We start from the raw sequence: 55,593 nt of genomic DNA, 5'->3' as shown, positions 1-55,593 counted from the left end.
CCTGACGGATCTGACAGGACAGCAGGGGTACCGAACAGTAGGTCGATTCTCGCAAGGTGATGTCAGTTCCGAACGACACACCAACTGCGAGGAGGATCAACAGTGCGCCATCAGTGGCTATCCGTCGGGCTCGCCGCGCTCTGCGTGGCCGTCGGTGTTCCGGCCCACGCGTGGGCCTCGACACCCGGCGCCACACCGCAGCGAACCGTCGCCACGGCCGCGCGGCCAGTCGTGGACATGGAGGCCACCGTCCTGGCCGCTCAGATCGACCCCCGCCGGGCCGACAACACACTGACCCCGGGCGCGAAGAACTCCGTACTCGCCGTCGAGCAGGCGCTCCAGGCCCAGAACCTGCTGAACGCGCAGTGGGTCGACGGCTACTTCGGCACCGTGACCGTCTCGGCGTACGCCGCGTACCAGCGCTCGCTCGGCTACACCGGCCTGGCCGCGAACGGGCTGCCCGGCACGACGTCGCTGACGAAGCTCGGGCAGAACCGCTACACCGTCGCCAACACGATCGGCCCGGGTGCGAAGGTCCCGCGGGACGGGTACGTCGTCAACGCCCGTACGCAGGCGATGTTGGCCGAGGCCCAGCGTCTGCTCGGCTACACCCTGGTCCTCGACCAGGGCTCGTACAACCCCGGAGGTGACCCCACCTCGGCCGGCACGCACGACGGCGGGGGTGTGGTGGACATCGCGGTCACCGGCATGACCGCGGCCAAGCGCACCGCCGTCGCCCGGGCCCTGCGCAAGGTCGGCTTCGCGGCCTGGGTCCGTAACCCGAATCAGGGCGACTGGCCGTGGCACATCCACGCCACGGCGATCAACGACACGGACCTGTCCAGCCAGGCGCAGCACCAGGTCGGCGACTACCACCTCGGCATGAACGGCCTGGCCAACCAGGGACCGGACGACGGCCCCCAGGTCCCGATCAGGACCTGGGAGCAGTACCAGCGCGGGCAGTGACCCGCACCCCTCACCGTTTCTGAAAGGACACCATGAACATCCGTAAGAGCCTCGCCGCCGTCGGCGTCGCGCTGGCCGCGACCACCTCGATCCTCAGCGTCGCATCGCCTGCGTCGGCGGCGGCCCGAGACGGGGTCTGCGACAGCGGCGAGTTCTGCTACTACTACAACAGTGACCACGCGGGATCGGTCTCGGACTTCACCGGTTCGCTCGACGACTACGGCACCGAGCAGCCCTCGTGCTACGACTTCAAGGGCGCTGGCGCCGGCAAGGGCCTGTGCATCAAGAACGAGGCCGCCTCGGTCTGGAACCGCAGCACCAAGACCGTACGCGTCTACTTCAACAGCGGCTACGCCGGTTCTTACCAGGACTTCGCGGCCGGCGCGAAAAGCAACCTCAACGCCACGTTGAAGAACAACAACGCCTCGCACCAGTTCTCGCCGTCGACGCGCACGAACCTGTCGTACGCGCTGTACCAGGCCAGCGGCGGCACTGTCACGTGCGGCTTCGACGGTTACACCACCACGCCCGGCCGGCACGAGGGCATCGACATCGCCCGCAGCGTCGGCTCGGACGTGCGCGCCCTGGTCTCCGGAACGGTCATCTACGTCGCGCGGGGCACCACCGGCAGCGGCGGCCTGTCCACGATCTCCGTCTACAACTCCTCGCTCAACAAGTCGGTGATCTACCTGCACACCGCGCCGAGGTCCGGGGTGAGCGTGGGCGACGCCATCAGCAAGGGCGAGATCATCGCGGATGAATCGTGGCACGGGGTGTCCTCCAGCTCGGGCGCGCACACCCACGTCGAGGTCCGGGCCGGCCGGCAGACCCACGCTGCCGTCAGCGTCGGCGACTCCACCCTGGACAACGCCGACCCGACCGCGTTCTGGAACTCCCAGGGCTACAACGAGCGGTAGGACGCCACTACCGCGACATCGCGCTCTCCTGAGGTCACGCACAACCGCGCCGCCCGCCGCAGATCTGCGGCGGGCGGCGCGCTCACGGGTGCGGCACCGGCTACGCTGGCGGCTCAATCGCCTCGACGAGCACCTCGAGCACGTGCCGGTACGGCTGGCCGGTGGCCCGGCTCATGCCCATCTCGCAGGTGCGGTTGCAGGAGGCGTACGCGTCGTGGTCGCGCTCATTGATCTCGGCGGCCTGCGCCGCTGTGGCGCCGGCAGTGACCTCGGGGTGCAGCAGCCCCCGGTCACCGGCGAAGGCGCAGCACCCCCAGCTGTCCGGCACGGTGACGGTGTCGGCGACCGCCCCGGCCACTGCGCGCAGGTCGTCGATGCCGCCCAGGTGGACCGTGGAGCAGGTGGGGTGCAGGGCCAGCGAGCCCAGTCGCCGCGGCTGCGGCAGCGCCGGCAGGAGGTGCTCGGCGGTGAAGGTCACGCTGTCGACGAAGCGCAGCGCGCCGTAGCGTGCCCGGTCCTCCTCGGCCAGCGCGGCGGTCAGCTGCGTCAGGCCGTGCGTGCAGGAGGACGCGTCGCACACGACGGGCAGGCGGCCCTCGTCGCTGGCCGCCCAGAGCGCGGCCAGGGTCCGCTCGGCCATCTCACGGTGACCGGCGGGGTAGCCCTTGGACTGCCACGGGGTGCCGCAACACAGGCCGGTCGTGCCGGTCGGTACGACGAGCGGCACCCCCGCCAGTTCGCACAGACGCAGGAACGCCGCAGCCGTTCCGCCGGACGAGCCGTCCTCGGGTGCGAAGAGGCTGCCGACGCAGGCCGCGAAGAACACCGCCTGGGCGTCCGGCGCGCTGCGGGGGGTGGGTCGGGCCGCGCCGGCGCGTGGCATGTCGTCGCTCCACAGCGGCATGAGGTCGGTGGCGCCGAGACCACAGATGGCCTTGGTGACGGCGCGGGTCATCGGCGTCGGTACGGCGTGCGCGGCGGTCAGTCCGACCCGGACGCCCGTCACGGCGGCCTGCCAGTGTCGCGCGGCAGTGCGGGCGGTGCGCTGGGCGCGAGGGGTGTGCCGCTCGGCGCGTAGCCGTTTCATCGCTGCCCCGGTGTCGATGCCGACCGGGCAGGCGGTGACGCAGAGGCTGTCCGCCGCGCAGCTGTCCACAGCGGCGTACTCGTAGTCGGCGGTCAGTTCCCGGCGGCGCTCCTCGTCGCCGGCAGCGGTGGCGAGGGCGATCTGCCGTTGCAGGACGATGCGCTGCCGGGGGGTGGTGGTGACGTCGGCGGTGGGGCACACCGGCTCGCAGTAGCCACACTCGACGCAGGCGTCCAGCTCGGGGTCGACAGTCGGGACGGCCTTGAGCTGTCGCAGGTGCACTGTCGGGTCGTCGTTGAGCAGCACACCGGGGTTGAGCAGGCCGCTCGGGTCGCACAGCCGCTTGAGTTCGCGCATCACGTCGTACAGCTCGTCGCCGTACTGCCGGCGGACGAAGGGCGCCATGGCCCGGCCGGTGCCGTGCTCCGCCTTGAGTGTTCCCCCCTCGGCCAGCACCAGGTCGACCATGTCGTCGGTGAACCGGGCGTAGCGGTCGATCTCGGCCGGGGTGTCGAAGGACTGCGTCAGCATGAAGTGCAGGTTGCCGTCGCGGGCGTGTCCGAAGATCACCGCGTCCGGGTAGCCGTGCCTGTCGAACAGGCGGATCAGCCCGTCGCAGGTGCCGGTCAGGCGCGGCATCGGCACCGCGACGTCCTCCAGCAGGGCCGTGGTACCGGGCGGGCGGGCCCCGGCGACGGCGGTGTAGAGGCCCTTGCGCAGGTGCCAGAGGTTGGCCCGTTCGCGGGGGTCGCCGGTCAGCTCGGTGCCGGTGACGGCCGGCAGCCGGTTGAGTACGGGCCGGGCGTCGGCCAGCGTCGCGGCCAACTGCTCCGCGCTGTCCTCGGCGAACTCCACCAGCAGCGCGGCGTGGCCGGTGACCGTCAACCCGCGCAGGGCCGGGCTCGCACCTGGGTCGCGCTGGCTGACCCGCAGCGAGGCCGCGTCGAGCAGTTCGGCGGTACGGGCGCCGGCGGCGAGCAGGGCCGGCAGCGCGTCGGTGGCGTCGGTGAGACCGGGCAGGATCAGCAGGCCGGTGGCGGCGTGGTCGTGGATCTCGACGGTACGGAAGACGGCCTCGGCCACGAAGCCGAGCGTGCCCTCGCTGCCGATCATCAGGTGGGCGAGCATCTCGACCGGGGTGCCGTGGTCGAGCAGCGAGTTCAGCCCGTACCCCATGGTGTTCTTCATCGCGAACAGCCGCTCGATGGTGGCCCGCGACCCCGGCGTCGCGCGCACCCGGTCGCGCAGGCGCAGCAGCCCGGCGTGCAGCTCGGGCTCGTCGGCCCGCAGCCGGTCGTCGGCGTCGCGGGCGCCGGAGTCGACGACGGTGCCGGACGGAAGCACGAAGCGCAGCGACTCCATGGTGCGGTACGCGTTGTCGGTGGTGCCGCAGGTCATCCCGCTGGAGTTGTTGGCCACCATGCCACCCACAGTGCAGGCGGCCTCGCTGGCCGGGTCCGGGCCGAGCCGGCGTCGGTAGCGGGCCAGCCGAGCGTTGGCCTGCCGGATCGTCAGGCCCGGCTGGAGCCGGATGCGGCGGCCGTCGTCGAGGACCTCGGCGTGCCGCCAGTCGGTCCGGACGTCGACCAGCACGCCCGCGCCGCCGGCCTGCCCGGCGAGGCTGGTGCCGCCGCCGCGCAGGGTCAGCGGCACGCCGGCCTCCCGGGCGCCGGCCATCAACGCCCCCACCTCGGCGGCCGAGGTCGCGCGAACCACTGCCTGCGGCTCGAACAGGTACGGCGAGGCGTCGTGCGCCGCCGCCAGCCTCCGGGGCAGCTCGGCGCTGGCCCGACTCGGATCATCGAGGCGCGAGCGCAGCAGTTCGGCAACCGCGCGGGCGCGGGCGCCGGCCGCGGTCGGCGGCGGCACGGGTACGACGGGTCTCATCGGCGGATCCTCCCGGGAGCGTGGTCAGCCGGCCACCGGCGGCACGGCGGGACGGCCGGCGATCAGCAGTCGGTGGGGAGCGCTGCTGGCCGGGGCCGGCAGCCGCAGCGGCTGCCGGCCGGGGGTGATGCTGCCGAGCACGGAGGCGTGCCGCGCGCCGGTGCCCGAGCGCAGGGTGCCGGGCAGCCCGTGCACTGTCAGGTAGCCCAGCAGCGCGAAGGCCAGCGCCTCCTTGGCGTCCGCCGCGATGCCCAGGTCGTCGCTGGACGACAGCTGGACGCCGGGCAGCTCGTCGGCGATCATGCGCATCAGCGTCGGGTTGTGTGCGCCGCCGCCGGAGACGACGAGGCGGGTGACGCCGTGGTCGCGGCAGGCGCCGGCCACGGTGACCGCCGTCAGCCGGGTGAGCGTGGCCAACACGTCCTGTGGGTCCGGCGTGGGCGCGTCGGCGAGGGCGGCGAGCAGGTAGGGCAGATGGAACAGCTCTTTCCCGGTGCTCTTCGGGCCGGGCAGCCGGTAGTACGGCTCGTCGAGCAGCCGCCGCAGCAGCTCCGGGTTCACCTGCCCGGCAGCCGCCCCGCGCCCGTCCCGGTCGTACTCCTCGACGCCCCCGCTGAAGTGGCGGGCGGCGGCGTCGAGGAGCGCGTTCGCCGGACCGGTGTCGAACGCGAGCGGGTCCGCATCAGGAGCGACGACGGTGATGTTGGCGATGCCACCCAGGTTCAGCGCGGCCGGAACGCCGGGTAGACCGCCCAGCAGCAGTGCGTCGAAGAGGGCGACCAGGGGAGCGCCCTGGCCGCCGGCGGCCACGTCGCGGCTGCGCAGGTCGGCCACGACCGGGAGGCCGGTGGCCTCCGCTATCCAGGCCGGCTGACCCAGCTGGAGAGTGCCCCGAACGGTGCCGTCCTCGACCCAGTGGTGCATGGTCTGCCCGTGCGAGACGACCAGATCGGCATCGCCGTCGCACAGTTCGGCGAGGGCCCGCACGCCGGCCTCGGCGAAGGACTGGCCGATGCCGGTGTCCAGCACGCAGATCGCCTCGGTGGTGGTCGCCGCGGGCGGCAGGGCGGCGGCGATCCGCGCGCGCAACTCGTCGGAGTACGGGTGGCTGAGCCGGCCCAGCGGTCGCATCCGCACTGTGTCGCCGTTCAGCTCGAACTCGGCCGCGGCGGCTTCGATGCCGTCGTAGGAGGTTCCGGACATCAGGCCGATCACGCGCATCACGTACTCCTTCATGCCCGGCCGGCGGGGGCCGCCGCTGCGTCGTCGTCGACCTCGTCGCTACGCCCATGGTCGTACGGCGTCTCCGGGGCCGGGTGGAACCGGCTGGACACCGCGCCGACGACCAGGGTGATCAGGACGCCGATCGGGACCAGCCACTGCGCGGCGATGGCGGTGGCGGTGGTCGTCCCGGCCGTCGTCACATCGATCTTGACGTAGCGGACGATGTAGGTCATCACCGCCACGGTGACCAGGAAGGCGATCACCGCGTCGACCTGGTTGGCCCGCTTGACGAGGCGGCCGAGCAGGAAGGCTCCGAGCAGCGCCCCGTAGGTGTAGCCGGCGATGGTCAAACCGGTCAGGTAGACGTTTCCGGTGCTGGAGCTGAACGCACAGGCGAAGATCGCCATCAGCACCGCCCAGACCAGGGTCATCACCCGGGCGAGGCGGAGCATCGCGTCGTCCGACGGGACCTTGCGGAAGAAGCTGTGGATGAAGTCGGCGACTGTGGAGTTCGACATCGAGTTCAGCGCCGAGGACAGCGAGCCCATCGCGGCGCCGAGGATGCCGGCCACCAGCAGACCCGAGATGCCCACCGGCAGGGCGTGCAGGATGAAGCTCGGGTAGAGGTTGTCGCTGCTCGCCAGGCCGAGTTCCTTGAAGGTCTGACCCTTGTTGTACGACCACAGCAGCGCGCCGACCAGCGAGAACGCCGCGAACTGGATCACCACGAAGATGCCCGAGGAGATCATCGCCTTCTGTCCCTCGCGCAGCGTGCGGGTGGACAGGATGCGCTGCACGATCAGCTGGTCCGACCCGTGGCTGGCCATCGCGAAGATCGCGCCACCGATGATCGCTGTCGGCAGGGCGAACGGGCTGGTGAGCACGTGCGAGAGCGCGAAGTTGGTGTCGAAGAGCTGGAACTTGCCGGCGTCCAGGGCCTGCGAGTAGCCGTCGAAGCCGACGGCGTGGCTGAGCACCGCGATGGCCAGGATCGCCCCGCCCAGGTACAGCCCCATCTGGATGGCATCGGTCCAGATGACCGCCTTGATGCCACCGAGGTAGGTGTAGACCACAGTGATCAGCGTCAGGACGATGATGATGGCCTGGTAGCCGACATTCAGCCCGAACTCGTCGAGAAGAAGCTTGATGGGGATGGCCGAGGCGAACAGCCGTACACCCTCGGCGAGCAGGCGGGTGAAGACGAACGTCACCGACGCCAGACCCTAAAGTTTCAGGCCAAACCGCTCACCGAGGTACTGGTAGGCGCTGACGAACCCACCCCGCTTGTAGAGCGGGATGAGCACCGCGGCCACGACGACCCGACCGATGACGTAACCCAGGGCCAGCTCGACGTTGCCGAAGCCCTGACCGCTGTAGGCGCCGCCGGGAACACTGATCACGGTCAGGACGCTGGTCTCAGTGGCGACCACGGAGAACGAGACGGTCCACCACGGCAGTCGACCCTCGCCCACGAAGTAGTCCTTGGCGGACTTCTGTTTACCGGACAGGCGTAGTCCGACGTAGGCGATCACCACGAGGTACAGCACGATCACGACGAGGTCGAGTTGACGCACGGCTCGCTCCCAACCAGCGGTTGTCAATAAGTGACGTTGACTCAGCCTAACGCGAAACTTTTTGCCACCGCCCGTCCGGGCTGGTTACGCTGTGGTTTCAGCCTGCTGATACGGGGACTGCTCGCTGCTGCGCCCTCGGCCTGGCCGCGACGGCGGGCCGCGAGGACGCACTCGACGGCGAGCCGCCGGGCGACCGGAGGACCTCTCCCCGCCGGCCGGCGACTGCACACCAGCGAGAGGAACGAGCACCCCGTGGACCTCAGCACCCTCGGCACCGAGACCCGCAACGACAAGACCGGCGACCTCGACCGGATGTCTCCCACCGAGTTGCTTCTCGCGATGAACGACGAGGACCAGACCGTCGCCGACGCTGTCCGCCGGGCCGTGCCGGACATCGCGGCCGCCGTCGACGTCATCGTGGCGTCGCTCCGCCAGGGCGGACGGCTGATCTACCTCGGCGCGGGCACCAGCGGCCGGATCGGCATGCTCGACGCCGTCGAGATCCCACCCACCTTCGGCACGACGCCCGAGCGGGTCGTCGGTCTGCTCGCCGGCGGGGCACGAGCCTTCGGTGTCGCCGTCGAGGGCGCGGAGGACGACCCGACCCGCGCCGTCGCCGACCTCGACGCCGTCGGCCTGACCGCCCGCGACACGGTGGTCGGGCTCGCCGCCAGCGGCCGTACCCCGTACGTCGTCGGTGGCTTGGATCACGCCCGCGCGCTTGGCGCGGCGACCGTCTCGGTGGCCTGCAACACCGACGCGGTGACCAGCCGGCACGCCGACGTCGCCATCGAGGTGCCCACCGGCCCCGAGGTGCTCACCGGTTCCACCCGGCTCAAGGCCGGCACCGCCGAGAAGCTGGTCTGCAACATGCTCTCCACCGCCACGATGGCCCGGCTCGGCAAGGTCTACGGCAATTTGATGGTGGACATGAACGCCACGAACGAGAAGCTCGTCGACCGGGCGCGGCGGATCGTCGCCGAGGCCGCCGACGCCGACCTGGACACGGCAGCGCGGGCGCTCGCGGCGGCGCACGGGCACGCCAAGACGGCCATCGTGCTGCTGTTGGCGAACTGCACCGCCGAGGAGGCCGCGGCCCGGCTGCGCGCCGCCGACGACGACGTCCGGGCGGCCGTCGCGGCCTGACCCAGGGTGTTCGCGGTTGAGCACGGGACAGAAGATTGACGAAGCGCCCCGTCCGTTGCGGACGGGGCGCTTCGTGGTGTCAGTCGAGCTGTGTGCCCGGAACCGTTCGGTCCTCGTCCGTGTCGCCGTCGGGGGAGCTGGCCAGCTCGATCCGGGGGGATCGGTCCGGCGGGAGGTGGGCGAAGTCGGCGATGACGACGACATCCACCTCACCGTCGATCATCGTCTGCTCGACGGTCTCCCAGGGGGCCCGCATGATTCCTGCGAATCGGTAGGAGTGTTCGCGAAGGTGGCTGAGGCACCTCGCGATGGCGGGCTCCGACGGCTCGATGTGGGCGGGGATCCAGATAACGGCGATTTCCATGAACCTCTCCTGATCAACGTCGTGGACGCGAGTGGGTGATCAGGAGTCATTGGGGTGGGGGAGGACCCCGCTCGACGGGACGGCTGGTCGCGCGCAGGTCGACGGCGGTGACGGTGAGGCCTGGCCGCAGCGGCGAGGTGGGTGGCGAAGCTTCGGCTGTTGACGTGGGTGGATCAGCGCCGCCGGCGCCGATGCCGGTCGGTGCGGACGCCAGCGCCAGCACGAACGCCGGTGGCCCCGGCGCGGGACGGGCGGGCGGGTTGGGCCGCTGTCCGGTGACAGCGGTCATCGTCGCCCGCGCCTGTTCCGACGCCCGGCCATCGGACCTGACGTGGGCGCCGCTTCGGGTCACCGTCGCCGGCATTCGTGTCGAGGGTGCCGGCGACGGCGGCGAGGCGACCCGTGCCTCCGGGGATGCCGAGGCGGATGGTGCCCGTGTGGCCTGCGGCGACGACGGGGTGCCGGCCGGCCGACTCGGCGGAGCTGTGGAGGGCTTGGCCGACGCCGTCGGCAGCGGAACGGCCGACGCCGTCGGCAGCGGAACGGCCGACGGCAGGGGCAGCGGGTCCGTCGACGGCAGGGGCACGGGCACGGGCAGGGACACGACCGCCGTCGGTAGCGGCAGAGGGACGGTCAACTCCACCTCGACCACGTCGGCCACCGAGACCTTGATGGCCTCCGAAGAGGTGGCGACCTCCACCAGCGGGAGACGCGGTGGCGGCGGGGTGTCGGCGTGGGCGGGGTTGGCACCCAGAGCCGCGCCGAGCGCCACCGCGCCGAGCGCCACCGGGGGGAGGCTGTGCCTCAGCCGCATCAGACGGAGGCCGCCGGCAGTGGGGTCGCCAGGCCTGCCCGCTCCGGCTCACCGGTTCGGTGCCGCCGGCCGAGCTGTTGCCTCTCGCGCCCTGCCGTTCCCTCCATGGGCGGGTTCTTGCCCCGGTGGACCGAGGGCTACACCTTCTGTCGATATTTCCGGTGAGCCATGTGGACAGAACGGGAGCGCACCTGACCGTTTCACACCCGCGCCTCGGTCGGTGTTGGCGTGGGGTCGAGCGGCAGGTCACGCAGTCGGCGGATCGGCGTCGACAGGTAGATGATCGGGGACAGCACCGTGAGCGCCCCGAAGATCAGCAGGGTGGTACGGGCGCCCAGTGGCCCGGCCAGGATGCCGGCGAGGAGGCCACCGACCGGGATGGCGCCCCAGGAGACGAACTTGACCGTGGCGATCACCCGGGACAGCAGTTCCGGTGGGCTGGCGAGCATTCGGTAGGTGCGGGTGGTCACGCTGAGCACCACAGTGGAGCCGGCGAAGACGAGGTTCCCGACGGTGAAGGCCAGGAAGGCGGCGGTGCCGGTGCCCAGCGGGATGATGAGCGCGCCGGCCACACCGACGAAGGCCGCGATGATCAGGCCGCGTGCGGTGCCGAACCGCTCGGTGAAGCGAGTCGTCAACGCCGCGCCGATGAGCGTGCCGAGGCCGTCGGTGGCGACCAGCAGCCCGACCATGAGCGGCGATGCGTGCAGCTCACGCACCAGGTAGAACGGGATCAAGGCGAGCATGGCGCCGTTGACGAAGTTCGTCGCGGTGGCGTCCCACATGGCCGGTCCGATGATCGGGTGCCGGAGCACGAAGTGCCAGCCCTCGCGGATCATGGTGACCATCGGCGGCCGCTCGGCCGGTCGCTGCACCCGCCGGGCCGGAAGGGTGCGCAGCAGCGTGGCGGAGAGCAGGTAGCTGACGGCGTCCACGAACAGCGTCGGCACCGCACCCAGCAACTGCACCGCGAGACCACCCAGGGATGGCCCGCCCAGCGCGGTGGCGGCGTGCGTGCCGGAGGTGAGGCTGTTGCGGGCCTGCAACTGCGCGGCCGGCACGATCTCCGGCAGGAAGGTCTGGTTCGCCACGTCGAACAGCACGTTGGCGAAGCTCACCACCAGGGCGACAGCGATCAGCTGGGTCACCGTCAGCATGTCGAACCACCAGGCCAGGGGGACCGACGCGATGGCGAGGGCCCGGACCAGGTCCAGGGCGACCTGCATGCCGCGCAGCGGCAGACGCTGCACGATCACGCCCGCCGGCAGGCTGATCAGAAGGTACGCCAGATAGCCCGCCGCCGTGACCAGGCCCATCTCGAAGGCCGACGCGTGGAGCACTGTCAGCGCGGTCAGCGGTAGGGCCAGCGCGCCGACCGCCGAACCGAGTTGGCTGGTCGTGCCGGCGACCCACCACCGCCAGAACACCGTAAGTCTCATAATGGAACTCACTATAGGGGCGCGCGGGAGACGACGTCGACCCCGCCGATGCGGGCTGCGAGACCGAAACGTGCTGCCTATCCCGCTCGGCGTGCTCGATGCCGATCTGCGCCAGGCAGTGGTTCATCGCCCACTGCAGACGATCCGGCGCGCCCTTCATCTCGGTCTCGATCGCATCGAGCAGCCCCGGGAGGTCCAGGCTCTCGGGCTTCTTCGTCACGCGCTCGGTGGTCAGCGCCCAGCCGGCACTCGCGACCACGGGATCCGGGTCGGCGAGCCGTCCCGTGCCTTCGGGTCCTCCAGCTCGGCCAGTTCGGCCGTCACCTCGGCCAGCGTCGTCGTAGCCATCGCAGCCTCCTGCTCATCGGGTCGGACGTTTCACACTCTCGTAACGGGTATCCAGGCGTACCAGTGCGACCGGCGGTGAACAGCTTCACGGAGTGAGGGGGCCCCTGTCATGCCAGATTCACAGCCCACCATCGTGCTCGTGCACGGCGCGTTCGCCGAGTCGGCGAGCTGGAACGGTGTCCTTGAGCGGCTGGGCGCCGCGTACGACTCGGTGGCCGTCGCGAACCCGCTGCGGAGCGTCGCGGGCGACGCCGCGTACGTGCAGGACGTCGTCCGCGGGATCGGCGGTCCGGTCGTCCTCGTCGGCCACTCGTACGGCGGCATGGTGATCACGCAGGCCGCAGCCGGCGACACCTCGGTGCGGGCCCTCGTGTATGTCAACGCCTTCGCCCCGGACACCGGCGAGTCGGCGCTGACGCTGTCCGCGAAGTTCCCCGGCAGCACGCTCGCCGACACGCTGGTGAAGTACCCGGTGTCGACCGGTGGGAACGAGGTGGCGATCGGCCAGGACCAGTACCACGCGCAGTTCTGCGCGGACTCGTCGGACGACGTGGCCGCGCTGATGGCCCGGACCCAGCGACCGATCACCGAACAGGGCCTGGCCGACAAGCTCACCGGCGACCCCGCCTGGCGGTCGCTGCCCAGTTGGTTCGTCTTCGGGGACGCGGACAAGAACATCCCCGCCGAGGTGCACCGTTTCATGGCCGAGCGGGCCAACCCCCGGGGGCAGCGCGAGGTCGTCGGCGGCTCGCACGCGATGGCGGTAGCCCGGCCGAGCGAGGTCGCCGAGACGATCATCGAGGCGGTTCGGGGCGTGAGCTGACGGTCCGGACGGACAGCTGGTGGTGGGCCGACGACGAGAGCTCGTCGGCCCACCCCTGCCTGTCAGCTAGCCTGTGGGTTATCCCAGCTGGCCGCCGCTCGGATGGCAAGGTGAGGGCCATGGACAGGAAGCACGTCGAGGATTGGCTGGCCACCTACGAGCGGCTCTGGCGGACCCCGGGCACCGACGTGCTGGTCACGCTCTTCACCGAGGACGCGAGCTACCAGCAGGGGCCGTACTGGACCCCCGTCGTCGGCCTGCCGGCCATCGCCCGGATGTGGGAGAAGCAGCGCAAGGGCCCCGACGAGGTGTTCCAGCTGAACACGGAGATCGTCGCGGTCGAGGGTGACACCGCAGTGTCGCGCCAGGAGGTCCGCTACGGCGACCCGGTCGACCAGGAGTACCGCGACCTTTGGGTCATGCGGTTCGCCGACGACGGACGGTGCCGCTCATTCGAGGAGTGGCCGTTCTGGCCAGGACAGCAGCCCGCCGAGCCGCCGGACGGATCGTGACCCGAGCAACCCGTCGACAAGACCGTCGTACCGCTCCGGATGACCCGCCGCCGAGGAGAACCCATGGCCGAGAAGAAGGAACCATCCAACGCGCAGAAGATGTTCGGCGACTTCGCGCCCGCTCTCGTCGACTACACCGACAACGTGTTGTTCGGGCAGGTCTGGGAGCGCGCCGAGCTGACGAAGCGGGACCGAAGCCTGGTCACCGTCGCCGCCCTGACGAGCAGCGGCAATACCGAACAGCTCGCGTTCCACCTCGCCTTCGCCAAGCGCAACGGCCTCACCGAGGCCGAGCTGATCGAGGTGATCACCCACCTGGCCTTCTACACCGGCTGGCCCAGGGCGGTGTCCGCGATGACCGTGGCCAAGCAGGTCTTCGCCAACCAGGAGGACTGACCCACCGGTGCACTGCCGAGCGAGCGGCGACGCCCCAGCCACCGGGGTAGGAGACCTGACCGACACGTCGTCGGACCGTCCACTACCTACCGTGTGCTGGGACGTCACCGTGGCGAGGTCGACCCGTCAGGCCGGGGCGGCCGGGCAGCTCGCGCCGACCGGCGGTGTGGTTCTGGTGATCAGGTACCGCTCCACCTGACGACGGGTGCACTCGGTCCGTGGGTAGCTGGCGTGGCCCGATCCCTCGTAGGTGAGGAGGTGGCCCCGGCTGCCGAGCTGGCGCACCACCCGCTGGGCCCCGTCGTACGGGGTGGCCGGGTCGTACCGTCCGTTGAGCACCAGCAGCAGCGCGCTCGTCCGTACCCGCAGCCGATGTTGCGGGTTGTTCGCCGTCCAGCCCAGGCAGATCGCTGTGAAGCGGACGGCCAGCGGGGAGGCCCGCAGGTGCGGTGCCGCGGCGCGGGACAGTTCGAGATACCGGTTCCACTCGGCGAACGAGTCGACCGGCAGCGACCAGTCCTGGCAGAACGCCGGTAGGGCGTACTCGGTCAGGTCCTCGTCGTTCTCGACCGGCGCCATCGGGGACGCGAGCGGAGCGGCCTCGCCCCGCTCCAACGCGAGCAGCATGTTCGCCAGGTCGGCCCAGGTCGCGTCGAAGAAGTTGATGACTGTCGCGAATGCAAAATCGAACCAGGTCAGCTTCGCGCCGGTGGCCGGGTCGACAAGCGTGCCGGCGTCGGCACGGCGCATCAGTTGGTCGTAGAGCGCCGGCACGTCGCGGCCGTGCAGTGCGCAGCCAGGGGTCCTCTCACACCAGGCCACGAACTCGTGGAACAGGGCCTCGTTACTGGCCGCCCCGCTGCGGAAGTATTCCCTCACCCCCTGGCTGTGGTCCATCACGCTGTCCATGACCAGTGCGCGGACGCGGTCGGGAAACAGCTCGGCGTAGGACTGCCCGATCAGCGTGCCGTAGGACCACTGGTAGAAGCTGAGTTGCCGCTCGCCGAGCGCCGCCCGGATGGCCTCCGTGTCACGCGCGACGCTGGCACTGTCGATGTGGTCGAACAGTGGGCCACTGTGAGCACGGCAGTCGTCGCGCAACAGGCGGTTGTAGGTGCGGAGTCGCTCGAACTCTGCCGCGTTGGCGGGCGTCAGGGAAGGCTGCTGGGCCAGCAGCGCCGACGAGCAGCGCACCGGTGCGCTACGGACAGTGCCCCGAGGGTCGAAGCCGACGATGTCGAAGCGGCGCAGCACGTCCGGCCCGAGCTGGCTGTCGGCCGTCAGCGCCACGTCCACCCCGGACAGACCGGGACCGCCGGGGTTGAAGACCAGGACGCCGATGCGGGCTGCCGGGTCGGTGGCGGTGCGCCGGGCCAGGGCGAGTTCGAAGGTCTCCCCTCCCGGTCGGGCCCAGTCGACCGGCAGGCGCAGGGTGCCGCACCGCGTGCCCGGGTCGTCGGGCCGCTCCGGGCACGCCTGCCAGTCGATCCGACCGGTCCACCCGCCGGCGGCGGCCGCGGTGACCGACCCGGTTCTGGTGGCGGTCGGCGTGGTGCCCGCGAGCGACGGTGGGGCGTTGAGCGACAGGGCGACGAGGACCGCGACGACGGCCGAGAGGCTGCCGAGGAGCCGCCGACGTCGAGGGTCAACCCTGCGGGGATGCCGAAAGGTGGTTCTCTTCGTGGTCAACATTCGTCCAGCCTGCCGACGCCCGGTCCACGTCGGATCCATGCCGGGCCGGAGACGGCCGGCGCAGGGAGGTCATCGGTACGCGGCCAGCCGCTCGGACAGCACCGCGGCCTGTGGATGACCGACCCGGTCGAGGATCGCCAACGCCTGACGCCACAGGTCGACCGAGGTGCCGTGGTCGCCCACCGCCTGATGGGTGTCGCCGAGGCGGACGAGCGTGTCCGCCCTCCCGCACGGGTCCTGGACGTCCGAGTAGAGCGCCAGAGCGCGCCGGTAGCAGTCGGCCGCGGTCGGGTGTTTCCCGAGGCAGTGGTAGGCGAATCCGAGACTGTCCCAGGTGTGGGCCGCGCCGAGCCGGTCCTCGGCCTCCTCGTAGAGCGCGAGCGCCTGCTCGCAGTAGGTGATGGCGCGGGCGTGCTCGTCCAGCTGGGCGTGGCTCCAGCCGAGCGCGTTGAGTGCCGCCGCCTCGCCGAGCCGGTCGTCGGTGCTGCTGGCCAGCGCCAGCGCCTGCCTGGCGTGCGGCAGTGCCGCCCCGGCGTCGCCCTCGATGTCGGACAGCCAGGCGAGGTGCAGGTGGGTGCTGGCCTGCCCCGGGCGGTCGCCGGCCTGGTCGTACCGGGCCATCGCGCGCCGCAGGTGATGGTGGGCCGCACTGAACCGACGGTGCTGGATGTGGGCCAGCGCGAGGTCCCGGTGGGCCAGCGCCTCGGCCCGCGGATCACCGCGGCGGTGCGCGACAGTGACCGCGATGGCCTGCACGGCGGCCAGGTCGTGCCACTGCGAGAGCCGGCCGAGCAGGGGGGTGAGGGCCTGGGCGAGCTGCCCGGCGTGCGCGTCGAAGTCGTGTGCCACCGCGTCGTCGACGGCGGCCAGCAGCACCCGCTGTTCGATGGTGAACCAGGCCAGCGCGGCCCGGTGGTCGGCGAACGCCGACGGTGACGCGTCGGCGGGCAGGGGAGGCGGATCGAGCGGCTGCCAACCGGAGTCGACCAGCCTCGCCGCGTCCCGAGCGGCACACAGGTAGTGGTCGAGCACGCGGCCGCGGACGGCGCTACGGTCGGCCGGACGGTCGAGGGCGTACGTCAGCTCCTCCCCGTAGGCGCGGAGCAGATCGTGACAGCGGAAGCGGCCGGGAGACGGCTCGGCCAGCAGGTTCGCCCGGGTCAACTCGTCGAGCGCCGGCCGGATCAGGTGCGGCGGAGCCCCGGCGAGGCTGGCCGCCGCCGCCGCGCTGACGTCCGGAGCGGGGTGCAGGCTGATCTGCCGGAACAGTCGGGCCGCGTCCGCGCCGAGCAGGCGGTACGACCAGGAGAGCACGGTCCGCACGTCGGTGGCGGCATCATCCGTGGCCAGGGCGGCGAGCCCGCCCCGGCTCGCCGCCAGGTCGTCGGCGATGGCCTGGAGCGCGAACGTGGGTCGGGCGGCGGCTCGTGCGGCCACGATGGACAGGGCCAGCGGCAACCGCGCGGTACGTCTGATCAGCTCGTCCACCGCTGCCGGTTGGGCGGCGGCCCGTTGCGCACCCAGTCGGCGGACGAGTAGCTGGCGCGCTTCGTCGTCGGTGGGCAGGTCCAGCGCGAGGGGATGCGCGCCGTCGGCGGCGACCAGGCCGGGCAGTGTGTGGCGACTCGTCACCAGCACGCCGCAGCGGGTCGACCCCGGAAGCAGCGGTCGCACCTGTTCCGCGTCGCGGGCGTTGTCGAGAAGTACCAGCAGCCGCCGATTCGCGGTCAGGCTGCGGTACAGGGCGAACTGGGCCGCCGGCTCGGCGGGGATCTCCAGAGGCTTCACACCCAGGGCGGGCAGAAGCGAGCGTACGACGACGGCCGAGGGGGACGCCTCCTGCGTCGTGGTGCCGAATCCGCCCAGGTCGACATGGAGCTGCCCGTCGGGGAAGTGCCGCCGGTTGTCGTGGGCCCAGCGCAGCGCCAGCCAACTCTTTCCGACGCCGCCCGTACCGGTGATGACGACGGTGCCGGCCGAGCCGGGGTCAGCGAGCAGCAGCGTGGTGAGCCGGGTCAGCTCTCCGGCCCGGCCGGTGAACAGACTCGGTGGGGCCGGCAGCTGTCGGGGGACCACCGGTGGCGGGCATCTTTCCGGTGGTCGCGAATCGGATGTCAACAGCTCCCGCTCCGCCCGCAGGATGCGGGTGTGCAGGTTTTGCAGATCGGGACCGGGCTCGACTCCCACCTCCTCGGCGAGGAGTTGACGGAGTTGCCGGTACGTCGCGAGCGCGTCGGCGCGTCGGCCGGTCCGCGCCAGGGCCACCATCAGTTGCCCCCAGGGGCGCTCGCGCAGCGGATCGTCGTCGACCTGACTCCGCAGCGGTTCGATCAGCTCGTGATGCCGTCCGGCGCGCAGCTGGAGGTCCGCGACCTCTTCCACCAGGCTTGACCGCTGCTCCTGCAGCCGCGCCCGGACGGAGAGCAACACCCCCCAGCCGGGGAGGCCCGCGAACGGCTCGCCACGCCAGAGCGCGAGCGCGGCCTCGAACGACTCCTGGGCGGCTGACCAGTGACCCTGCCGCAGCGCGGAATATCCGCGCTGGGCCAGGTCGTCGAAGGCCACACTGTCCACAGTCAGCCCGTCGAGGGCGAGGTGGTAGCCGGTGGGCCCGGCGAGGATGGCGGGGTCGGAGAAGCCCGGGGAGCGCAGCGCCCGGCGCAGCGCCCAGACATAGGTCTTCACGTTGCCGGCTGCCGTCTTCGGTGGGCGCCCCTGCCACAGCTCGTCGACGAGTTGGTCGATGGACCGGCCGGTGCCCGGCTGCGCCATCAGCACGGCCAGGAGGCGCACCTGCATCGGCGTACCGAGGGCCAGCCGTTCCCCGCAGGCCGACCGCACCTCGACCGGCCCGAGCAGTTGGTATCGCGTCGCGGGCGGCGCCCCAGCGGGGTCCATCGCCTCATCGTAGGGGGCCGAACCATTCCGCCTCATCGGCTGGACGGCCGCAGCCAGCGCCGGTCTCCTGGTGTGCTCCGTCACGCCGGTGAGCATGGTCAGGACGTTGGGGTGTCGTGAGGTGGCTGCTACAGTCGAGATTGTTGCGGCCGCAAATTTATCAGCGGCAACTACTTTGGGAAGGATGCCTCCGATGACCAAGCTCTCCGTCATCTACTACTCGTCCACCGGGACTCTGCACGCCATGGCCAAGCGCCTCGCCGAGGCCGGCGAGAAGGCGGGCGCCGAGGTGCGGCTGCGTCAGGTTCCGGAGCTCGCCCCGGCGGAGGCCGTCGCCTCCAACGCCGCCTGGAGCCAGCACTTCGACGCCACGAAGGACGAGCCGAAGGCGACCGCCGACGACGTCGTCTGGGCGGATGCGGTGCTGTTCGGCACGCCCACCCGTTACGGCAACGTCGCCAGCCAGCTCAAGCAGTTCATCGACACCCTCGGCCCGCAGTGGGCGCAGGGGCTGCTCGCCGACAAGGTGTACGCCGGCTTCACCGCATCCATGACCGCACACGGCGGCCAGGAGTCGACCCTTCTCGCGCTCTACAACACCGTCCACCACTTCGGCGGTCTGGTCGTCGCCCCGGGTTACACCGACCCGCTGAAGTTCGCCGACGGCAACCCGTACGGCGTCTCGCACGTCACCGGCGGAAGCAACGACGCCCCGCTGGGCGACGCCCAGTTCGCCGCCCTCGACCACATGGCCGAGCGGGTCGTCAAGATCGCCGGGAAGCTCAGCGCCTGAGCGCTGCCGCCGTACCGGACGCCCGCGTCGACGCGGGTGCTCAGTTGGGCGAGGGCCGGCCTCCCACCATGGGGGCCGGCCCTCGGCGCCTCACACCGCGATCGCCGCGATTGCGGCAAGCGGCCGATGCTCGTCGGTGCCGGGCCGCCGGAGGCGTTCGACCTCCCGGAAGCCGGCCCGGCCGAGTCGTTCGGAGATCTCGTCGACCGGCCAGCGGTAGGCGGTAAGGACCTTGTGGTCGAAGGCGCCGACCTCATCGGCGTCGAAGACGCCCAGGACCAACCGCCCGGCCGGGACCAACACTCGCCGGAACTCCGCGAGCATGCCGTCGAGCTCCGGCGGCGGAAGATGGATCAACGAGTACCAGGCCAGGATGCCGTCGATGGAGTCCTCAGCCACGTCGAGGTGTTCCATCGAACCGAGGTGGAACTCGACGCCCGGGTGGGACGCCCGCGCATGCGCGATGAACTCGGGAACCAGGTCGATCCCCATGGCGTCGACGCCCAGCTCACGAAGGTAGCCGGTGAGGTGGCCAGGCCCGCACCCCAGATCGAGCACCCGGCCGGGCCGGTTGCCCAGGTGCCGTCTGATGAGGGCGAGGTCGTCGGTGTCCACCTGCTGGCTCGTGCCGAACAGCTCGATGTAGAGCTCCGCGACGGACGTGTAAGCCTGCCGTACCGTGTCCGTTTCCATCGCGGAACCATACGGGTCACCAGACCTTGCCGAGGCGGCCTACCGTGATGGCCATGACACGTCGAGCCACACTGGCCGGCATTTCTGCGGGCCTTCTCCTGCTGGGTTGCACGGTTGGCGCGCCGGCGGAGAGCGAATCCACACCTCGAACCTCCCCGGCGTCGGGCCCCAGCGCCGATGCCACCACGACGGCCGAGGCGATCGGTCTGCTGCGGTCGGGCACGGCGTTCGTCGATCAGACGAGTTTTCGCAGCGACGTCGATATCGCCAGTCAGGTCACGGCGCTGTCACACAGCGACAACGTCCGCAAGCGCTCGATCGGCACCGTTTCGACGCCGGGTGGCGGCATCGAGATCCGGATGATCGACGACGAGGTCTACATGAAGATCGGTCTACCCATGCGCGGTGTCGGCGACGGATGGATGGTCCTGGACCCGGCCCGGGTGCCGTCGGACTTCGCCCTGAGCTTCGCGCCGGGCAGGAACGACTTCGGCGGCTCCGGCCGCCTCATCGACGCGATCGTCACCGCCCGGGCGAACGGGTCCCAGATCACCGGGACGATCGACGCGACCCGGATTGGCGCCGGCAACGGGATCAGCTTCCAGCCCCCTCCCGGTGGCGCCCTTCCGGAGGGCGCGCGCAGCCACGCGTTCCGGGCGACGCTGGACACCGAGGGTCGGCTGGTCAGCTTCCTGATGCCGGAGGCGAGCGGCTTGCCGAACGCCTCCCTGCGCTACAGCGATTTCGGTACGACAGTCACTGTCGCTCGGCCGCCCGGAGCGGTCGCCGCCCCCGACGCCCTCTACCCCCAGCTCGGCTTGGCCGGAGGCAGGTAGCGGCGACCGGCGTTTGCCAGCTTCGGCTAATTCGGTTAGCCTATAGCTAACCGCATTAGCTTCAGTTGGAGGCGTCATGATCGAGAACCTGGACATTGCCGGCAACACCATCGCCTACGAGGTCTCCGGGCAGGGCCCACTGGTCGTCCTGGCGCACGGCATGGGCGACAGCCGGCACTCCTACCGATTCGTCGCCCCGGCCCTGGCCGCGGCCGGCTACCGGGTCGCCAACGTCGACATCCGTGGCTGCGGCGACTCCAGCCTCGGCTGGGACGGCTACAGCCGCACCGACATCGCGGGGGATCTCATCGCCGTCGTCCGCCACCTCGGCGGACCGGCCGTGATCATCGGCCAGTCGATCAGCGGCGGTGCCGCGACCATCGCGGCCGCCACCGCGCCCGAGCTGATCGTCGGCGCCATCGAGCTGGCGCCGTTCACCCGCGCCCAGTCCTTCGACCTTGGCGGGTTGGTGCGGGTGAAGCGCTTCCGGGCCGGCTACCTCCAACTGGCGCAGGTGCTCATGCGGGGCAGCCTGGCGAACTGGCGCAAGTACCTCGACGTGGCGATCCCCACCAAGCCCGCCGACTGGCACAGCGAACTGGCGCGCATCGAGGCCAAGATGAGTGAGCCAGGCCGGATGAAGGCCCTCCAGGCCATGGCCAAGACCAGCCCGGGCGACGCCGGTCGGCAACTGCCCAACGTCACCTGCCCGGTCCTGGTGATCCAGGGCAGCGCCGACCCCGACTGGGCCGACCCGCGGGCCGAGGGCGAGCGCATCATGGCCGACCTGCCGCGAGGGCTCGGCGAGTTGGTTGTCATCGAGGGCGCGGGCCACTACCCGCACGTCCAGACGCCCGACGAGGTCGTCGCCCTGGCCCTGCCCTTCCTCGCCCGGACGCTGACCAATGCCTAAGGCCCGGCTCACCCCGGCATCGGTCACCGAAGCCGCAGCCGCGCTGGTCGACGAGGTCGGCTTCGACAACCTCAGCATGGGCCCGCTCGCCGAACGGCTGGGGATCAAGACCCCCTCGCTCTACAAGCACGTCGCCAGCCAGGCCGAGCTGGCGCACCGGATCGCCGTCCTGGCCATGACCGAGGCCGGCGACGCCATCCGCGACGCCATTCAGGGCCGTTCCGGCAGCGATGCCCTCGCCGCGGGCGCGCAGGCGATGCGGACGTACGTGCGGGAACACCCCGGCCGGTACGCGGCCGCCAACGCCACCCGCCCGACCGGCCCCGAGGACCCGTTCATCCCGGCCAGCGAGCGGGTGCTCGCCTCCTGGGCGGCCATGCTGAGCGGGTACGGCCTGGACCCCGGCCAGGAGATCCACGCCATGCGGACGCTGCGCAGCGTCCTGCACGGGTTCGCCACCCTGGAGGCGGCCGGTGGGTTCCAGATCGACGCGTCCGTCGACGAGAGCTTCACCTGGTTGGTCACGTTCATCGATCAGGGCCTGCGCGCCGGCGCCGCTGACGTCGCCCGCTGACACGGGGTCGCCTCGATGCGTACGGGCTGCCTCTCCACGCGGTGCCTAACCCTGGCAGGGAGTGGTTGGGGCCGGCGCGACCGGACGGCGCTGCTGCGCCGACAGGGGGCTCAGGCGTACGCGAGCAGGAAGTCGACGGTGCCCGTGCCGCCGGGCTGGCCGGCCGGGACGGGCAGACCGGGCTCGCTGTTCAGGACGTAGAACCCGCCGCCGCCGGTCAGGCGGGGCGTCACCGCCAGCATCTGCGCTGCCATGGTCGCGCCGGTCGGCCGCACCACGCTGTCCAGCAGGAGTCGGAAGAGGTTCCCGTTCAGGTTCGCGACGTGCAGCACCCGGTACGAGCGCGGGGCGGGCAGGCCGGTGCTCGTCAGGCCCCAGATCGGGACGATCTGGTTGCGCCACCGCGACGGGTCGTTGCTGATCGCACTGTCATGGTTGTTCAGTTGCGTCTGGATTCCCGAGTGGATTCCGGCCAGGTGGATGTGCAGCTGGTCCTGCATCCGGATCGTCGGGTCGGCGGAGTTGACGCCCAGCCCGATGTGCGGGTAGACGACGTGCCCCGGCTGCCCCGGCTGCGCGTTGTCCCACGCCTCCAGCCAGTAGTTCGGCGCGTTGGCGGTGGTGATGAACGGACACTCGATGCCGCTGATCCGGCAACTGGGGACGAGCAGGAAGTCGTGGTTCGAGCCCGAACCTCCATTGAGGACGACGTAGGTGGGGGTCGTGCGCAGACACTGGGGGAACGGTGGGCCGGTCTTCGTGCCCTCGCAGACCTGGACCCGGTCCCACAGGTCGTACCTGCCACCGGTGTCGGTGGGGAAGCCGCAGAGGGGCGAGGGTGTGGGGCAGGCCGCGGCGCCGGGGCCGCCGGGGGTCGATGGGGACGGCCCGGGGGTCGGGCCGCCGTCGGCCAACGCCCGGTCCGCGCCGACCAGACCCAGCAGTCCCGTGGCGCCGGCGGTCCCGGAGAGTCTGACGAACTGACGCCGTGGCATTCCGCCCATCGTCATCCTCCGTGGTTGCGGTGCGGAGCCGAACATGAACGTGTCGAGATTAGGGTGAAAGCCGCCATTCGGCGGGTGGGCCGGCGAACGGGTCGCCTGATCGTGTCGCCGTCGTGCGACGATTTCCGGCGTGGCAGAGACTGCGGCGACGTTGACCGACATCCGTGCTCGGATCGACGAGCTGGATCGGGAGTTGGTCGGGCTGCTCGCCCGGCGGGAGGCGCTTGTCCGGCAGGCCGCCCCGCTCAAGAGCGACGCTCAGGCGGTCCGTGCGCCGGACCGGGTGGCGCAGGTGGTGGCCCGGGTCCGCACGTTGGCCAGCGAAGCCGGTGCCGAGCCGGATCTGATCGAACGGATCTACCGGGGCATGATCCAGGCCTTCATCGACATGGAGACCGACGAGCACCACCGCCTCACCCGCGGGTCGGCGCCGACAACGCGGTGATCGCTCGGGGCGGTCAGGTCGCGGTGCGGCTCTCACCGTCCGGGTTCGCCGAGGAAGGCGGCGTGTAGCCGAGCTCGTACGAGATCTTGTTGGCGGTCTCCAGGAGCAGCGGAAGGTTGCTCTTGAGCTGGTCGAGGCTTGCGATGACCTCGATCGCCGTGATCGAGGCGGCGGCGATGACCTGCCCCCGCGAATCCCGGATCGGCGCGGCCACGCACATCACGTAGGCGTCGTGCTCGCCGTTGTCCATGGCCCAGCCGCAGTCGTGGATGCGGGCGAGTTCGGCTTCCAGGGCGTCGTGGTCGGTGAAGGTGGTGTCGGTGAATTTCTCGAAGACGACGTAAGAGAGAAGGCGGTCACGTTCCTGCCGGGGGAGGTAGGCCAGGATCGTCTTGCCCACAGCGCTCGCGTAGATCGACACCGCGCGGCCGATCCGCGACGGCAGCTTGACGGCGTCGAACGCCGGGCTGTCCACCTTGTCGATATAGATGATCTCGTCGCCGGTCAGTTGCGCCAGGTGTACGGTGTGGCCGGTCTCGCGTTGCAGCGCACGTAGGTGTGCGGCCGCGGGCTGGCGGAGGTCCATCGAGCCGAGCGCGAGCTCGGACAACTCGATCAGGCCGCTGCCGAGGACGTAGGTGCCCGCGCCGGTCCGGCGGACGAAGCGCGCGGACTCCAACGTCTGCAGGATGCGCAGGGCTGTGGATTTGTGGACGCCGAGCACGTCCGCTGCCTCCGTAAGGGACAGCGGGTGCTCCGCGGATCGACGGATGAGGTCGATCGCGCGGCGAATCGATTGCGCCAAGGCTGTTTCTCCGTTACCTCTCAGTGTGCTTGAGCGGGCACACGCCACCATCACAGACCCCTCGGGCGACGCCACATTCATTGCATATCGTGCAATGGGAGTGATGCGATGTGCAATCACTAATTGACACCGTTGCGCATGACGCTACGATCGTTGCAATTTATCAGCGTGCCGCCGATTCGCAACAGTGGAGTAACGATGGGTAACCAGCGCGCTCGTTTCGGCACCGCCAGTGCGAGACCACCGCGCAGTTGGACCGGGTGGCCGCCCAGATCGACGCCGATCGTGGCGCGCTGGGGCGTGAGGTGGAGCTGTTCGTCGAGGGGCACGGCGACTTCGTCCAGCCCGACGTGACGAACGCCGGCGGGATCGCCGAGCTGGCCTTCATCACCACGCTCGCCGCGACCAGCTACGTGTGCTTCGCGCCGCACAACCCGAGTGGTTCACTCAGCACGGCCGCGACGTTGCAACTCGCGGCGACGCTGCCCAACTTCTGGTACCTGGAGAGCGACTCATGACGCTGCCACGGCCGCGCGGGTCGGGCGCGGACTGGGTCGGCGCCGCCGCCGAGGCGTTGCCGGACGATGCCGACAGCGTCCTCATCGGCCGGATCTGGGACCCGTCCAGCGACGGCCCCTCGCCGGTGACCATCCGCGACGGCGAGGTCATCGACATCAGCCACCGGTTCCCGACCGTCCGCGACATCTGCGAGCTGCCCGACCCCGCCGCCACGGTGGCCGGGCTCGACGGACCGAGGGTGGGCGACTTCGGGGAGATACTGGCCAACACGGGGGCCGCGACCCGAGACCGTGACCGGCCCTGGCTGCTCGCCCCGGTCGACCTCCAGGCGCTCAAGGCCGCCGGGGTGACCTTTCCGATCTCCATGATCGAGCGGGTGATCGAGGAACGGGCGCGGGGAGATGTGGCGCTGGCGGCGGACATCCGGCACCGCATGCTCGCCGACGTCGGTGTCGACCTGCACAGCCTGGAGGCGGGCTCGCCGGAGGCGGATCGGCTCAAGAGCCTGCTGGTCGCCGAAGGAATGTGGAGCCAGTACCTGGAGGTGGGCATCGGCCCGGACGCCGAGATCTTCACCAAGGGGCAGATCCTCTCCGCCGTCGGCACCGCCGTTCCGGTCGGCGTGCTCGCCGCCTCGACGTGGAACAACCCGGAACCCGAGGTCACGCTCATCGTCCAGTCCAGCGGCCGGATCGTCGGCGCCACCCTCGGCAACGACGTGAACCTGCGCGACATCGAGGGCCGCTCGGCGCTCCTGCTCCCCCTGGCGAAGGACAACAACGCCTCCTGTGCCCTCGGCCCCCTGATCCGGCTCTTCGACGACCGGTTCGGCATGGATCGGATACGCGAACTCGAGGTGCGCCTGGAGGTTCGCGGCGAGGACGGCTTCCACCTGGAGGCGGTCTCGGAGATGACCCAGATGTCGCGTGATCCCGAGGAGTTGGTCCGGCAGCTGATCGGGCCGCACCACCACTATCCCGACGGCGCCGCCCTGATGCTCGGCACCATGTTCGCGCCCATCCAGGACCGGGACCGCCCCGGTGAGGGCTTCACCCACAAGGTCGACGACGTGGTACGGATCAGCTGCCCGGCGCTCGGCACCCTGGTCAACCGGGTCCGGCACGCGGAGGAGTGCGAGCCCTGGCACTTCGGCGTCCGCGATCTCATGGGCAATCTGGTAAGGAGAGGACTGCTGTGAACGTGGTCATCACTGTCGATCCGCGCGACGGTCAGCGTCGCGCGACGGATCTCACCGAGACCGACGGGTCTCGGCTGGAGGTGATCGCCGGTCAGACGTCCCCGGCGGCGCAGTGGCTGGCCGGGCGCGGGAGGCTCGGCCGCGCGGAGTTGCTGGACGCGATCGCCGCGTCGCTGGAGTTCCGTCGAGTGGATCTGGTCGCTGCCGCCGAGGCGGAGACCGCGCTGAGCCACGCGCGACTCGACCAGGAACTCACCCGGGCGGCGCTTCAGTTCCGCATGTTCGGCGAGGTGCTGCGCGACGGGGCGTACGTCGAGGCCACCATCGACCACGCCGCCGACACGCCACTCGGTCGCGGCCCGGACCTGCGGCGAATGCTGGTGCCCCTCGGCCCGGTCGCCGTCTTCGGGGCCAGCAACTTCCCGTTCGCCTTCTCTGTCGCGGGCGGAGACACTGCCGCCGCGCTCGCCGCCGGGTGCCCGACGATCCTGAAGGCCCACCCGTCCCACCCGCTGACCTCGCACGCCTCCGCCGCCGCGATCGAGTGGGCCGTCCGCGACCTCGGCGGGCCCGAGGGTGTCGTCGCGACCGTGTACGGGGAGCAGGCCGGCCGTTTGCTGGTACGTCACCCGGCGATCCGCGCGGCCGCCCTGACCGGCTCGGTCAACGCCGCCCGCGCCATCCAGGCGGCCATCGACGAACGGCCCGACCCCATTCCCCTGTACGCCGAGTTGGGCAGCGTGAACCCGATCGTCGTCCTGCCCGACGCGGCTGCCGCCCGGGGAGAGCAGATCGCCGAAGGGCTGTTCGGCTCCTTCACGAACTCGGGCGGTCAGCTGTGCACCAAGCCCGGCCTGGCGTTCATTCCGTCCGATCCGGGTGGTGACCGCCTGGTCGACGCGCTGCGGGCCAGGGTCGACGCGTCGGGTGGCGCCGTCCTGCTCAACGAGCGCATCCGGGACGCGTACGAGAACCGGGCCACGGAGTTCGAGCGGGCCGGCGCTCGGGTCTCGGCGCGGCCCACCGTCGATCCGGGCACGGGCTTCACAGTGGCACCGACCCTCCTGGAGGTCGGCCTCGCCGGCCTGACCGCCGAGATCGCCGACGAGTGCTTCGGCCCGCTCCTGATCGTGGTCCGGTACGACGACGACGCCGACCTCGACGCCGCGCTGGCCACCGTCCCGCCGTCGTTGACCGGTTCGCTCCACCGCGGACCGGGCGACGACGCCGACGTGGTACGCCGACTGGTCGACGTGCTCGCCGCCCGCGCGGGTCGCATCGTCTTCGACGGCTACCCCACCGGTGTCCGGGTGTCGTGGGCCCAGCACCACGGTGGACCGTGGCCGTCGACAAACGCCGTGCACACGTCGGTGGGCGCCACGTCGATCCGACGGTTCCTCCGCCCGCTGGCGTGGCAGGACGCCCCGGCCTGGGTCCTCCCCGAGGAGTTGCGCGACGAGTACACCACCATTGCCCGGCGAGTCGACGGGAGGTTGCAGCCAGCGGTCCAATGACTGCGTCTGCCGGTCTCTCCCGGTCTCCGGTAGGCCGCACCGACGCCAGCAATCCACCACACGCGCATTGATCGCCGCACAGGACGCGGCCGGACGGATGACAGAGAGGTGTGCTGATGTCGACGACGAATCGACCGCTGCGCAGCGGGGAGTGGTTCGGTGCGGAAGGCCGCAACGGGTTCATCCATCGGTCCTGGATGCGCAACCAGGGTTTCGCTGACGACGTCTTCGACGGTCGCCCGGTGATCGGCATCGCCACCACCTGGTCAGAGCTGACACCCTGCAACGCCCACCTGCGCGACCTGGCCGAGTCGGTGAAGCGGGGCGTGTGGGAGAGCGGGGGCCTGCCCCTGGAGTTCCCGGCGATGAGCCTGGGCGAGCCGCTGATGCGGCCCACGACCATGCTCTACCGCAACCTGCTGGCGATGGAGCTGGAGGAGTCGGTCCGCGCCAACCCGCTCGACGGGGTGGTGCTGCTCTCCGGCTGTGACAAGACCACCCCCGGCCTGCTGATGGGAGCGGCGAGCGTCGACCTGCCGACCCTCATGCTGACCGGCGGCCCGATGCTCAACGGCAAGTTCCGTGGGCAGGACATCGGCTCGGGCACCGTCGTCTGGCGCTTCACCGAGGAGATGCGGGCCGGCCGGATGACCGCTGCCGACTGCTCCGAGGCGGAGGTCGGCATGTCCCGCAGCCGCGGTCACTGCATGACCATGGGTACCGCCTCCACGATGGCCTGTGTGACCGAGGCGCTGGGGGTGCAGCTGCCGGGGGCGGCCGCCGTGCCGGCGGTCGACTCCCGGCGGTACGCGCTCGCGCAAGCTGCCGGGCGTCGGATCGTCGCCATGGTCGAACAGGACCAACGGTTGTCGTCGGTGCTCACCAGACAGGCGTTCGAGAACGCCATCCGGGTCAACGCCGCGATCGGCGGCTCCACCAACGCTGTCGTACACCTGCTCGCGATCGCCGGACGCCTCGGCGTCCCCCTGTCGCTGGAGGACTTCGACACCCTCACCGCCGACGTGCCCATGCTCGTCAACCTCATGCCGTCCGGGACGTACCTGATGGAGGACTTCGCCTACGCGGGCGGCCTTCCGGTGGTGATGAAGGAACTCGCCCCGCTGCTGCACATGGACCACATCACCGTCAGCGGCAGGAGCGTGGCGGAGAACGTCGACGGCGCCCAGTGCTGGAACCGGGACGTCATCGGCACCATGGAGGAGCCGTTCCAGCCCGCCGGCTCGGGCACCGTGGTGCTGCGCGGGTCACTCGCGCCGTCCGGGGCGGTGTTGAAGGTTTCCGCCGCTTCCGCCCACCTCCTCACGCACACCGGCCCGGCGCTCGTCTTCGACCGGATCGAGGAGTACGTCGTCGCCGCCGACGACCCGGACCTCGACGTCACCCCCGACACGGTGATCGTCGTCCGCAACGCCGGACCACGCGGCTACCCCGGCTTTCCGGAGGTGGGCAACGTGCCCATGCCACGACGGTTGCTCGCCGACGGCATCACGGACATGGTGCGGATCTCCGACGCTCGGATGAGCGGCACCGGCTACGGCACCTGCATCCTGCACGTGGCACCGGAAGCGTCGGTGGGTGGCCCTCTAGCGCTGGTACGCACCGGCGACCTGGTCGCTGTCGACGTCTCGACGCGCCGGCTGGACCTCCTGGTCGACGATGCGGAACTGGCCCACCGCCGCACCGCCTGGCAGCCTCCGAAGCCGGTGGCCGACCGGGGTTGGGTACGGCTCTACAGCGAGCACGTCCTCCAGGCGGACAGCGGCGCGGACCTCGACTTCCTCGTCGGTGGCAGCGGCAGCGCCGTGCCCCGTCACTCACACTGACGGCCACCAACGGACGAGGCCCACGAGGAACCCATTAATTCGTCAAACGATTCCTCTCAATGCAATCGGCCCACAATCAGTGGTGCCGTCACCGGTCGCAGGTGCCGCACTGCCTGCGGGTGCGCAGGTGGTAGTCGGTGGACGCGATGACCAGGCCCACCCCCATGACGAGGTACGCCGACATCGCCACCCACAGGAACGCGTCGGAGAACTCGCTGTGCGAGCCCGACGACACCTGGACTATTCCCATGCCGAAGTAGGCCACGATGCCCGCGCCGAGCCCGAAGCCGGGCACCAGCAGCACCGGACGAGGAATGGTGCGCCCGGCGAGCAGCGGAACCCACCCCGGCCAGACCTCACCCCAGTGGTACACCAGCGCCAGTGGCAACAGCACTCCGGCCAGCACCAGGCCGATCTCCAACCCGAGCAGGGAGGCGCTCTGGTCGACGCGGTCGAATCCCACCACGAACTGGGCCGCGAAGCGGGTCACGAGACCACCCACCGTGGCGTACGCGGCCCAGCGCGCCCACCGCGCGGGTGCCGAGCGTCGCGCGCCCGGTTGGACCGTCCGGCAGCAGTCTGGGCAGTCGCCCCGGGTGCGCCGCTGATAGCGCGCGGTGGCCAGAGCGAGCAGGGCCGCTCCGGTGACACAGCAGAGCCGGCTCGCGAACGCCAGCGGGTCGAAGAACGGGCCGACGGTGAACAGCAGGAAGCCCACCAGTTCCGGCAGCAGGATCGCGGCTGCCGCGACCAGCGCTCCGGCGACCGTCCAGGCGAGCCCCGCAAGGACCGGCCGCCAGGTCGTCACCCGGTCCAGGGCAACCGCCAGCCCGCCGGCGGCCGCGCACAACGCCACCGACCACCAGCCGGTGAAGCCGAGCAGGTCCAGCCCGAGCCGGCCGAACTCCGGAGCCTCGCCGACCGTCCAGGCCAGACGCACGCCCCCGTATGCCACGGCCCAGCCGAGCACTGCGTACGTCAGGCCGTGGACGCTCCGACCGACGATCGGTGTCGATGTCGTCATGCACCGATCCTGCCGCCGTACGGCAGTGGGGGGACCCCGCTGGCAGGGGACGTCACTCCCTCGCGGGAGGGATCGGCCGGACCGGTGGGTCTGCTGTGGAGTGACCCGGGAGTGGTGCGAATCCTCGGCCTTCTATACCGTGGCACGGTCACGGGTGGCCACTTCCTCGACCGGGCCGTCCCGTGACGACGTCGCTTACGCGTTCGACATGGGGGGTTCGTCGTGACAATGGAATCGCCGACGACCGGCCGGCCCGAGGCTGGTGAGGCCGACGTGCAGCAGAAGATCGACACGTCGGTGCCGCATTCGGCGCGGATCTGGAACTACTGGCTCGGTGGCAAGGACAACTTCGCTGTCGACCGCGAGGCCGGGGACCAGTATCGCCAGGTCTTCCCCGGCGTCGTCGACGTGGCCCGGGCCTCCCGGCAGTTCCTGATCCGCTCGATCATGTTCCTCGCTGCCGACGCGGGCATCCGCCAGTTCCTCGACGTCGGCACCGGGCTGCCGACCGCCAACAACACCCACGAGGTGGCCCAGCGGATCGCGCCGGACGCGCGGATCGTCTACGTCGACAGCGACCCGCTGGTGCTGGTGCACGCTCGCGCCCTGCTGGTGGGCACGGCCGAGGGCACGACCGCGTACATCGACGGCGACCTGCACGACCCGGCCGCGGTCATCGCCGAGGCCGGCAGGACGCTGGACTTCGCGCAGCCGATCGGTCTCATCCTCAGTGGCGTCATGGGCCACGTGCCCGACTACGAGGCGGCCCGCTCGATCATCCGGCAGTTGGTGGCGGCGCTGCCGAGCGGCAGCTACCTCTCGCTGAACGACGGCACGAGCCTGATCAGCGCCGAGATGCAGCAGGCGCAGGACGACTACAACGACAGCGGGGCGACCCCGTACACCCTGCGCTCACCCGACGAGATCGCCGGCTTCTTCGACGGCCTGGAGCTGGTCGAGCCCGGCGTCGTGCCGTGCCCGCAGTGGCGGCCGGACGACGCGGTCGACACGCCTGCCGACATCGACGCCTTCGGCGGGGTGGGCCGCAAGAGTTAGAGAGTGCCGGACAGGTAGTCGCGGCGACGCTGCGGTTCGAACTTCTCGATCGCGTACCGCAGCATGACCCGGTAGCGGCGGGCGAGGAACTCCTCCTCCGCCGCTCGGTCCCGGCTGCCCACCTCGCGCAGCATCCAACCCACCGCCTTCCGGACGAGGTCGTGCGCGCCTTCGGTGAGCAGCTTCGTCGTTTCGGCCAGCGAGAGGTCGCGCCAGAACCGGGCGGCCACCCTGCGCTGGTCGGGCACGGAGATGCCGAGGGTCTGGTCGCCCTCGCCGTACCCACCGGGGACCATCTGGACGAACCGGCTCGACGCCTCGTCGAACATCGCGGTCTCCCTGGGGTCAGAGGGTGGTCTTGTTGGGCAGCCCGAAGAAGTCGTGCCACTTCGCGCCGCCGAGGAAGCTGGTGCCGGTGGAGAGGCCGACGTAGACGTCGTTGAGGTTGCCCTTTGCGAAGGCGATGACGTCGTCCCGGCCGTCGCCGTTGTAGTCGCCCAGGTAGGGGAACTCTCCGGGCAGGCAGAAGAAGTCGTTCCACTTGACGGTGGTGCCGACGAACGAGGTGCCGGTGGAGACGGCCGCATAGACGTCGGCGTCAGCGTTGCAGGTGAACGTGACGATGTCGTCGCGGCCGTCGCCGTTGATGTCCCCGACGCGCGGCAGCTCGGCGCCGACCGCGAACACGTCGTGCCAGGTCTGCGCCGCTCCGAACGCGGTTCCGGTGGACAGGGCGACGATGACGTCCGACGCCGCGACCGGTCCCTGGGTGAAGGTGATGATGTCGTCGCGGCCGTCGCCGTTGACGTCGCCGAGGGCCGGGTACTCACCGGCGATCGAGAAGAACTCGTGCCACTTGAGCGCCGTCCCGGCGAACGACGACCCGGCGGACAACGCGACGTACACGTCCCTGGCGCCGTCATGGGTGAAGGCGACGATGTCGTCGCGGCCGTCACCGTTGACGTCTCCCACCGCGGCGACCTCGGCGTTCGGCGCGAACCAGTCATGCCACTTGGTGGCGCCGGCGAACGACGACCCGTTCGACAGTGCCACGTACACGTCGGCGAGCGAGCCGTGGGTGAACGCCACGACGTCGTCGCGCCCGTCGCCGTTGAAGTCCCCGGACAGCAACGTCTCGTCGTTGAGCCCGAAGAAGTCGTTCCACTTCACCGACGTCCCGGCGAACGAGGAGCCGGTGGACGCCGAGACGTACACGTCGTTGAGCGAGCCGCGGGTGAACGCGACGATGTCGTCGCGGCCGTCGCCGGTGAAGTCCGTCGGTGAACCCGCCAGGTACCGGCCTCCCGAGCCGCCGGCGTTGACCAGGGAGATGTAGTAGTTCCAGTTCCAGTTAGGGCCCGGATCGGTGTGGTCGTTGCCGGGCAGCTCGTTGTGACCCCTGATCGCCGCACGGGTCTTCGGGAGCCCGTACTTGTCGCAGAGGTAGCGGGTCAACGCGGCGGACGACCGGTACATGGCGTCGGTGAACCAGGCCGGGTTGTCCACGAACCCCTCGTGCTCGATGCCCACGGCGTACGGATTGGCCGAGCGGGCGTGGTAGGCCGTGTCGCCCTCGCGCACCATCTGGGTGATCTCGCCGTTGCTCGACTTCACCACGTAGTGCGCGCTCACCCCCGCCGACGGGTTCTGGAACCAGCTCACCGTGCCGGCGTACGACCCCTGGGTCACGTGCACCACCACAGTGGTTACCCGCGCCGATCGGCCGGCCTGGTAGTTGCCGCCGTAGGCGGACACCCACCGGGCCGGCGCGTACTCCGGCACCGCCGCCGCGACGTTCGCGCCGGCGGCGCCCGCGGGAGCGACACCCGCGTAGCGGCCGAGTTCGGGTCGGAGCGGTTGCGGCGCGACCCGTACCGGTCCGGCGGCGATTCCGGTGCGCAACAGGTCGTAGACGTGGTCGGCGTAGAGCCGGGCGGTCGACGCGTCGACGGCGGCGCTGTAGCGCGCCACCGCCGGATACCAGGCGGAGAGCCGGTCGCGTGCCCCGCCGGTCAGCCCCTCGTCGTCGGCCAGGTCGCGGAGCACCGCCGCGCCGCCCCGGATGTTGGCGGAGGTGACCGAGCGCAGGCGGTCCACGCGTTCGCCGGTGAGCGTGGCCGCCCGCTCCAGGCTGTGCTGGGTGGGGTTGCTGACCAGGTGCATGACCCCGTACCCGTTGGCCTGGCTGGGCAGGCCGCCGTGCCCGTTCAGCCGGGACTCACCGTAGGCGACGGCGACCAGCAGGTCCCGGGGCACGTCGAACTCGGCGGCGGCCCGGGCGAAGTCAGCGGCGAGCGAGCCGGACGCCGCGGGTTCGGCCGCGTCGGCCGGCCCCAGCGTGCCGACCGGGTCGGCGTGCGCCGGCGCGGCAGGGACGGTCGTACCGGCGATGCCGAGGGCGACCAGCAGGGCCAGGAGAGTACGTCTCACGCTGCTCCTCGTCGGGTCGGAGATGGTCGACTGATGGCGTCACGAGACCGCCACCGACCGGAGACCGATTGCTGAGAGTTTCTTCAGGGCGCTGACGTCTGTCAATGTTTTATGAAGAATTCCTTCAATGCATCGTTCGGGGCGGGCAGGTATTGACAGCGGCGATTGTCGGCGGGTTTACTCGCCCGCAACCGCTAGACCCACCACCGCGGCACGGCCATGACGAGTGCGACAGGAGAGGGCAGCCATGGGGGTACGTCGTCGCTCGTTGCTCGGCCGCGCCGCCGCGATCGGGGCCGCCAGCGCGGTCGGTTCCGTCGGCGCGATCCTGACCACGGCCGCTCCGGCCCAGGCGGCGGTCTGGAAGAAGCGGCTGACCGGCGCGGACCTGGACACCAACAGCCGATGGCGGGTGGCCGGCACCGATCTGGGCATCCCCTACGTGCTGGAGAACGGCTCGATCGGCTACCTCTTCGGCGACACCTTCGACACGCCGTGGCCTGAGGGCCCACCCCTGCCGAACGACTGGCGGTCGCCGGTCATGTTGCGCTCGGCCGTCCACCCCGGCGCGCCGGGCGGAGTCGTCTTCGACAGTGCCGCACGCGTCGCCGGCAACGGACGGGCCCCGGAGCTGATGCACAACGGCCACCACGGCATCGGCATCGACGGTCTTCCCGAGGTGACCGTCATCCCCAACGACGGCATCAGCTTTCCGGAGACCGGTCGGCAGCTCATCTCCTACATGAGCATCGAGAACTGGAACTCCGCCGGCCCGGCCGGGCCGCAGTGGAAGTCCCGCTACGCGGGGCTGGCCTTCTCCGACAACGGCAACGACTTCATCCGTACGTCGCTGAAGTGGTGGAACAGCCCGGACAACAAGGACCCGTTCCAGATGTGGACCATGCAGCGCGACGGCGAGTACGTCTACGTCTTCTCGGTCCGCTCCGGGCGGCAGGACGGTCCGATGATGCTGCGACGCGTCCGGTGGGACCGGCTGTTCTACCCCGAGTCGTACGAGGGCTGGGGCTGGAACGGCACCAACTGGGGCTGGGGGAGACCCTGCACACCCATCCTCACCGGCCGCTTCGGCGAACCATCGGTGCGCCGGCTGGCCGACGGGACCTGGGTGATGTCCTACCTCAACTGCCAGAACGGGTGTCTGGTCACCCGGACCGCGTCCGGACCCGACCGGGCCTGGACGGGGGAGAAGATTCAGCTGACGAGCTGGCAGGAGCCGGCGCTCTACGGTGGGTTCATCCACCCCTGGTCCAGTCGGAACGCCGACGACCTGCACCTGATGGTCTCGAAATGGACCCGCACCCCGGACGGCCGCAGCACCGCCTACCACGTCAGCCAGTTCGCCGGCTCGGTGTGACGGGGGTTGTGTGGGTGGGTGATTCAGGGGGTAGGACCCTGCGATGAGGCAGCCGACGATGGATTCCGCCGACGCGTTGGCCGAGCTGGGCCGGGTCAGACTCGACGAGGTCAGCCTCGACGACATGCTGCTCCGGATCGCCGAACTCGCCAAGGCGAGCATTCCCGGAACGAAAGAGGTGACTGTCACCCTGGTGCGGGGTCGGGTCGGTTGGACCGGGGCGTTCACCGGCGAGCTGGCTCGTCAGTTGGACGAATGGCAGTACGAGCAGCACCGGGGCCCCTGCCTGGACGCCTCCGCCAGCGGTGACACCATCTCGGTGCCGGACATGGCAGCCGAAGAGCGCTGGCCGGTGTGGGCGGAGAGGGCTCGCGCCGCCGGGGTGCGGAGTTCCCTCTCCATCGGGCTTCCCATTCAGGGGTCGGTGGTCGGCGCACTGAACATCTACAGCGATTCGGCCAGCGCATTCGATCAGTCCTCGATCACCAGCGCCGAGGGCTTTGGCGCGTACGCGGCGGTGGCACTGGCCAACGCGCACCTGTACGAGAACGCGGCCACGCTGGCGGCGCAGATGCAGGAGGCGATGCGGACCCGGGCGGTGATCGAGCAGGCCAAAGGGATCATCATGGGGAGCCGGCGGTGCTCGTCCGAGGAGGCGTTCGCGCTGCTGTCCAAGATCTCTCAGGACACCAACCGGAAGGTGCACGACGTCGCCGCGACCCTCGTCGCCCGGGCGGAGGGCAAAACCCAGGGGTGAGTGTCGCCCTGACTGTTCGCCGCTCGCCGACAGGGCCGCCCGCACGAGGCGGGCGACCCTGTCGACAGATCGCGCGACGGCTGATTCCTGTCAGCTCTCCGAAGGCTTGCGCACCGCGTCGCGTACCCGGTCGATGACCGCCAGCACCGGCCCGGCGGCCAGGTTGCCCTTCGCGGACTGGGCGCTGGGATGCGGTCGCGTGGGCGCGGACGCCTCCGCCACCCGTACGGCCGTGGCGAGGCTGCGCAGCCGGCCGACCGGAACGTGCTGGCGAAGCTGAGGAAACTCGTAGCGCTCCTCGTGTCGACCATGGCGTCACCGCCCCCGCCGGGCAGCGTCCGGGCGAGGGGGTGGATGACCTCCTCCTCGGCGGTCTCGTGTGCGGCGAGGAGTTTGACCAGATCGTCGAAGGCGTCGCGTCGGGTGTCGCCGGTGCCGCCGACGACCAGCAGGAACAGCTGTTCGATCTGGGCGTGCTGGGCGAGCAGCAGGTCGACGACGTCCTCCTCGGGCCCTGGGGTGGCCGGGGTGTCGGTGTCAGGCATGGCTGCCTCCCTTGGTGCGCAGGGACTCGACCGGGTGCGGACCCTCGGTCTCGATGCGGTACTCGTCGCCGAAGCGCTCCCGGTGCATGTCGATGACCTGCTCGCTCGGCGGCTGCTGGCCGTCGTGCAGTTGCTGCTGCATCCACTCGAAGCGCTCGTGGGCCTCGGTGACGTAACCCTCGCCGAGCTTGGTCGCGTCGATCTGGGTGGCCAGCAGGTGACGCAGGTAGTCCTTGTTGGGCTCGAAGGTCAACGGCTCGGGAAGGCCGACGCTGCCGACGATCTCCTCCGGCTCCCGGCCGTCGTGGCGGCGTAGCAGGTCGGCGGCCTGCTGGAGGTGGGCCAGCTCCATCTGCAGGTGCAGCTCCCAGATCGCCTTGATCCGGGGGTCGCTCTCCTGCTGGAGGAAGGAGTAGTAGAGCCAGCACTCGTTGTACTCGTGGGTGAGCAGCCGCTCCCACCAGTTCTCACCCGGGTCGAGCAGTGACTCGTAGTGGGTGACGTGCTCCTGCTCGATCAGGCTGATCTCCTGGTAGAGCTGGCGCGCGATCGGTTCCATGTACTGCGGGCCGACGTTCATGTAGTAGAACATCACCTGCTGCTCGGCTGACAGGATCGTCAACGCGTGCAGCTTCGAGCGCGGGTCCACCGAGTTGCGGTCGTACGGGGTGCGGACCTCGTCGAAGGGATGCCGGTGCTCCTGGACCGTCGGTCGACCGGGCATGACCTCGGTGAGCCCGTCGACGATCTTCTCCGCCTTGCGCCGCTCGACCATCTCGTAGAGGTTGGCGTAGCGGTAAAGGTGGTCGAAGTCCTCCAGCACGCCGAACTCGTACGCCTGCTTGAGGTAGGGGTCGGGTTCGTGGCGGGCCACCCAGGCGGTGAGGTCGACGGCCACCTGCTCGTAGCCGAGCGTCGTCTCCAGCACACTGGCGACACCGGGGAGCAGCCAGTTCACCACCCGCTGTTGCTGGCTCTCCAGGTACCGGACGTAGGCGAGCTGTCGGCGGACCTCCTGGTCGGGGCAGTTCCGGGCGAACTGGTGCGAGAAGTTGATCGCCTCGACCTCGATGCCGTTCATCGTGATGATCCGGCACCGGGTGTACGGGTCCACCGCCTCCGGGTCGATCGGCTCGACATTCAGTTCACGCCAGTTGCGGATCTGGTTCTCGAGTGCGATTCCTTTGTGGTCCAACGGATTGAACATGTCTCTCCTTGTCGGGGGGACGGTGGCCGCTCGCCGCCTACCGTTGGGCGGCGACGGAGGGGCCGAGAGTCTTGTGCGGCGGTGCGGCACGGCGGGGCAGGGGTGGAACGACGCCGCTGAGGCGAGCACCGGTCGACAGGGATGTGCCGTGAAGATTGAGGCGCCCCAGCACCCCGGCGACGCCGAGCACCCGGAGGACGAACGGCGAGGGATCACGAAGCGTCAGCCGACCCCCGACCTGGGCTACCAGGTGACCGGCGTGGAGCAGGGCGCTGACGGCGTGCGCGCCGAAGAAGCGGACCGCCGAGAGGTCGACGACAACCAGCGGCGTGGGTGTGCGGCAGAGGAACTCCACCAGCTCGGTGAGCAGGTGGGCGTTGCTCATGTCGACCTCGCCGACGACCCTGATCTGGCTGCCGGCGCCGTCCTGGTTGAACGACAGCGACATGATCGGCCGGTCCGGGCCGTACTGCGGGTCGGGTCCTGGAGACCGGAGTAGGGGATGCTGGTCGGTCACGCGATGCCTCCGCCCTCGACGAGGGTGGCCCCCCGCCGCGTGCGTGCCGAGGCGAGGTTGACCACTTGGAGGGCGCGTGTCTTGACCCGACAAGGACCCTACCCGCCGTGTTCGGGGTCAAACCAACCCACCACCCGCCGAGTGGCAGCGCGTCGGCCAGCGGCATCCGGGGTGTAGGTGACCGCCCGCAGGGTAGGGCCCGCACATGCTGAAGAGAGCGGTGTGGCAGGGACTGGCGGCGGGTCTGGCCGGGGCGGCGGTGATGACTGCCGCCGAGAAGGTCGAACAGCGGGTGACCGGTCGGCCCGACTCCTACGTGCCGGCCCGGGTTCTGGCCAGGCTGACCGGCCTGCCGGAAACCCCCGGGCAGCAGCCCCGGTGGCAGAACCTGGCGATGCACTACGGCCAGGGCGCGCTGGTCGGCGTGCTGCGCAGCGTCATGGCGCAGGCCGGGCTGCGTGGCGCCTGGGCCTCGACGATGTTCACGGCGGTGCGCCTCACCAACGACCAGATCCTGGAGAACGCCACCGGCGTGGGGGCGCCCCCACTGACCTGGCCCCGCCCCGAACTCGCCATCGACGTGTTGCACAAGACGATCTACGCGTTCGCCACCGGGGCGGTGGCCGACGTGCTCGCCGCCCGCGACGGGGCGGGACCCGGGCAGCGGCACGCGGCGCTCCGTCCCGGTCGCCACTCAGACGTCGGTCCGCTGCCCCGGGCAGCCGCCTGGGCGCGGGGTGCTTAGCTGATTGGATGATCACACCCGTTCCCCTCGGTACCTGGCCGACGCCGTTGGAGGCCGCGCCGCGGCTCGCCGCCCGGCTGGGGCTGGCCGAACTCTGGTTCAAGCGTGACGATCTCACCGGCCTCGGCGGGGGCGGCAACAAGATCCGCAAACTCCGGTACACCTGCGCGCAGGCGGTCGCCGACGGTGCCACCACGCTGATCACCTCGGGGGCGCCGCAGAGCAACCACGCCCGGCTCACCGCCGCTGCGGCCGCGCGGCTCGGCCTCTCCTGCGTGCTGGTGCTCGCCGGCCCGCCCCCGGAGCGTCGACGAGGCAACCTGCTGCTCGACGGACTCGCCGGCGCGGAGATCGTCTGGAGCGGGGACCGTCCGCTCGCCGAGGTGGTGGCGGCCGAGGCGGAGCGACGGTCGGCGTACGTCATCCCGTTCGGCGGCACCGCTCCCGCGTCGGTCCAGGGTTATGTGGACTGTGGTCGGGAACTGCGGGCCCAGTTGTCGGACGCGGACGCGGACGGGGTCGAGGTCGTGGTGGCGCTCGGCTCCGGCGGGACGATGGCCGGCCTGGTGCGGGAGTTGGGCGCGCAGCGGGTGATCGGCGTGGATGTCGGCGCCGTGCCGGACCCGCGGGCGACGGTCGCCGGGCTGCTCGTGGGCGAGGTAGAGCCGGACGCGCTGCGGATCGACGGTACCCAGGTGGGCGCGGGATACCGCACGCTGACCGACGCCGTCCGGACGGCGCTGGAGGTGACCGCGCGTACGGAGGGGGTCTTCCTGGACCCGACGTACACCGGTCGGGCGATGGCAGGGCTGCTGGCCGGCAGCTTTCCGCACGGCGACCGCGTCGTCTTTCTGCACAGCGGTGGGCTACCGGGGCTCTTCGGCCACCCCGAGCTGTAGGGGCACCGGCCGGGTACGCACGGCGGTGCCCTCCGGCGGAGTCGCGCCGGAGGGCACCGCGCCGAGTTGTCGACGGATCAGACGCCGGCGAAGTGCTCGCGGTGATCGCGGGCGAACTCGGCGAAGGTGCGCGGCTGCCGGCCGACGATCCGCTCGACATGGTCGTTGGTGAAGTCGCCCCATCCGGAGCCGTAGGCGACCCGGTACTCGGCGAGGACTTCGGCCGACCACTGGTCGAGGCCGGCCTGGAGCAGGCTGTCGCGTACCTGCTCCGCGCTCTGCGGCACGTAGCGCACCGGCTCGCCGAGGGTTTGGGCGATGCCGTCGGCTGCCTGGTCGAGCGTGATGCTCTCCGGGCCGGTGGGCGTGTAGATCCTGCCCTGGTGCTGCTCAGGCGCGGCGAGGATCGCTGCCCCGGCGGCGGCGATGTCCCGGACGTCGATCAGGCCGACCCGCGAGTCACCGAAGAGGCCGTAGAGGTGCTCACCGGCCTTGGCGCCGAGCAGGTTCTGCATGAAGAAACTCGGGCGCAGGATGGTCCACGGGATACCCGACTCCTGTAGTTCCGCGTCGGAGAGCGCGTGCAGGCGGCCGTTGCGGGTGGGCGCGTCGTGCGCGGCGCCGATCGCGGAGAGCCGGACGATGTGCCGTACCCCGGCCTGCCGGGCCGCCCACACCGCGTTCATGCTCTGGCTCGGTGCCAGTGGGCCCATCGGCATCAGCAGCCAGAGCGTCGTCGCACCCTCGAACGCCGGGGTCAGTGTGGTGGGGCAGTCCAGGTCGCCGACGACGTACTCGACCCCGTTGATCCCTGGCGTGCGCGACGCGTCCCGGACGAGGGCGCGGACCGGCTGCTTGCCGGCCAGCTCCCGCAGCACCTCCCGCGACACGGTGCCATTTGCCCCGGTTATCAGAATGGTCATGGTCATCCTCTCGGTCAGGCGCACCGAGGTCGGACCACGGTCGCCGCCAGCGACGATATAGTCCATAAGTTGTACCGTCCAATGATTGGACCAAACTATGAAGCGCAGCACACTGAAGGTGCAGGACCCCGACCTCGGGATCCTGGCCGTGCAGCTCTCCGCGCGCGTCCAGCGGGAGATCTTTCGACGCTCGGCGGAGCAGGGGTTCGACGACGTCCGGCCCCGCCACGGGGCGGTCCTCGCGTACCTGGACGCCGAGGGCACCCGCCCCGGCGAGCTGGCCCGGCTGGCCGGCCGCAACAAGCAGACGATGGGCGCGATCCTCGACGAGCTGGAACGGCTGGGCTACGTCCGGCGTACGCCCGACCCGGCCGACCGCCGGGCAAAGTTGATCGTGCCGACGGATCGGGGCCTCAGCTTCATGACGGCCTCCGACGGCTACGTGCACCTGATCGAGCAGAAACTCGCCGACATGCTCGGCCCCGACCGGTACCGCGACTTCCGGGACGCGCTGGCCCGTGGCGTGGCGAGCCTCCCGGCGACCGGCCAGGACACCGAGGGCTGAGCTGGCATGTGCCGGCGCCGACCGGGTACGCCGCCGTGGCCCCGGGGGCCGGCGGAACGCCCAGGCTGACCGCCCTTTCACGCAGCCGAGGAGCACCGACATGCCGATCGCGGGGAAGGCCCGACTCACACCGACGGTCTCCCTGGTGCTGCTGGCGTCGATCCTGGTGTCGTTCCTGGCCGCGTCGGCGGCCCCGACCCCGCTCTACGGTCTGTACCAGGAACGCTGGCACTTCTCGCCGGTCACCACCACAGTGGTGTTCGCCGTCTACGCCCTCGCCGTGCTCGCGTCGCTGCTCACGTTCGGCAGGTTGTCCGACCACGTCGGTCGGCGACCGGTCCTGGCCGTCGCGATCGCCGTGCAGATGCTCGCGCTGGTCGTCTTCATCTTCGCCAACGGCGTTCCGTCCCTGCTGGTCGCCCGCCTCGTGCAGGGGCTGGCAGCCGGCGCCGCCACCGGCGCCGTGGGCGCCGCCATGCTCGACATCGACCGGGCCCGGGGCACGCTCGCGAACTCCCTCGCCCCCGGTATCGGCACCGGAAGCGGCGCCCTGCTCTCGGCGTTGCTCATCCAGTTCCTGCCCGCGCCGACGCGACTGGTGTACGTCGTGGTGCTCGTGATCCTGCTGATCCAGGCCGGCGGAGTCGCTCTGATGCCGGAGACGGTCAGCCCGATGGCCGGGGCCCGACGCAGCCTCCGGCCGGACGTCGCGCTGCCCCGTTCGGTGCGCAAGCCGGTCCTGGTCGTCGTCCCGGTGCTCTTCGCGGTCTGGGCGCTGGCCGGGTTCTTCGGCGCGCTCGGCCCGGCGCTGATCCGCAGCCTCATGAACACGTCGATCGTGATCGGCGGTCTGGTCCTCTTCGTCTTCGCCGTCTTCGGGTCGATCGCCGTGCTGGTGCTGCGCAACACCGCCGCGCGGACAGTGATCCTGACCGGAATCGTCGCGCTCATCCTGGGCATGATCGTCACGTTGGTGGCGGTCATGGCGCAGTCCATCCCGGGCTTCTTCGTCGGCCTCGCGCTCGGGGGCGTCGGCTTCGGCAGCGGCTTCCAGGGCAGCCTCAAGACGGTCATGCCGCTGGTCGAGGCGCACCAACGCGCCAGCGTGCTGTCAGTGCTCTACGTCGTCTGCTACGTCGGCTTCGGCCTCCCCACTGTGATCGCCGGCTTCCTCGTGGTCTACGCCGGCGGTCTGCCGCGGACCGCCGACGAGTACTCCGTCGCCGTCATCCTCCTCGCTCTGGTCGCCCTGTTGGGGGTACGCAGGGCCACCAGGACGGCGCCGGGCTGATGCCGGGAAGCCGGCGCCGAGCACTCACACAAGCAGCAGCGTGATGATCAGAAAGGGAGGTGCGGAGATGACCCCGAAGGTGGCCCAGGGCGACGCGAGTGCGACCTCGCGCATCGAGAGCCTGGACGTCAAGCTCGAGGTGATCGTCATCCCGGTGTCAGACGTCGACCGGGCGAAGGCGTTCTACGAACGGCTCGGGTGGCGGCTCGACCAGACCCCGCCCGGCATCGTCCAGCTGACGCCGCACGGCTCCGCCTGTTCCGTACAGTTCGGTCCCGGGCTCACGTCGGCGGCACCCGGCTCGGCCATGGCGTACCTGATCGTGTCCGACATCGAGGCGGCCCACGACACCCTCGTCGCCGCCGGTGTCGAGGTCGGCGACGTCTTCCACGTCAGCCCGGACGGCCCGGTCGACGGGCCGGATCCGCAACGGCGCAGCTACTTCTCGCGCGCCACGCTGCGCGACCCGGACGGCAACACCTGGCTGATGCAGGAGATCACCACCAGGCTTCCCGGACGCATCGAGGGTGGTCTCACGTCGTTCGGCTCCACGAGCGATCTGGCGAGCGCACTTCGACGCGCGGCCGCAGCCCACGGTGAGCACGAGAAACGTACGGGCGAGCATGACGACAACTGGCCCGACTGGTACGCGGCGTACATGGTCAGCGAGCAGTCGGGGGCCAAGCCGCCCGAGTGAGGTCGCGGGCGGCGTCAGCGCAGTCCGCGGATGAGGTTGTCGACCAGGGTGCGGGCGAAGTCCTCGGTGAGCGGCAGGTCGGCGATGAGAAGCCGGTGGTAGCAGGCGCCCCAGAGTTGGTCGACGACGGATTCGCTGTCGATGTCGGGGCGTAGCTGCCCCCGGGCCATGGCCCGGGTGAGGGTTTCGACGGCGAGGGCCCGGCGGGGGCCAGAGTAGCGCTCGCGGTAGGCGGCGGCCAGTTCCGGGTCGGTCTGGGCCTGCCCGATGAGCTGGCTGATGACCCGCCCGGCGGTGGTGTCCCGCACGAGGTGGACGAAGGCGACGAGCTGGTTGGTCAGGTCGGCGACGATGTCGGCGGTGTCGGCGAAGGCCAGTGTGGGCGCGACGACTGTGAAGTAGCCGTCCAGGGCGAGCGCGCCCCTGGAGGGCCACCACTTGTAGATGGTCATGCGGCTGGCCCCGGCGCGGGAGGCGACCTTCTCGATGGTGAAGCCGGCCATGCCCTCGGCCAGCAGGAGTTCACCGGCGGCCGTGAGGATCTCCGCGCGTACCTGATCGGCGGGCCGCCGGCCGCGACCACGGCGCACTGGCGTCTGGGCATCCGGCGTGAACTCGGCCACTGGTCCTCCCGGTTATATGGACACGGTGTCTACTTACTGCTTATATGGACACAGCGTACACAGCGGTGCCCGGACACCACGACGCACCGCGACGACGACCGAAGGAGACGAGGGACATGACGGGTCTACGACGGCGACGGTTGGGTGCCTCCGGGCCGGAGGTGTCGACCATCGGGCTCGGCGCGATGGGCATGTCCGACCTGTACGGGCCGGCCGACGAGGCGGAGAGCATCGCGACGCTGCACGCGGCGATCGACGCCGGTGTGAACCTGATCGACACAGCGGACTTCTACGGGTCGGGTCACAACGAGCTGCTGATCGGCCGGGTGCTGCGGGAGCGTCGCCGCGACGAGGTGGTGCTCAGCGTGAAGTTCGGCGCGCGCCGGACACCGGACGGCGGCTTCCAGGCGGCACCGTACGACGTGTCGGCGGCGGCGGTGAAGGACCGGCTGGCGTACTCGCTGCGGCGGTTGGGCACCGACCACATCGACATCTACCGACCGTCGCGGCTGAACCCGCAGGTGCCGATCGAGGAGACAGTGGGCGCGCTGCTCGAGATGCAGCAGGCCGGCTACATCCGGCACATCGGGCTCTCCGAGGTCGGCGCGGACAGCATCCGCCGGGCCGCGGCCGTGGCGCCGATCAGCGACGTCCAGATCGAGTACTCCCTGCTCTCCCGTGGCCCGGAGGCCACCATCCTGCCGGCGCTGCGGGAGCTGGGCATCGGGTTGACCGCCTACGGGGTGCTGTCCCGAGGTCTGCTCAGCGGCCACTGGTCTGCCGACCGTGCGCTGACCGGCACGGACTTCCGAGCGAACAGCCCACGCTTCCAGGGCGAGCACCTGGCCGCCAACCTGCGCCTGGTGGAGGCGCTCGGCCGGGTCGCGCAGCGGCTGGGCGGCACCACCAGCCAGGTGGCGATCGCCTGGGTGGCGGCGCAGGGCGAACAGATCGTGCCGTTGGTCGGTGCGCGGCGGCGCGACCGGCTGACCGAGTCGCTGGCCGCTGTCGACCTGGTGCTCGACCAGGACGCGTTGGACGAGATCGAGCGTGCCGTGCCGGCCGGCGCCGCCTCCGGCCAGCGGTACGCGACAGCCATGATGGCGCTGCTCGACAGCGAGAAGTAATCCGGTTCAGGAAGCTGCTCGCCAGACCCAGTTGCGGCGTTCGTAGAGCGGCACCAGCCCGGCCCGGCGCAGGTTGTTCAGCGACGGGTTCTGCTGACCGGGCGCGGGCTTGCCGGTCTCGGCGAACAGCCACCGGCATCCCGCCTCGGCGGCGGCTCGGGCGCGGGCGGCGATCAGCGCCGACTGCGCCCCGAGGCCGCGGTGCCCGGCGGCCGTCGCGGCGGCGTTGAGCGACGCGGCCTCGCCGTGCAGGAACAGGTTGCCGCCCGCGACCAGTTCGCCGTCGTCCCAGGCCGCGTACGGTCGCCACGTCGGCTGGCCGACCGTCGCGGCCAGCATGTCGGTGAGCCCACCGGTCGGCATGCCGAACCCGGCGAGCAGCACGTCGGCCCAGCGCTGCGCCTCGGCGGCCGGCACCGGTGCGACGCGCAGACGGGTCTGCGCGGCGGTGACGTCCTCGGGTCGGGCGGCGAGCTTGATCCAGGTGCTTCCCGGCTCAAGCCCGCGGGCGGCGGCGACCTCGTCGAAGCCCGCGGGCAGCACCGACGGAACGAGCTGGAGCACTGCCTGGTCGACGCCCTGCTCCCGGTAGAAGTCGAGGACGCGATCCAGGATCTGCACGGTGAACGGCTCGGTGGTGCCGAAGCCGAGGGCCTTGCTCCAGTACCCGCCGGAGGGGTCGTTGCGCATGGCGAGGGCGACACCGCCGCCGACGCGGGTGGTCGCGATCCCGAGATCGGTGTACGTGGGCCCGGGCGCGTGCGACTCGTAGGAGTGCATGAATTCGCACTCCACGGCCTCGGCGAGCGGGGTCAGGTCGGCTGGCGTGGTCATTGGCCGATTATCGTCCGGTGCGTTCCCAGGCCCGCACCAACTGCATCCGATTGTGAATGCCCAGCTTGTGATATATGGAGCGGAGTTGCGTGTCCACGGTGTGGAAGGAGACGAAGAGGCTCCTGGCCGCCTCCTTCTTCGTGGCGCCGGAGGCGAGCATCTCGGCCACCCGCTCCTCGGCGGGGGTGAGCGCGTCGATGCCCCGGCTTGGCGGCTCGTCGATCGACGGCCGGCGATGCGGGCGGGCGGCGAGGTCGGCGCAGCGCCGGTCCGCGATCGCCTGGTCGCCGGGGGCGCCGATCCGGGCGTAGAGGGCAGCCGCCTCGTGCGTGGCATCGCGCGCCTCCCCGGATCGCGTCCGGGGGTTGTTCGCGAGGTCGAGCAACGCGTCGGCCAGCGCCGGCCGGGCGGCGGTGGTGCGCAGCTGGTCCACCGCCGACCGGAGGGCGTCCGGGTCGCCGTCGCGCAACCCTCGGCTCTGGTCGGCCAGCGCACGCCACAGCGGCACCGGAGTACGGGTGGAGACCAGCTCGACCAGTTCGGTGACCCGGCGGGCGGCCCGGGTGTCGTCGGCCGCCACCGCCGCGCGTACCAGTCGGGGGCCGAAATGCGGCACGGGCAGGAGTGACCGGACCGACCGGTGCAGGTCGGCGACGACAGTGGTGAGCAGGCCGGCCGGCACGCTGAGGGCGCTGTCGCGCACCGCCACGCAGAACGCGAAGGTCCACATCGTACGGTCGGGCCACCTGTCCTCGCCGAGGCAGGTGCGGAGGATTGCGCGGGCGTCGTCGTGTTCGCCACGGCGGTAGCGGACCTCGCCGATCACCGCGACCAACAGGGCACGGACCTCTTTACTGAGGTCCGCCGGGCCGGAGCTGAGCGTCGTGACGGCCAACGCTGCCGCCTCGGGCAGCTCTCCCACGGCCACCATGCGCAGGCAGTTCAGCGCGGTCAGCCCGGTGAGCTCGGTCTCGCCGGGCGCCTGGTGGGTCGCGGTCCGGGCGTCCTGGTGCCGGCCCAGGCCGAGCTGCACCAGGATCCGTTCCGCTCGGATGGACGGAGCGTCGGCGCGTGCCGCCCAGGAGTCCGGATCCAGGGCCGCCAGCACGGCCTGGGCTCCCGGCAGATCACCGTGCGCGAGCGAGCGGGCGGCCCGGCCGAGGGCGAGGTGACGGGCGGACGCCGGGTCACCCGACGCGGCGTGCGCGGTGCCCGCATCGCGCAGCAGGGCATCGGTGTCCGGATGTCCCGTGCGGGCCGCGATCGTGGCCACCAGGGCGAGCACCGTGCCGCGGCTGCCGGCGTCCAGTCGGAGGTTCAGCGCCTCCCGGAGACCGGCGAGGGCGATGGTCGGCTGCTCCAGTGCCACGACCTGCGCCAGGCGACCGAGCAGGAGGGCGCGGTGGCGTTCGCCGCCGCGACTCGTGGCGATCTCCGCCGCCAGGACGTGCAGCGCCTCCATCCCGCGTCCGGCGAGTCGGAGCTGGTCCGTCGTGGCGAACAGCCGGTGCCGTCGTTGCTCGGCGTCGGTGGCGATGTCGTCGGCCGGGAGCGTTCCGGCGTTGAAGGGTGATTCGGACAATGGCGTTCTCCCCGGTTGTTACCAGGCGCGTCGAAAGGCCGTCCTGCGACCGAGCCTAGCCATGCCGGCAGGTACTGGCGACCAGATCGACGAACCGGCGGGATTGCGCGGAATGGCCAGTGCCGTCCGGGATTTGACCCGTGGTTATGGCGCGATCACGTGATGCGACGAGCGGTATCCGGTGCCGATCATCGAATCATGGCCCAGCTCACCGAACTCCCCGGTCTGCGTCGGCTCCGGGTCGTACTGCTGATGTTCGTTCTCTACGCCGGCACCGGGGCGGGTGGTCACGCTCCGGCGTGGACCCGCCTGGTGCTGATGGCGACCGCGGCGGCGGTTCCGGTCGCGATCGCGGTCCAGTACGGCTGGCCCGGACTGCATGCCCTGCTGGGGATCTCGTCCCGGCTACGGCTGCGCGGCGGATCCGTTCCCGCGCCCCACCCGATCCGACCCGAGTGAGGAGACAGCGATCATGGCGAACAGCGATCCTCAGCCGCGGCGCGGCGACCAGGGCGCCGCGCCCTTCGCGGGCCGCAACGTCGAGCTCGAGCGGCAGAACCCGGACCTCCTGGTTCCGCCGACGACCGACAGCCGGCTGGTGCCCAACCTGAAGTTCTCGTTCTCCCAGGCGCACACCCGGGTGGAGAAGGGCGGCTGGACCCGGGAGGTCACCAGCCGAGACCTCCCGATCGCCAGTCAGTTGTCCGGCGTCCAGTTCGGTCTCGAGCCGGGCGCGTACCGGGAGATCCACTGGCACCAGCAGTCGGAGTGGGCGTACATGCTCAGCGGCAGCTGCCGGATCAGCGCCGTCGACCACGAGGGCCGCAACTTCATCGAGGACGTGAAGGCGGGCGACCTGTGGTTCTTTCCGCAGGGCGTGCCGCACAACATCCAGGCGTTGGGAGACGGAGCGCAGTTCCTGCTGGTCTTCGACGACGGCATGTTCTCGGAGAACAACACGTTCCTGCTCAGCGACTTCTTCGCACACACCCCTCGACACGTCCTGGCCAAGAACTTCGGCTGGACGCTGGAACAGATGGAGAACCTGCCCGAGCGGGAGAAGTACATCTTCCAGGGCGACGTCCCACCACCCCTGCAACAGGACCGGGTGGTCAGCCCGACCGGCGATATCCCACGAAGCTTCAAGCACCGCATGCTCGCGCAGACCCCGCAGCGTTTCCGCGGCGGAACGGTCCGGATCACCGACTCCACCAACTTCGCCGCCTCCGTGACCACCGCCGCGGCCCTGGTGGAGGTCGAGCCGGGAGGGATGCGCGAGTTGCACTGGCATCCCACCACCGACGAGTGGCAGTACTACATCTCCGGCACCGGGCGGATGGGCGTCTTCGCCTCCCAGGCCGCCGCGCGGACGTTCGACTTCCAGGCCGGCGACGTGGGCTACGTCCCCTTCGCGTACGGCCACTACATCGAGAACACCGGCGACGAGCCACTGGTGTTCCTGGAGATGTTCCGCCATCCCCGGTTCGAGGACATCTCGGTGATGCAGTGGTTGGCCAACACGCCACACGAGGTCATCGCCGACACGATCAACGTGCAGACGTCGATGGTCGACAGCCTGCCGAACACCAAACAGGTAGTGATCTGAGCGAGGCGTCCGGCCGTCCGTCGGAGGACGGACGGCCGGACCGGTGGATCAGCTCCCCGCCGGTGCCGGGGAGGTGGGAGCCGCTGTGGGTCGTCGGCGTCGAGACATCGCGCCCACCACCACGTCGATGACGAGGAAGGCGAGCAGTGTGAGCCCGAACAGGGGCAGCGCCCAGCCGATCGCCACGGTCACCGGTACGCCGATCAGCAGCGCCCACAGTGGCAGGCCGCGTACGCCGCCGCGCGCCGGCGGGGTGCCGGCGATCGCCCGGCGGTCGGCGCGGGTGGGGCGGCGCTGCCACCACATGCGGTAGCCCCAGAAGATGACGCAGAGCAGGCCGAGGGCGAGCGCGGCGAGCAGGATCTGGTTGACCAGGCCGAAGAGGATCCCCATGTGGGCCTGGATGCCGAGGCCGCTCAGTTTGGCCAGTAGGGGCCAGTCGGCGAAGTCGCTGCGGGCGGTGACCGTGTCGGAGGCCGGGTCGACGGCGATACGGTCCTTCTTGACCGGCCAGGTGTTGTCGACCTGCGTGACCGTCCAGGCGGAGCCCGGCTCCGGCGCGGGAGTGATCTCGACCGGGCCGGAAAGGCCCGCGCCGCGAGCGACCGTCAGGACCCGATCGAAGGCCGCCGACTCGACGACCCCGCCCGCCCCGGCGGCGCCGTGCTCGTGGCCCCCGCCGGTCTCGGCGGGGGCGGGGGGACCGGCGGTGAGGCTGGTGGAGATCTCCGGAGTGCGGGCGCTCAGCGCGTCGAGGCCGGCGGCGAAGTTCGCGCCGGCGTAGCGGGACCAGGTCAGGCCGGTGACCGAGAGGAAGAGGAGTCCGACGGTGAGCCAGATGCCGGTGGTGGCGTGCCATCCCCGGGTACGGCGGACGCCCTTACCCGTGGACAGGTCCGGCACGAGCAGGTGTCGGACGGCGGCTCTGGCGGCGCCGCGTCGACGCCACCAGAGGATGACCCCGCCGAGCGCCATCACCCACAGCCAGCTCGCGGCCAGCTCGGAGTAGTGCTCGCCCACAGGGCCCAGGTGCAGGTGGCGGTGCAGGTCGTCCAGCCAGGTGGTGATCGGCGTGGACCCGAACCAGGTGGTGAGCTGCCCCTGGGACTCGCCGGTGTACGGGTTGATGTAGACGGTGTGCTGATTCTCGCCGAGCGCGGGAAGGGAGAACACCACCTTCGTGGTCCGGTCGCCGTCGCCGGGTTGCACCGTGGTGATGCTGCCGTCGGGGTGCGCGTTACGCGCGGCCCCGATCTGCTCGGCCAGCGGGAGCTGACGGTCACCCATCTGGGCGACTGTCAGCTGGTCGCCGTAGAGGATGGTGTCGAGTTGCGGGGTTGTGGTGTAGGCCAGGCCGGTCAGTGCGGCGACGACCAGAAACGGGGCGACGAGGATGCCGGCGTAGAAGTGCAGCCGCAGCAGCAGCGCGCCGAACGGCGACGTGCGCCGGGCCGACCGGGCCGGTTTCTCGGCGGTCGTGGAGGGTTCCGGCGTCGACGTGCTGGACAGTTCGGTGAGAGACATAGTGATCCGATCGGAAGAGTCGAGAACCACGAATGTGCTTCCCGTACTGGTCTGGTCGCCCGTTGAGGTGTCGCGTCGGCCCTGACTGGTAGTCGGGGGAGAGACGCCGGTGGTTCCCCGGGCAGTGAAAGATCGGGTCCCCGAAGTCTCAGGGCTGGTCGGCGCGAATCCACTGGCGAATCAGGACGATCATGACGACGACGGCGGGCAGCTCGCCGAACGCCCAGGCGATGCCGGCGCCGAGCTTCTGATCGGACAGCAGCGACGACGCCCAGGTGGGGTGCACGGCGAGGTACCAGTCGGGGGCGATGACGGTGGTCGTCTGCATGAGGACCAGGCCGAAGAAGCCGTGCGCCATCATCGACGCCAGGTGGATGATCACCAGCAGGGGATGGGGGAGGCGGCGGCGGCCCGGGTCGACACCGATGAGCACCCAGAACAGCAGATAGCCCGCGACCACGAAGTGGGTGAGCATCGCGAGGTGACCGAGGTGGGAGCGCATCAGCACGCCGAGCAGGTCGCTGAAGTACAGGCCGAACAGGCTGGCGGCGTAGATGCCCAGCGCGACGAGCGGATGGGTGAGCAGTTTCGTGAGCCGGCTGTGCACCGCGATCAGCAGCCACTCCCGGGCACCGCGTACCCCCGGATCGGCCGGTCGACGCAGGGTGCGCAGAGCGAGGGTGACCGGTGCGCCGCCGACCAGCAGGATCGGCACCAGCATCGACAACACCATGTGCTGGGCCATGTGCGCGCTGAACAGCACGTACGCGTAGCGGGCGACACCGAGGTTGGTGGTCGCGGCGAGCAGCAGCAGCCCGCCCACCCAACGTGCCGTCCGGGTGAGCGGCCAGCGGTGTCCGCCGACATGCATCCGTCGCACGCCGGCCAGATAACCGCCGATGCCGAGAACGCAGAGGGTCAAGAAGAACATGTCCGGCAGCGGCTGCCCGAGCAGGTTGCCCGCAGTGGGTGCGGCGGGCATCGGGAAGCCGAGCAGTTCGGTGATCGGGTCGGCGTCGGTGCCGGCCTCGGCGACCGGAGTGGGGCTGCGGGAGAGCGCCACCGCCAACCCCACGGTGGCGGCGAACACGATCAGTTCACCGGTGGCCAGTCGGCCGAACGCCCATCGCCTTCCGGCGCGCAACGCCGGCAGGGCGCGGTAGCGGTGTATCGCCCCGAGCGTGCCGAGGACCAGCAATGCGGCGAGCTTGCCGAGCACCAACCAGCCGTAGCGGGAGTGCCAAAGCTGGTCGACCGACCCGAGGCGGACGGCGGCGTTGGTCGCCCCGCTGACCGACACGGCGACGAAGCAGCCCAGGGCGAGGCGACTGTACCGAGCGGTGGCGTCGGCCAGCAGTCGACTGCGTCGTACCACCAGCAGGGCGATGAGGGCGCCGATCCACACTGCGGCGGCGAGGATGTGCAGGGCCAGGCTGGTGACGGCGATCTGGTGGTTGCCGGCCCCGGCGGAGTGCCCGGTGAAGGCCGGGGGTAGCACCGCCACCAGGGCCAGGACCGCGACGGTCGCGGCGAGCCCACGGGACACTCCGGATCGGGCCAGCAGTGCCACGGTCAGGGCCAGTGCGGCCTGCAACGTGAGCGACTGGCCTTGCGAGATGGTGGTGGCGAAGCTGACGACCGTCGCGGGCCCGAGCGTCGTCAGTGGTTGTCCGAGGAGGTCCGAGGCGGTCAGCGCCATCACTGACAGCGCCGTCACCGACCAACCGAGCGCGGCGACACCGGCCCGTCGCAGGAGCAGGTAGCCGTGCGGCGAGACACTGCGTCCGTCGCCGGGCAGCAGGAACGCGGCGGTCACCAGCATGCCGACGGTGACGGTGGCGAGACCGTCGGACAGTAGCCGGAGCACGGGTAGTGCCCGAGTCGTGCTCGGCCCCGCGTCGGGAAGGCCCGGAATCGCGGCCGTGAACGCGCCCCCGACCCGCAGGCCCAGCACCAACACTGTGACCCCCGACGCGACGACGGCGACCGTGACCAACCAGCCGGATCCCGAAGCACCCCTGTCCCGGCCGGCGGCCGGGGCTGGAGCGGTCGGGGTTACCGAGGCGGTGGCGACGGTGCGGGCACCGCTCGGATCGTCGATGGCGGACTGCCGTGGTTCTGTGTCGGACACGTGTTGACCTTGCTTGGTGAGGTGATGAGGCGAGCCGACCGCCGGGGGGCGGGTCGGATCAGCGCCGGGCCGCCCGCCGCCACAGCAGCCCAGCCGCCACCAGGACGAGGAGGGCCAACGCGGCACCCGCGACGACGAGTACACCGGCGCTCGGCCCGCCGGGCTCCACTGCGGCGGCGGCGGGCGCTGACGCGCTGACGTTGGCGGCCGGCGCGGTGGTGGACGTGGGATCGGCCACAGTGAACGGATAGGACCCCTGCACCGGGTGCCCGTCGACGGAGACGACCCGGTAGGCGACCGTGTATGTCCCGTTCGGCAGGGTGTCGGTCACCTGGACCGTGCTCTTCGCTCCGGTGACCACCGGTGCGCCGGTGGGAAGCTTCCGCTTGGCGGCATCGGTGAGCACGATCGTGGTGAACGCGGGGTCGAGTCGCTGCATGAATTCGAGCGTGACCTCGGTCGGTGCGCTCGGCAGCGTCGCGTCCCGAGCGGGCGTGGCCGTCTTGAGCGAGTTGTGCGCCCAGGCCGGGCTGGCGGGGATGAGCACCGCCACGAGCACGGCGAGCACCGCCGCGCCGAGCCGGACGGCGGTGGGGCGGGACGGCGGCACGGTCATCCGAGCACCTGCTCGCCGATCCAACCACCCGGTTCACATCCGGGCGGGATGGCGAAGACGGCGGACCCGATCGGCGTGGTCCACTCGTTGAGCAGGTCCCGGTCGGCCAGCCGGCGCTGGATGGGCAGGTACTGCCGGGCGATGTCGGCCTGGTAGGACGTGAAGATCAAGCCGGTGTCGGCGTGCCCCTCGGCTGTCGGCACCCCGTCGTAGTTGTAGGGCCGGCGCAGGATTTTCAGCCGGTCGTCGGTGACGTGGGCGCGGGTCATGTGAGAGAAGTCGGGGATGACGGTGAGGCCGTCCGGGTCGGTGGCGGCGAAGTCGGGTTCGTCGTGTTCGGCGGTGCCGGTGAGCGGGGCGCCGGTGTCGAGCCGTCGCCCGACGGCGAGTTCGCGGTCGGTCCGGCCGAGCAGGTCCCAGGTTTCCATGTTCATGCTGATCCGCCGCAGCACCAGTGTGGTGCTGTCGCGCAGCCACGCCGGGCCGTCCGGCGCCCAGAGCGCGGTGTCCAGCGGTGTGCCGGGTCGGGGGTTGGCGGTGCCGTCGAGCTGACCGAACAAATTGCGCTGGGTGTGGCCGCCCGGCTCGACACCGGGGCTGCGCCGGAAGCCCTGCTGGACCCACCGCACCGTGGCGAACGGTCGGCTGTCCTTGATCAGGACCCGTTGGGCGTGGGCGACGGAGATCGCGTCGTCCGCGCAGATCTGGAGCAGCAGGTCACCGCCGGACCAGGCCGGCTGGAGCCGGTCGATGCGGAACGACGGCAGGTCGGCGACTGATGCCGGCCGGCGGTCGTCGACGCCGGCCGCCCGGTAGAGGCCCGGCCCGAAGCCGAAGGTCACCGTCAGCCGTGCCGGCAGCAGCCCGAGTTCGGCCTCGGTGTCGGCCAGCGCAGGTCGGCCCTGGGTGAGCCGGGCGGCGTCGTCGGTGAGCAACCGCAACATCCGACCCAGGGCGGCCCGGTCGACGCCGGCCCGCACTGTGAGCGCCACGAACGACGCGTGCGCCTGTGGTTCGGTGGCCACCCCGGCCTGCCGGGCGCCGTGGAACGGCTCGACCAGGCCGCCGACCGTCGCCACTGGCGTCGTGTCGGCGGCAGTCGCCGATGGTGGTCCGGTCCTCCCGACACGGGTGGCGGCGATCGCGGCACCGCCGGCCAGTGCTCCGCCGGCGGCCAAGGCTCCGCCGGTGAGCAGGCCACGCCTGCTCACCGGCCGGACCTGTGGCGTCTGCGTCACGATGCCGGGCTCATGCTCGTCCCCGGCGTGGGGCTCATGCTGGGCATGGGCTCGCCGTGCCCGGGGGCGTAGCTCTCCTGCGCGCCGGTGAACGGCTTGGCCACGGCGCTGAACTGCTGGGTCTTGCCGTCGGCGAAGGTCAGCGTGAAGGTCAACTCGTCGCCGGCCTGGACGGGCTTGGTGAGGTTCATCAGCATGAGGTGGTCGCCGCCGGGCTCCAGGGCGTGGGTGCTCTTGGCCTTGATCACGATGCCGCCCTGCTTGGCCTGCATGACCATCTTGCCGTCCTTCATGGCCATCTCGTGCAGCTCCATCGGCGACAGGGAGGTCGTGGCATTCGTCACCGTGACATCGGTGTCGCCGTCGTTGACCAGGGTCCCGAAGGCCGCCGTCATGCCCTTGTCAGCCGCCTTCACCCACGGGTCACGAATGCCGATCACGCCAGCGTCCGGGTTGGCCGAGGCCGACGCGGACGGGCCCGCCTGAGCTGTCGACGGAGAGTCGGACGAGCCGCAGCCGGCGACGCCCACCGTCAGGATCGCGGCGGCGAGGACGGCGGCCGAGCGGCGGCGTGAAGCGTTCGGGCTGGTGGTGCGCATGTGTTATTCCTCCGATGGTTGCTGCTGGGAGGTTGGTCGGCCGCAGCTGGGAGAAAGTTCCGGACTCAGGGCACGTTGATCGTGAACTCCCCGGTGTGCACAGTGCCGGCGACCTGGAAGTCGAAGAAGGCTCGGTACCGCCCTGAACTCGGCGCGGTCAGCCAGAACTTGACGGTCCCGTCGACCAGCTCCTGCTCGGGGTGGACGTGCACGTAGCCGAGGTCGCCCTCACGAACGACGACCAGGTGCCCGTACGCGCCCAGGTACCGCTCCAGCTGCGCGGGTACGGTCGGGTCGGCGCTGACCTGGAAGTGGATTGGCGCCGTCACCCCCACCGTCGGGGTGCCGGTCATCGACACCGCGTACGGACCAGCCGTCGCCTGCGACTGCGCTGGCGGCAGCGCGGTCGGGTTGTGCGCGCCGGGCACGATGTGGTCGACGCCCAGCACGAGAGGCT

52 protein-coding genes and 2 pseudogenes (1 of these 54 only partly in view) are annotated in these 55,593 nt (G+C 70.8%); 26 read left to right on the top strand and 28 right to left on the bottom strand.

What is annotated here, in order from left to right; genetic code table 11:
* The first annotated feature begins 102 nt into the window (after positions 1-102).
* The gene (locus ABZS40_RS22140) at positions 103-966 is read left to right on the top strand and encodes a peptidoglycan-binding protein (protein ID WP_354945214.1); all 864 of its coding nucleotides are present in this window, start codon (positions 103-105) and stop codon (positions 964-966) included.
* Positions 967-998: 32 nt separating this feature from the next.
* Complete coding sequence (locus tag ABZS40_RS22135; protein ID WP_354945213.1) at positions 999-1,883, top strand: peptidase inhibitor family I36 protein; 885 nt, start codon at positions 999-1,001, stop codon at positions 1,881-1,883.
* Between the two features lie 100 nt (positions 1,884-1,983).
* Here the strand turns inward: ABZS40_RS22135 and ABZS40_RS22130 are convergent, their stop codons facing one another.
* The 3 genes and pseudogenes from ABZS40_RS22130 to ABZS40_RS22120 form a co-directional block, all read right to left on the bottom strand.
* A complete protein-coding gene (locus ABZS40_RS22130; protein WP_354945212.1) occupies positions 1,984-4,857 on the bottom strand; it encodes an FAD-binding and (Fe-S)-binding domain-containing protein in 2,874 nt (957 codons plus the stop codon).
* A 24-nt stretch (positions 4,858-4,881) separates the two neighbouring features.
* Positions 4,882-6,078: an anhydro-N-acetylmuramic acid kinase gene (locus ABZS40_RS22125; RefSeq protein ID WP_354945211.1), complete on the bottom strand. Its 1,197-nt coding sequence runs from the start codon at positions 6,076-6,078 to the stop codon at positions 4,882-4,884.
* A gap of 11 nt (positions 6,079-6,089) precedes the next feature.
* A pseudogene (locus ABZS40_RS22120) lies at positions 6,090-7,553 on the bottom strand (sodium:solute symporter).
* A 354-nt stretch (positions 7,554-7,907) separates the two neighbouring features.
* Between ABZS40_RS22120 and murQ the strand changes: the two are divergent.
* Positions 7,908-8,801, top strand: a complete 894-nt coding sequence (gene murQ, locus ABZS40_RS22115) for an N-acetylmuramic acid 6-phosphate etherase (RefSeq protein ID WP_354945210.1) — start codon at positions 7,908-7,910, stop codon at positions 8,799-8,801.
* 79 nt (positions 8,802-8,880) lie between these two features.
* Here the strand turns inward: murQ and ABZS40_RS22110 are convergent, their stop codons facing one another.
* The 3 genes from ABZS40_RS22110 to ABZS40_RS22100 form a co-directional block, all read right to left on the bottom strand.
* Entirely contained in the window at positions 8,881-9,165 is a 285-nt protein-coding gene (locus ABZS40_RS22110) for a hypothetical protein (RefSeq protein WP_354945209.1), read from the bottom strand.
* A gap of 46 nt (positions 9,166-9,211) precedes the next feature.
* Positions 9,212-9,979: a hypothetical protein gene (locus tag ABZS40_RS22105; RefSeq protein ID WP_354945208.1), complete on the bottom strand. Its 768-nt coding sequence runs from the start codon at positions 9,977-9,979 to the stop codon at positions 9,212-9,214.
* Between the two features lie 200 nt (positions 9,980-10,179).
* The gene (locus tag ABZS40_RS22100; protein ID WP_354945207.1) at positions 10,180-11,418 is read right to left on the bottom strand and encodes an MFS transporter; all 1,239 of its coding nucleotides are present in this window, start codon (positions 11,416-11,418) and stop codon (positions 10,180-10,182) included.
* A 457-nt stretch (positions 11,419-11,875) separates the two neighbouring features.
* On the opposite strand from ABZS40_RS22100, the gene ABZS40_RS22095 reads away from it, so the two are divergent.
* The 3 genes from ABZS40_RS22095 to ABZS40_RS22085 all read left to right on the top strand — a co-directional run bounded on the left by ABZS40_RS22095 (position 11,876) and on the right by ABZS40_RS22085 (position 13,497).
* Positions 11,876-12,589, top strand: coding sequence for an alpha/beta hydrolase (locus tag ABZS40_RS22095; RefSeq protein ID WP_354945206.1), 714 nt, complete (start codon positions 11,876-11,878; stop codon positions 12,587-12,589).
* A 119-nt stretch (positions 12,590-12,708) separates the two neighbouring features.
* A complete protein-coding gene (locus tag ABZS40_RS22090) occupies positions 12,709-13,101 on the top strand; it encodes a nuclear transport factor 2 family protein (RefSeq protein ID WP_354945205.1) in 393 nt (130 codons plus the stop codon).
* A gap of 63 nt (positions 13,102-13,164) precedes the next feature.
* Entirely contained in the window at positions 13,165-13,497 is a 333-nt protein-coding gene (locus ABZS40_RS22085) for a carboxymuconolactone decarboxylase family protein (RefSeq protein WP_354945204.1), read from the top strand.
* Between the two features lie 126 nt (positions 13,498-13,623).
* Here ABZS40_RS22085 and ABZS40_RS22080 read toward each other — a convergent pair whose 3' ends face one another.
* Both ABZS40_RS22080 and ABZS40_RS22075 read right to left on the bottom strand, forming a co-directional pair.
* A complete protein-coding gene (locus ABZS40_RS22080) occupies positions 13,624-15,189 on the bottom strand; it encodes an alpha/beta fold hydrolase (protein WP_354945203.1) in 1,566 nt (521 codons plus the stop codon).
* A gap of 69 nt (positions 15,190-15,258) precedes the next feature.
* Positions 15,259-18,087, bottom strand: coding sequence for a BTAD domain-containing putative transcriptional regulator (locus ABZS40_RS22075; protein WP_354945202.1), 2,829 nt, complete (start codon positions 18,085-18,087; stop codon positions 15,259-15,261).
* 193 nt (positions 18,088-18,280) lie between these two features.
* Here ABZS40_RS22075 and wrbA point away from each other — a divergent pair, with 193 nt between their 5' ends.
* The gene (wrbA, locus tag ABZS40_RS22070) at positions 18,281-18,880 is read left to right on the top strand and encodes an NAD(P)H:quinone oxidoreductase (protein WP_354945201.1); all 600 of its coding nucleotides are present in this window, start codon (positions 18,281-18,283) and stop codon (positions 18,878-18,880) included.
* 90 nt (positions 18,881-18,970) lie between these two features.
* Here the strand turns inward: wrbA and ABZS40_RS22065 are convergent, their stop codons facing one another.
* The gene (locus tag ABZS40_RS22065; protein WP_354945199.1) at positions 18,971-19,573 is read right to left on the bottom strand and encodes a class I SAM-dependent methyltransferase; all 603 of its coding nucleotides are present in this window, start codon (positions 19,571-19,573) and stop codon (positions 18,971-18,973) included.
* Between the two features lie 53 nt (positions 19,574-19,626).
* Between ABZS40_RS22065 and ABZS40_RS22060 the strand changes: the two genes are divergently transcribed.
* The 3 genes from ABZS40_RS22060 to ABZS40_RS22050 all read left to right on the top strand — a co-directional run bounded on the left by ABZS40_RS22060 (position 19,627) and on the right by ABZS40_RS22050 (position 21,896).
* A complete protein-coding gene (locus ABZS40_RS22060) occupies positions 19,627-20,409 on the top strand; it encodes a hypothetical protein (protein ID WP_354945198.1) in 783 nt (260 codons plus the stop codon).
* 76 nt (positions 20,410-20,485) lie between these two features.
* Complete coding sequence (locus tag ABZS40_RS22055; RefSeq protein WP_354945197.1) at positions 20,486-21,322, top strand: alpha/beta hydrolase; 837 nt, start codon at positions 20,486-20,488, stop codon at positions 21,320-21,322.
* On the top strand, positions 21,315-21,896 hold the full coding sequence (locus ABZS40_RS22050; RefSeq protein WP_354945196.1) for a WHG domain-containing protein: 582 nt from the start codon (positions 21,315-21,317) through the stop codon (positions 21,894-21,896). Before ABZS40_RS22055 ends, ABZS40_RS22050 begins: the two co-directional genes overlap by 8 nt.
* 110 nt (positions 21,897-22,006) lie before the next feature.
* On the opposite strand, the gene ABZS40_RS22045 is transcribed toward ABZS40_RS22050, so the two are convergent.
* Positions 22,007-22,891 (bottom strand): CDP-diacylglycerol diphosphatase, encoded by an 885-nt coding sequence (locus ABZS40_RS22045; protein WP_354945195.1) that lies wholly within the window; start codon positions 22,889-22,891, stop codon positions 22,007-22,009.
* Positions 22,892-23,030: 139 nt separating this feature from the next.
* Here ABZS40_RS22045 and ABZS40_RS22040 point away from each other — a divergent pair, with 139 nt between their 5' ends.
* Entirely contained in the window at positions 23,031-23,345 is a 315-nt protein-coding gene (locus ABZS40_RS22040; RefSeq protein WP_354945194.1) for a chorismate mutase, read from the top strand.
* A 13-nt stretch (positions 23,346-23,358) separates the two neighbouring features.
* Here the strand turns inward: ABZS40_RS22040 and ABZS40_RS22035 are convergent, their stop codons facing one another.
* Positions 23,359-24,225, bottom strand: coding sequence for an IclR family transcriptional regulator (locus ABZS40_RS22035; RefSeq protein ID WP_354945193.1), 867 nt, complete (start codon positions 24,223-24,225; stop codon positions 23,359-23,361).
* A 185-nt stretch (positions 24,226-24,410) separates the two neighbouring features.
* Between ABZS40_RS22035 and ABZS40_RS22030 the strand changes: the two genes are divergently transcribed.
* The 4 genes from ABZS40_RS22030 (at position 24,411) to ABZS40_RS22015 (ending at position 29,225) form a co-directional block, all read left to right on the top strand.
* Positions 24,411-24,668: an enolase C-terminal domain-like protein gene (locus tag ABZS40_RS22030; RefSeq protein ID WP_354945192.1), complete on the top strand. Its 258-nt coding sequence runs from the start codon at positions 24,411-24,413 to the stop codon at positions 24,666-24,668.
* Complete coding sequence (locus ABZS40_RS22025; protein ID WP_354945191.1) at positions 24,665-25,867, top strand: fumarylacetoacetate hydrolase family protein; 1,203 nt, start codon at positions 24,665-24,667, stop codon at positions 25,865-25,867. Before ABZS40_RS22030 ends, ABZS40_RS22025 begins: the two co-directional genes overlap by 4 nt.
* A complete protein-coding gene (locus ABZS40_RS22020) occupies positions 25,864-27,381 on the top strand; it encodes an aldehyde dehydrogenase family protein (RefSeq protein WP_354945190.1) in 1,518 nt (505 codons plus the stop codon). Before ABZS40_RS22025 ends, ABZS40_RS22020 begins: the two co-directional genes overlap by 4 nt.
* Before the next feature lie 116 nt (positions 27,382-27,497).
* Positions 27,498-29,225, top strand: a complete 1,728-nt coding sequence (locus ABZS40_RS22015; protein ID WP_354945188.1) for an IlvD/Edd family dehydratase — start codon at positions 27,498-27,500, stop codon at positions 29,223-29,225.
* A gap of 88 nt (positions 29,226-29,313) precedes the next feature.
* On the opposite strand, the gene ABZS40_RS22010 is transcribed toward ABZS40_RS22015, so the two are convergent.
* Positions 29,314-30,249, bottom strand: a complete 936-nt coding sequence (locus ABZS40_RS22010) for a hypothetical protein (protein ID WP_354945186.1) — start codon at positions 30,247-30,249, stop codon at positions 29,314-29,316.
* 228 nt (positions 30,250-30,477) lie between these two features.
* Between ABZS40_RS22010 and ABZS40_RS22005 the strand changes: the two genes are divergently transcribed.
* Positions 30,478-31,305: an SAM-dependent methyltransferase gene (locus tag ABZS40_RS22005; protein WP_354945229.1), complete on the top strand. Its 828-nt coding sequence runs from the start codon at positions 30,478-30,480 to the stop codon at positions 31,303-31,305.
* On the opposite strand, the gene ABZS40_RS22000 is transcribed toward ABZS40_RS22005, so the two are convergent.
* Complete coding sequence (locus tag ABZS40_RS22000; protein WP_354945185.1) at positions 31,302-31,634, bottom strand: DNA alkylation repair protein; 333 nt, start codon at positions 31,632-31,634, stop codon at positions 31,302-31,304. The genes ABZS40_RS22005 and ABZS40_RS22000 overlap by 4 nt on opposite strands.
* A 16-nt stretch (positions 31,635-31,650) precedes the next feature.
* Positions 31,651-33,735: an N-acetylmuramoyl-L-alanine amidase gene (locus tag ABZS40_RS21995; protein ID WP_354945184.1), complete on the bottom strand. Its 2,085-nt coding sequence runs from the start codon at positions 33,733-33,735 to the stop codon at positions 31,651-31,653.
* A 247-nt stretch (positions 33,736-33,982) separates the two neighbouring features.
* Here ABZS40_RS21995 and ABZS40_RS21990 point away from each other — a divergent pair, with 247 nt between their 5' ends.
* A complete protein-coding gene (locus tag ABZS40_RS21990; protein ID WP_354945183.1) occupies positions 33,983-35,110 on the top strand; it encodes a DUF4185 domain-containing protein in 1,128 nt (375 codons plus the stop codon).
* Positions 35,111-35,153: 43 nt separating this feature from the next.
* Positions 35,154-35,867 carry a GAF and ANTAR domain-containing protein gene (locus ABZS40_RS21985; protein ID WP_354945182.1) on the top strand — a complete coding sequence of 238 codons (714 nt, stop codon included), beginning with the start codon at positions 35,154-35,156 and terminating at the stop codon, positions 35,865-35,867.
* Between the two features lie 90 nt (positions 35,868-35,957).
* Here the strand turns inward: ABZS40_RS21985 and ABZS40_RS21980 are convergent, their stop codons facing one another.
* The 4 genes and pseudogenes from ABZS40_RS21980 to ABZS40_RS21965 all read right to left on the bottom strand — a co-directional run bounded on the left by ABZS40_RS21980 (position 35,958) and on the right by ABZS40_RS21965 (position 38,136).
* A complete protein-coding gene (locus tag ABZS40_RS21980; RefSeq protein ID WP_354945231.1) occupies positions 35,958-36,089 on the bottom strand; it encodes a hypothetical protein in 132 nt (43 codons plus the stop codon).
* A 140-nt stretch (positions 36,090-36,229) separates the two neighbouring features.
* A pseudogene (locus ABZS40_RS21975) lies at positions 36,230-36,412 on the bottom strand (hemerythrin domain-containing protein); the annotation flags it as partial.
* The gene (locus ABZS40_RS21970; RefSeq protein WP_354945181.1) at positions 36,405-37,619 is read right to left on the bottom strand and encodes a hypothetical protein; all 1,215 of its coding nucleotides are present in this window, start codon (positions 37,617-37,619) and stop codon (positions 36,405-36,407) included. The gene ABZS40_RS21970 and the pseudogene ABZS40_RS21975, both read right to left, overlap by 8 nt.
* 37 nt (positions 37,620-37,656) lie before the next feature.
* Complete coding sequence (locus tag ABZS40_RS21965) at positions 37,657-38,136, bottom strand: STAS domain-containing protein (protein WP_354945179.1); 480 nt, start codon at positions 38,134-38,136, stop codon at positions 37,657-37,659.
* Between the two features lie 205 nt (positions 38,137-38,341).
* Between ABZS40_RS21965 and ABZS40_RS21960 the strand changes: the two genes are divergently transcribed.
* Both ABZS40_RS21960 and ABZS40_RS21955 read left to right on the top strand, forming a co-directional pair.
* Complete coding sequence (locus tag ABZS40_RS21960) at positions 38,342-38,881, top strand: hypothetical protein (RefSeq protein WP_354945178.1); 540 nt, start codon at positions 38,342-38,344, stop codon at positions 38,879-38,881.
* Between the two features lie 8 nt (positions 38,882-38,889).
* Positions 38,890-39,780, top strand: a complete 891-nt coding sequence (locus ABZS40_RS21955; RefSeq protein ID WP_354945177.1) for a pyridoxal-phosphate dependent enzyme — start codon at positions 38,890-38,892, stop codon at positions 39,778-39,780.
* A 77-nt stretch (positions 39,781-39,857) separates the two neighbouring features.
* On the opposite strand, the gene ABZS40_RS21950 is transcribed toward ABZS40_RS21955, so the two are convergent.
* Positions 39,858-40,703 carry an SDR family oxidoreductase gene (locus ABZS40_RS21950; protein ID WP_354945176.1) on the bottom strand — a complete coding sequence of 282 codons (846 nt, stop codon included), beginning with the start codon at positions 40,701-40,703 and terminating at the stop codon, positions 39,858-39,860.
* A gap of 97 nt (positions 40,704-40,800) precedes the next feature.
* Here ABZS40_RS21950 and ABZS40_RS21945 point away from each other — a divergent pair, with 97 nt between their 5' ends.
* The 3 genes from ABZS40_RS21945 (at position 40,801) to ABZS40_RS21935 (ending at position 43,256) form a co-directional block, all read left to right on the top strand.
* Positions 40,801-41,268 carry a MarR family transcriptional regulator gene (locus tag ABZS40_RS21945; protein WP_354945174.1) on the top strand — a complete coding sequence of 156 codons (468 nt, stop codon included), beginning with the start codon at positions 40,801-40,803 and terminating at the stop codon, positions 41,266-41,268.
* Positions 41,269-41,368: 100 nt separating this feature from the next.
* The gene (locus ABZS40_RS21940; RefSeq protein ID WP_354945173.1) at positions 41,369-42,559 is read left to right on the top strand and encodes an MFS transporter; all 1,191 of its coding nucleotides are present in this window, start codon (positions 41,369-41,371) and stop codon (positions 42,557-42,559) included.
* A gap of 67 nt (positions 42,560-42,626) precedes the next feature.
* Positions 42,627-43,256 carry a VOC family protein gene (locus ABZS40_RS21935; RefSeq protein WP_354945172.1) on the top strand — a complete coding sequence of 210 codons (630 nt, stop codon included), beginning with the start codon at positions 42,627-42,629 and terminating at the stop codon, positions 43,254-43,256.
* A 14-nt stretch (positions 43,257-43,270) separates the two neighbouring features.
* On the opposite strand, the gene ABZS40_RS21930 is transcribed toward ABZS40_RS21935, so the two are convergent.
* Positions 43,271-43,879: a TetR/AcrR family transcriptional regulator gene (locus ABZS40_RS21930; RefSeq protein ID WP_354945170.1), complete on the bottom strand. Its 609-nt coding sequence runs from the start codon at positions 43,877-43,879 to the stop codon at positions 43,271-43,273.
* Positions 43,880-43,995: 116 nt separating this feature from the next.
* On the opposite strand from ABZS40_RS21930, the gene ABZS40_RS21925 reads away from it, so the two are divergent.
* A complete protein-coding gene (locus ABZS40_RS21925; protein WP_354945169.1) occupies positions 43,996-45,006 on the top strand; it encodes an aldo/keto reductase in 1,011 nt (336 codons plus the stop codon).
* 6 nt (positions 45,007-45,012) lie between these two features.
* On the opposite strand, the gene ABZS40_RS21920 is transcribed toward ABZS40_RS21925, so the two are convergent.
* Both ABZS40_RS21920 and ABZS40_RS21915 read right to left on the bottom strand, forming a co-directional pair.
* Positions 45,013-45,840, bottom strand: coding sequence for a GNAT family N-acetyltransferase (locus ABZS40_RS21920; protein WP_354945167.1), 828 nt, complete (start codon positions 45,838-45,840; stop codon positions 45,013-45,015).
* Between the two features lie 7 nt (positions 45,841-45,847).
* Complete coding sequence (locus ABZS40_RS21915) at positions 45,848-47,422, bottom strand: helix-turn-helix transcriptional regulator (RefSeq protein WP_354945166.1); 1,575 nt, start codon at positions 47,420-47,422, stop codon at positions 45,848-45,850.
* Positions 47,423-47,620: 198 nt separating this feature from the next.
* On the opposite strand from ABZS40_RS21915, the gene ABZS40_RS21910 reads away from it, so the two are divergent.
* Positions 47,621-47,881: a hypothetical protein gene (locus tag ABZS40_RS21910; protein WP_354945164.1), complete on the top strand. Its 261-nt coding sequence runs from the start codon at positions 47,621-47,623 to the stop codon at positions 47,879-47,881.
* Between the two features lie 13 nt (positions 47,882-47,894).
* Positions 47,895-49,028: a cupin domain-containing protein gene (locus ABZS40_RS21905; protein ID WP_354945162.1), complete on the top strand. Its 1,134-nt coding sequence runs from the start codon at positions 47,895-47,897 to the stop codon at positions 49,026-49,028.
* Between the two features lie 48 nt (positions 49,029-49,076).
* Here ABZS40_RS21905 and ABZS40_RS21900 read toward each other — a convergent pair whose 3' ends face one another.
* The 6 genes from ABZS40_RS21900 to ABZS40_RS21875 all read right to left on the bottom strand — a co-directional run.
* Positions 49,077-50,552 carry a PepSY domain-containing protein gene (locus ABZS40_RS21900; RefSeq protein WP_354945161.1) on the bottom strand — a complete coding sequence of 492 codons (1,476 nt, stop codon included), beginning with the start codon at positions 50,550-50,552 and terminating at the stop codon, positions 49,077-49,079.
* A 148-nt stretch (positions 50,553-50,700) separates the two neighbouring features.
* Positions 50,701-52,683: a cytochrome c oxidase assembly protein gene (locus ABZS40_RS21895; RefSeq protein WP_354945160.1), complete on the bottom strand. Its 1,983-nt coding sequence runs from the start codon at positions 52,681-52,683 to the stop codon at positions 50,701-50,703.
* A 58-nt stretch (positions 52,684-52,741) separates the two neighbouring features.
* Positions 52,742-53,299 carry a copper resistance CopC family protein gene (locus tag ABZS40_RS21890; protein ID WP_354945159.1) on the bottom strand — a complete coding sequence of 186 codons (558 nt, stop codon included), beginning with the start codon at positions 53,297-53,299 and terminating at the stop codon, positions 52,742-52,744.
* The gene (locus ABZS40_RS21885; protein WP_354945158.1) at positions 53,296-54,510 is read right to left on the bottom strand and encodes a Dyp-type peroxidase; all 1,215 of its coding nucleotides are present in this window, start codon (positions 54,508-54,510) and stop codon (positions 53,296-53,298) included. The genes ABZS40_RS21890 and ABZS40_RS21885 overlap by 4 nt, the downstream gene beginning before the upstream one ends.
* A gap of 23 nt (positions 54,511-54,533) precedes the next feature.
* The gene (locus ABZS40_RS21880) at positions 54,534-55,136 is read right to left on the bottom strand and encodes a copper chaperone PCu(A)C (RefSeq protein ID WP_354945157.1); all 603 of its coding nucleotides are present in this window, start codon (positions 55,134-55,136) and stop codon (positions 54,534-54,536) included.
* A 65-nt stretch (positions 55,137-55,201) separates the two neighbouring features.
* Positions 55,202-55,593 carry the final stretch of a copper resistance protein CopC gene (locus ABZS40_RS21875; protein ID WP_354945156.1) on the bottom strand. 1,666 nt of this gene lie beyond the right edge of the window, so the window shows 392 of its 2,058 coding nt (coding positions 1,667-2,058); its start codon lies beyond the right edge, outside the window — the gene reads right to left on this strand; its stop codon occupies positions 55,202-55,204.

This window comes from Micromonospora sp. NPDC005324 (assembly GCF_040607155.1).
Classification (GTDB): Bacteria; Actinomycetota; Actinomycetes; order Mycobacteriales; family Micromonosporaceae; genus Micromonospora; species Micromonospora trifolii.
The sequence above is the reverse complement of the archived record's forward strand: the minus strand, read 5'-3'. Positions and strand labels throughout refer to the sequence as shown.

What these genes read in the sequence shown, in the direction of transcription:
- ABZS40_RS22135 (WP_354945213.1), top strand. Translation starts at nt 999, where the DNA reads ATGAACATCCGTAAGAGCCTCGCCGCCGTCGGCGTCGCGCTGGCCGCG.
- ABZS40_RS22130 (WP_354945212.1), bottom strand. Translation starts at nt 4,857, where the DNA reads ATGAGACCCGTCGTACCCGTGCCGCCGCCGACCGCGGCCGGCGCCCGC.
- ABZS40_RS22125 (WP_354945211.1), bottom strand. Translation starts at nt 6,078, where the DNA reads ATGCGCGTGATCGGCCTGATGTCCGGAACCTCCTACGACGGCATCGAA.
- ABZS40_RS22110 (WP_354945209.1), bottom strand. Translation starts at nt 9,165, where the DNA reads ATGGAAATCGCCGTTATCTGGATCCCCGCCCACATCGAGCCGTCGGAG.
- ABZS40_RS22105 (WP_354945208.1), bottom strand. Translation starts at nt 9,979, where the DNA reads ATGCGGCTGAGGCACAGCCTCCCCCCGGTGGCGCTCGGCGCGGTGGCG.
- ABZS40_RS22100 (WP_354945207.1), bottom strand. Translation starts at nt 11,418, where the DNA reads ATGAGACTTACGGTGTTCTGGCGGTGGTGGGTCGCCGGCACGACCAGC.
- ABZS40_RS22095 (WP_354945206.1), top strand. Translation starts at nt 11,876, where the DNA reads ATGCCAGATTCACAGCCCACCATCGTGCTCGTGCACGGCGCGTTCGCC.
- ABZS40_RS22090 (WP_354945205.1), top strand. Translation starts at nt 12,709, where the DNA reads ATGGACAGGAAGCACGTCGAGGATTGGCTGGCCACCTACGAGCGGCTC.
- ABZS40_RS22085 (WP_354945204.1), top strand. Translation starts at nt 13,165, where the DNA reads ATGGCCGAGAAGAAGGAACCATCCAACGCGCAGAAGATGTTCGGCGAC.
- ABZS40_RS22080 (WP_354945203.1), bottom strand. Translation starts at nt 15,189, where the DNA reads ATGTTGACCACGAAGAGAACCACCTTTCGGCATCCCCGCAGGGTTGAC.
- ABZS40_RS22075 (WP_354945202.1), bottom strand. Translation starts at nt 18,087, where the DNA reads ATGGACCCCGCTGGGGCGCCGCCCGCGACGCGATACCAACTGCTCGGG.
- wrbA (WP_354945201.1), top strand. Translation starts at nt 18,281, where the DNA reads ATGACCAAGCTCTCCGTCATCTACTACTCGTCCACCGGGACTCTGCAC.
- ABZS40_RS22065 (WP_354945199.1), bottom strand. Translation starts at nt 19,573, where the DNA reads ATGGAAACGGACACGGTACGGCAGGCTTACACGTCCGTCGCGGAGCTC.
- ABZS40_RS22060 (WP_354945198.1), top strand. Translation starts at nt 19,627, where the DNA reads ATGACACGTCGAGCCACACTGGCCGGCATTTCTGCGGGCCTTCTCCTG.
- ABZS40_RS22055 (WP_354945197.1), top strand. Translation starts at nt 20,486, where the DNA reads ATGATCGAGAACCTGGACATTGCCGGCAACACCATCGCCTACGAGGTC.
- ABZS40_RS22050 (WP_354945196.1), top strand. Translation starts at nt 21,315, where the DNA reads ATGCCTAAGGCCCGGCTCACCCCGGCATCGGTCACCGAAGCCGCAGCC.
- ABZS40_RS22045 (WP_354945195.1), bottom strand. Translation starts at nt 22,891, where the DNA reads ATGCCACGGCGTCAGTTCGTCAGACTCTCCGGGACCGCCGGCGCCACG.
- ABZS40_RS22025 (WP_354945191.1), top strand. Translation starts at nt 24,665, where the DNA reads ATGACGCTGCCACGGCCGCGCGGGTCGGGCGCGGACTGGGTCGGCGCC.
- ABZS40_RS22015 (WP_354945188.1), top strand. Translation starts at nt 27,498, where the DNA reads ATGTCGACGACGAATCGACCGCTGCGCAGCGGGGAGTGGTTCGGTGCG.
- ABZS40_RS22010 (WP_354945186.1), bottom strand. Translation starts at nt 30,249, where the DNA reads ATGACGACATCGACACCGATCGTCGGTCGGAGCGTCCACGGCCTGACG.
- ABZS40_RS22005 (WP_354945229.1), top strand. Translation starts at nt 30,478, where the DNA reads ATGGAATCGCCGACGACCGGCCGGCCCGAGGCTGGTGAGGCCGACGTG.
- ABZS40_RS22000 (WP_354945185.1), bottom strand. Translation starts at nt 31,634, where the DNA reads ATGTTCGACGAGGCGTCGAGCCGGTTCGTCCAGATGGTCCCCGGTGGG.
- ABZS40_RS21990 (WP_354945183.1), top strand. Translation starts at nt 33,983, where the DNA reads ATGGGGGTACGTCGTCGCTCGTTGCTCGGCCGCGCCGCCGCGATCGGG.
- ABZS40_RS21985 (WP_354945182.1), top strand. Translation starts at nt 35,154, where the DNA reads ATGAGGCAGCCGACGATGGATTCCGCCGACGCGTTGGCCGAGCTGGGC.
- ABZS40_RS21970 (WP_354945181.1), bottom strand. Translation starts at nt 37,619, where the DNA reads ATGTTCAATCCGTTGGACCACAAAGGAATCGCACTCGAGAACCAGATC.
- ABZS40_RS21960 (WP_354945178.1), top strand. Translation starts at nt 38,342, where the DNA reads ATGCTGAAGAGAGCGGTGTGGCAGGGACTGGCGGCGGGTCTGGCCGGG.
- ABZS40_RS21955 (WP_354945177.1), top strand. Translation starts at nt 38,890, where the DNA reads ATGATCACACCCGTTCCCCTCGGTACCTGGCCGACGCCGTTGGAGGCC.
- ABZS40_RS21950 (WP_354945176.1), bottom strand. Translation starts at nt 40,703, where the DNA reads ATGACCATTCTGATAACCGGGGCAAATGGCACCGTGTCGCGGGAGGTG.
- ABZS40_RS21945 (WP_354945174.1), top strand. Translation starts at nt 40,801, where the DNA reads ATGAAGCGCAGCACACTGAAGGTGCAGGACCCCGACCTCGGGATCCTG.
- ABZS40_RS21940 (WP_354945173.1), top strand. Translation starts at nt 41,369, where the DNA reads ATGCCGATCGCGGGGAAGGCCCGACTCACACCGACGGTCTCCCTGGTG.
- ABZS40_RS21935 (WP_354945172.1), top strand. Translation starts at nt 42,627, where the DNA reads ATGACCCCGAAGGTGGCCCAGGGCGACGCGAGTGCGACCTCGCGCATC.
- ABZS40_RS21925 (WP_354945169.1), top strand. Translation starts at nt 43,996, where the DNA reads ATGACGGGTCTACGACGGCGACGGTTGGGTGCCTCCGGGCCGGAGGTG.
- ABZS40_RS21920 (WP_354945167.1), bottom strand. Translation starts at nt 45,840, where the DNA reads ATGACCACGCCAGCCGACCTGACCCCGCTCGCCGAGGCCGTGGAGTGC.
- ABZS40_RS21910 (WP_354945164.1), top strand. Translation starts at nt 47,621, where the DNA reads ATGGCCCAGCTCACCGAACTCCCCGGTCTGCGTCGGCTCCGGGTCGTA.
- ABZS40_RS21905 (WP_354945162.1), top strand. Translation starts at nt 47,895, where the DNA reads ATGGCGAACAGCGATCCTCAGCCGCGGCGCGGCGACCAGGGCGCCGCG.
- ABZS40_RS21900 (WP_354945161.1), bottom strand. Translation starts at nt 50,552, where the DNA reads ATGTCTCTCACCGAACTGTCCAGCACGTCGACGCCGGAACCCTCCACG.
- ABZS40_RS21890 (WP_354945159.1), bottom strand. Translation starts at nt 53,299, where the DNA reads ATGACCGTGCCGCCGTCCCGCCCCACCGCCGTCCGGCTCGGCGCGGCG.
- ABZS40_RS21880 (WP_354945157.1), bottom strand. Translation starts at nt 55,136, where the DNA reads ATGCGCACCACCAGCCCGAACGCTTCACGCCGCCGCTCGGCCGCCGTC.